This window comes from Bartonella vinsonii subsp. berkhoffii ATCC 51672 (assembly GCF_902825225.1).
Classification (GTDB): Bacteria; Pseudomonadota; Alphaproteobacteria; order Rhizobiales; family Rhizobiaceae; genus Bartonella; species Bartonella berkhoffii.
The window spans coordinates 1-57,671 of the sequence record NZ_CADEAK010000005.1 but is presented as its reverse complement, the minus strand read 5'-3'; the positions used below and the strand labels follow the sequence as shown (position 1 = coordinate 57,671).

49 protein-coding genes, 1 other RNA gene and 3 pseudogenes (1 of these 53 running past the window's edge) are annotated in these 57,671 nt (G+C 38.2%); 28 read left to right on the top strand and 25 right to left on the bottom strand.

Annotation, left to right across the window (positions count from 1 at the left end; genetic code table 11):
- From J7R10_RS03815 to J7R10_RS03750, 14 genes are all read right to left on the bottom strand, one after another.
- A protein-coding gene (locus tag J7R10_RS03815; RefSeq protein ID WP_010704698.1) for a hemolysin family protein crosses the window boundary here: on the bottom strand, window positions 1-63 show its 5' end (the start). 954 nt of this gene lie to the left of the window's left edge; the window shows 63 of its 1,017 coding nt (coding positions 1-63); it begins with the start codon at window positions 61-63; the stop codon falls past the left edge of the window.
- A 99-nt stretch (window positions 64-162) separates the two neighbouring features.
- The gene (gene ybeY, locus J7R10_RS03810; RefSeq protein WP_010704699.1) at window positions 163-639 is read right to left on the bottom strand and encodes an rRNA maturation RNase YbeY; all 477 of its coding nucleotides are present in this window, start codon (window positions 637-639) and stop codon (window positions 163-165) included.
- A 12-nt stretch (window positions 640-651) separates the two neighbouring features.
- On the bottom strand, window positions 652-1,761 hold the full coding sequence (locus tag J7R10_RS03805) for a PhoH family protein (protein WP_010704700.1): 1,110 nt from the start codon (window positions 1,759-1,761) through the stop codon (window positions 652-654).
- 170 nt (window positions 1,762-1,931) lie between these two features.
- Window positions 1,932-3,308 carry a tRNA (N6-isopentenyl adenosine(37)-C2)-methylthiotransferase MiaB gene (miaB, locus tag J7R10_RS03800; RefSeq protein ID WP_010704701.1) on the bottom strand — a complete coding sequence of 459 codons (1,377 nt, stop codon included), beginning with the start codon at window positions 3,306-3,308 and terminating at the stop codon, window positions 1,932-1,934.
- A 31-nt stretch (window positions 3,309-3,339) separates the two neighbouring features.
- Window positions 3,340-3,831 carry a ribosomal protein S18-alanine N-acetyltransferase gene (gene rimI, locus J7R10_RS03795; protein WP_026501311.1) on the bottom strand — a complete coding sequence of 164 codons (492 nt, stop codon included), beginning with the start codon at window positions 3,829-3,831 and terminating at the stop codon, window positions 3,340-3,342.
- A complete protein-coding gene (gene tsaB / locus J7R10_RS03790) occupies window positions 3,831-4,514 on the bottom strand; it encodes a tRNA (adenosine(37)-N6)-threonylcarbamoyltransferase complex dimerization subunit type 1 TsaB (protein ID WP_010704703.1) in 684 nt (227 codons plus the stop codon). Before tsaB ends, rimI begins: the two co-directional genes overlap by 1 nt.
- Window positions 4,515-4,615: 101 nt before the next feature.
- Window positions 4,616-5,647 (bottom strand): YeiH family protein, encoded by a 1,032-nt coding sequence (locus J7R10_RS03785; protein ID WP_010704704.1) that lies wholly within the window; start codon window positions 5,645-5,647, stop codon window positions 4,616-4,618.
- A 35-nt stretch (window positions 5,648-5,682) separates the two neighbouring features.
- Window positions 5,683-6,288, bottom strand: a complete 606-nt coding sequence (gene recR / locus J7R10_RS03780; protein WP_010704705.1) for a recombination mediator RecR — start codon at window positions 6,286-6,288, stop codon at window positions 5,683-5,685.
- A gap of 37 nt (window positions 6,289-6,325) precedes the next feature.
- Window positions 6,326-6,649 carry a YbaB/EbfC family nucleoid-associated protein gene (locus tag J7R10_RS03775; RefSeq protein ID WP_010704706.1) on the bottom strand — a complete coding sequence of 108 codons (324 nt, stop codon included), beginning with the start codon at window positions 6,647-6,649 and terminating at the stop codon, window positions 6,326-6,328.
- Between the two features lie 14 nt (window positions 6,650-6,663).
- The gene (locus J7R10_RS03770) at window positions 6,664-8,604 is read right to left on the bottom strand and encodes a DNA polymerase III subunit gamma/tau (RefSeq protein WP_010704707.1); all 1,941 of its coding nucleotides are present in this window, start codon (window positions 8,602-8,604) and stop codon (window positions 6,664-6,666) included.
- Between the two features lie 230 nt (window positions 8,605-8,834).
- Window positions 8,835-8,932: signal recognition particle sRNA small type (gene ffs, locus J7R10_RS03765), an RNA gene on the bottom strand.
- 1,184 nt (window positions 8,933-10,116) lie between these two features.
- Window positions 10,117-10,524, bottom strand: coding sequence for a hypothetical protein (locus J7R10_RS03760; protein WP_010704708.1), 408 nt, complete (start codon window positions 10,522-10,524; stop codon window positions 10,117-10,119).
- A 409-nt stretch (window positions 10,525-10,933) separates the two neighbouring features.
- On the bottom strand, window positions 10,934-11,797 hold the full coding sequence (locus J7R10_RS03755; RefSeq protein WP_010704709.1) for a prephenate dehydratase: 864 nt from the start codon (window positions 11,795-11,797) through the stop codon (window positions 10,934-10,936).
- Entirely contained in the window at window positions 11,794-12,525 is a 732-nt protein-coding gene (locus J7R10_RS03750) for a 3-deoxy-manno-octulosonate cytidylyltransferase (RefSeq protein ID WP_010704710.1), read from the bottom strand. Before J7R10_RS03750 ends, J7R10_RS03755 begins: the two co-directional genes overlap by 4 nt.
- Before the next feature lie 105 nt (window positions 12,526-12,630).
- Between J7R10_RS03750 and J7R10_RS03745 the strand changes: the two genes are divergently transcribed.
- From J7R10_RS03745 to J7R10_RS03735, 3 genes and pseudogenes are all read left to right on the top strand, one after another.
- Window positions 12,631-13,218: a c-type cytochrome gene (locus J7R10_RS03745; RefSeq protein ID WP_010704711.1), complete on the top strand. Its 588-nt coding sequence runs from the start codon at window positions 12,631-12,633 to the stop codon at window positions 13,216-13,218.
- Window positions 13,219-13,539: 321 nt separating this feature from the next.
- Window positions 13,540-14,604, top strand: a complete 1,065-nt coding sequence (locus J7R10_RS03740; protein WP_010704712.1) for a HesA/MoeB/ThiF family protein — start codon at window positions 13,540-13,542, stop codon at window positions 14,602-14,604.
- Window positions 14,601-15,854, top strand: a pseudogene (locus J7R10_RS03735) (MFS transporter). Before J7R10_RS03740 ends, J7R10_RS03735 begins: the two are co-directional and overlap by 4 nt.
- A 622-nt stretch (window positions 15,855-16,476) precedes the next feature.
- On the opposite strand, the gene J7R10_RS03730 reads toward J7R10_RS03735, so the two are convergent.
- Window positions 16,477-17,265 (bottom strand): molybdopterin-synthase adenylyltransferase MoeB, encoded by a 789-nt coding sequence (locus tag J7R10_RS03730; protein ID WP_010704713.1) that lies wholly within the window; start codon window positions 17,263-17,265, stop codon window positions 16,477-16,479.
- An 88-nt stretch (window positions 17,266-17,353) separates the two neighbouring features.
- Here J7R10_RS03730 and gshB point away from each other — a divergent pair, with 88 nt between their 5' ends.
- From gshB to J7R10_RS03640, 18 genes are all read left to right on the top strand, one after another.
- The gene (gene gshB / locus J7R10_RS03725) at window positions 17,354-18,292 is read left to right on the top strand and encodes a glutathione synthase (protein ID WP_010704714.1); all 939 of its coding nucleotides are present in this window, start codon (window positions 17,354-17,356) and stop codon (window positions 18,290-18,292) included.
- Window positions 18,293-18,438: 146 nt separating this feature from the next.
- Window positions 18,439-19,482 carry a PstS family phosphate ABC transporter substrate-binding protein gene (locus J7R10_RS03720; RefSeq protein WP_010704715.1) on the top strand — a complete coding sequence of 348 codons (1,044 nt, stop codon included), beginning with the start codon at window positions 18,439-18,441 and terminating at the stop codon, window positions 19,480-19,482.
- A 62-nt stretch (window positions 19,483-19,544) separates the two neighbouring features.
- Window positions 19,545-21,005, top strand: a complete 1,461-nt coding sequence (pstC, locus tag J7R10_RS03715) for a phosphate ABC transporter permease subunit PstC (RefSeq protein ID WP_010704716.1) — start codon at window positions 19,545-19,547, stop codon at window positions 21,003-21,005.
- Window positions 21,002-22,294 (top strand): phosphate ABC transporter permease PstA, encoded by a 1,293-nt coding sequence (gene pstA / locus J7R10_RS03710; protein WP_010704717.1) that lies wholly within the window; start codon window positions 21,002-21,004, stop codon window positions 22,292-22,294. Before pstC ends, pstA begins: the two co-directional genes overlap by 4 nt.
- A gap of 59 nt (window positions 22,295-22,353) precedes the next feature.
- A complete protein-coding gene (gene pstB, locus J7R10_RS03705; RefSeq protein ID WP_004864363.1) occupies window positions 22,354-23,112 on the top strand; it encodes a phosphate ABC transporter ATP-binding protein PstB in 759 nt (252 codons plus the stop codon).
- 23 nt (window positions 23,113-23,135) lie between these two features.
- The gene (phoU, locus tag J7R10_RS03700; protein ID WP_010704718.1) at window positions 23,136-23,858 is read left to right on the top strand and encodes a phosphate signaling complex protein PhoU; all 723 of its coding nucleotides are present in this window, start codon (window positions 23,136-23,138) and stop codon (window positions 23,856-23,858) included.
- Between the two features lie 589 nt (window positions 23,859-24,447).
- Entirely contained in the window at window positions 24,448-25,299 is an 852-nt protein-coding gene (locus J7R10_RS03695) for a cell wall hydrolase (RefSeq protein ID WP_026501310.1), read from the top strand.
- Window positions 25,300-25,329: 30 nt separating this feature from the next.
- Window positions 25,330-26,577 carry an aminopeptidase gene (locus J7R10_RS03690; protein WP_010704720.1) on the top strand — a complete coding sequence of 416 codons (1,248 nt, stop codon included), beginning with the start codon at window positions 25,330-25,332 and terminating at the stop codon, window positions 26,575-26,577.
- A gap of 38 nt (window positions 26,578-26,615) precedes the next feature.
- Window positions 26,616-27,485, top strand: a complete 870-nt coding sequence (mutM, locus tag J7R10_RS03685) for a bifunctional DNA-formamidopyrimidine glycosylase/DNA-(apurinic or apyrimidinic site) lyase (protein ID WP_010704721.1) — start codon at window positions 26,616-26,618, stop codon at window positions 27,483-27,485.
- Window positions 27,486-27,560: 75 nt separating this feature from the next.
- The gene (locus J7R10_RS03680; protein WP_010704722.1) at window positions 27,561-28,952 is read left to right on the top strand and encodes a dipeptidase; all 1,392 of its coding nucleotides are present in this window, start codon (window positions 27,561-27,563) and stop codon (window positions 28,950-28,952) included.
- Window positions 28,949-29,569 (top strand): ribonuclease D, encoded by a 621-nt coding sequence (locus J7R10_RS03675; RefSeq protein ID WP_010704723.1) that lies wholly within the window; start codon window positions 28,949-28,951, stop codon window positions 29,567-29,569. The genes J7R10_RS03680 and J7R10_RS03675 overlap by 4 nt, the downstream gene beginning before the upstream one ends.
- Window positions 29,570-30,164: 595 nt before the next feature.
- Window positions 30,165-30,482, top strand: coding sequence for a hypothetical protein (locus J7R10_RS03670; RefSeq protein ID WP_010704724.1), 318 nt, complete (start codon window positions 30,165-30,167; stop codon window positions 30,480-30,482).
- A gap of 771 nt (window positions 30,483-31,253) precedes the next feature.
- A complete protein-coding gene (locus J7R10_RS03665) occupies window positions 31,254-32,084 on the top strand; it encodes an outer membrane protein (RefSeq protein WP_010704725.1) in 831 nt (276 codons plus the stop codon).
- A 343-nt stretch (window positions 32,085-32,427) separates the two neighbouring features.
- Complete coding sequence (locus J7R10_RS03660) at window positions 32,428-33,279, top strand: outer membrane protein (RefSeq protein ID WP_010704726.1); 852 nt, start codon at window positions 32,428-32,430, stop codon at window positions 33,277-33,279.
- A gap of 334 nt (window positions 33,280-33,613) precedes the next feature.
- Complete coding sequence (locus J7R10_RS03655) at window positions 33,614-34,444, top strand: porin (RefSeq protein WP_010704727.1); 831 nt, start codon at window positions 33,614-33,616, stop codon at window positions 34,442-34,444.
- Window positions 34,445-34,600: 156 nt separating this feature from the next.
- Complete coding sequence (locus J7R10_RS03650; protein ID WP_010704728.1) at window positions 34,601-35,935, top strand: outer membrane protein; 1,335 nt, start codon at window positions 34,601-34,603, stop codon at window positions 35,933-35,935.
- A 251-nt stretch (window positions 35,936-36,186) separates the two neighbouring features.
- A complete protein-coding gene (gene ileS, locus J7R10_RS03645; RefSeq protein WP_010704729.1) occupies window positions 36,187-39,102 on the top strand; it encodes an isoleucine--tRNA ligase in 2,916 nt (971 codons plus the stop codon).
- Between the two features lie 199 nt (window positions 39,103-39,301).
- Window positions 39,302-39,829 carry a hypothetical protein gene (locus J7R10_RS03640; RefSeq protein ID WP_010704730.1) on the top strand — a complete coding sequence of 176 codons (528 nt, stop codon included), beginning with the start codon at window positions 39,302-39,304 and terminating at the stop codon, window positions 39,827-39,829.
- 107 nt (window positions 39,830-39,936) lie between these two features.
- Here J7R10_RS03640 and J7R10_RS03635 read toward each other — a convergent pair whose 3' ends face one another.
- Entirely contained in the window at window positions 39,937-40,389 is a 453-nt protein-coding gene (locus J7R10_RS03635) for a nucleoside deaminase (protein ID WP_010704731.1), read from the bottom strand.
- Between the two features lie 261 nt (window positions 40,390-40,650).
- On the opposite strand from J7R10_RS03635, the gene J7R10_RS03630 reads away from it, so the two are divergent.
- The 5 genes and pseudogenes from J7R10_RS03630 to J7R10_RS03615 all read left to right on the top strand — a co-directional run bounded on the left by J7R10_RS03630 (window position 40,651) and on the right by J7R10_RS03615 (window position 44,562).
- Entirely contained in the window at window positions 40,651-42,054 is a 1,404-nt protein-coding gene (locus J7R10_RS03630) for a pseudouridine synthase (protein WP_010704732.1), read from the top strand.
- Complete coding sequence (gene rsmD / locus J7R10_RS03625) at window positions 42,035-42,592, top strand: 16S rRNA (guanine(966)-N(2))-methyltransferase RsmD (RefSeq protein WP_010704733.1); 558 nt, start codon at window positions 42,035-42,037, stop codon at window positions 42,590-42,592. Before J7R10_RS03630 ends, rsmD begins: the two co-directional genes overlap by 20 nt.
- A 159-nt stretch (window positions 42,593-42,751) precedes the next feature.
- Window positions 42,752-43,099, top strand: a complete 348-nt coding sequence (locus J7R10_RS10240; RefSeq protein WP_275039527.1) for a thiamine pyrophosphate-dependent enzyme — start codon at window positions 42,752-42,754, stop codon at window positions 43,097-43,099.
- Window positions 43,100-43,127: 28 nt separating this feature from the next.
- Complete coding sequence (locus tag J7R10_RS10235; RefSeq protein WP_275039528.1) at window positions 43,128-43,601, top strand: thiamine pyrophosphate-dependent enzyme; 474 nt, start codon at window positions 43,128-43,130, stop codon at window positions 43,599-43,601.
- Between the two features lie 2 nt (window positions 43,602-43,603).
- Window positions 43,604-44,562: pseudogene (locus J7R10_RS03615) on the top strand (transketolase family protein).
- Window positions 44,563-44,723: 161 nt separating this feature from the next.
- Here the strand turns inward: J7R10_RS03615 and lldD are convergent.
- Window positions 44,724-45,875 carry an FMN-dependent L-lactate dehydrogenase LldD gene (gene lldD, locus J7R10_RS03610; protein ID WP_026501309.1) on the bottom strand — a complete coding sequence of 384 codons (1,152 nt, stop codon included), beginning with the start codon at window positions 45,873-45,875 and terminating at the stop codon, window positions 44,724-44,726.
- Window positions 45,876-46,486: 611 nt separating this feature from the next.
- The gene (locus tag J7R10_RS03605) at window positions 46,487-47,575 is read right to left on the bottom strand and encodes a 2'-deoxycytidine 5'-triphosphate deaminase (RefSeq protein WP_010704735.1); all 1,089 of its coding nucleotides are present in this window, start codon (window positions 47,573-47,575) and stop codon (window positions 46,487-46,489) included.
- 291 nt (window positions 47,576-47,866) lie between these two features.
- Here J7R10_RS03605 and mutL point away from each other — a divergent pair, with 291 nt between their 5' ends.
- Window positions 47,867-49,705 carry a DNA mismatch repair endonuclease MutL gene (gene mutL, locus J7R10_RS03600; protein WP_026501308.1) on the top strand — a complete coding sequence of 613 codons (1,839 nt, stop codon included), beginning with the start codon at window positions 47,867-47,869 and terminating at the stop codon, window positions 49,703-49,705.
- 113 nt (window positions 49,706-49,818) lie between these two features.
- On the top strand, window positions 49,819-50,055 hold the full coding sequence (locus tag J7R10_RS03595) for a DUF2093 domain-containing protein (protein WP_010704737.1): 237 nt from the start codon (window positions 49,819-49,821) through the stop codon (window positions 50,053-50,055).
- Between the two features lie 28 nt (window positions 50,056-50,083).
- Here the strand turns inward: J7R10_RS03595 and lpxK are convergent, their stop codons facing one another.
- From lpxK to J7R10_RS09890, 7 genes and pseudogenes are all read right to left on the bottom strand, one after another.
- The gene (gene lpxK, locus J7R10_RS03590; RefSeq protein ID WP_010704738.1) at window positions 50,084-51,103 is read right to left on the bottom strand and encodes a tetraacyldisaccharide 4'-kinase; all 1,020 of its coding nucleotides are present in this window, start codon (window positions 51,101-51,103) and stop codon (window positions 50,084-50,086) included.
- Window positions 51,093-52,415 (bottom strand): lipid IV(A) 3-deoxy-D-manno-octulosonic acid transferase, encoded by a 1,323-nt coding sequence (waaA, locus tag J7R10_RS03585; protein ID WP_010704739.1) that lies wholly within the window; start codon window positions 52,413-52,415, stop codon window positions 51,093-51,095. Before waaA ends, lpxK begins: the two co-directional genes overlap by 11 nt.
- 780 nt (window positions 52,416-53,195) lie before the next feature.
- On the bottom strand, window positions 53,196-53,441 hold the full coding sequence (locus J7R10_RS03580) for a DUF4170 domain-containing protein (protein WP_010704740.1): 246 nt from the start codon (window positions 53,439-53,441) through the stop codon (window positions 53,196-53,198).
- Window positions 53,442-53,486: 45 nt separating this feature from the next.
- A complete protein-coding gene (locus J7R10_RS03575; protein WP_010704741.1) occupies window positions 53,487-54,290 on the bottom strand; it encodes a 3'(2'),5'-bisphosphate nucleotidase CysQ in 804 nt (267 codons plus the stop codon).
- Window positions 54,277-55,608, bottom strand: coding sequence for a TldD/PmbA family protein (locus J7R10_RS03570; protein ID WP_010704742.1), 1,332 nt, complete (start codon window positions 55,606-55,608; stop codon window positions 54,277-54,279). Before J7R10_RS03570 ends, J7R10_RS03575 begins: the two co-directional genes overlap by 14 nt.
- Window positions 55,609-56,025: 417 nt before the next feature.
- Window positions 56,026-56,474, bottom strand: a pseudogene (locus J7R10_RS10275) (SRPBCC family protein).
- A 243-nt stretch (window positions 56,475-56,717) separates the two neighbouring features.
- Window positions 56,718-56,951, bottom strand: coding sequence for an EVE domain-containing protein (locus J7R10_RS09890; protein WP_245257365.1), 234 nt, complete (start codon window positions 56,949-56,951; stop codon window positions 56,718-56,720).
- Window positions 56,952-57,671: the final 720 nt, after the last annotated feature.

Here is a 57,671-nt window from a genome sequence, read left to right as displayed (position 1 = left end):
GGCATGTTCTTCACTATGAGAAGATATTTGATTGTTATTTGGTGTATTTATTTTGTTTGCCATAATTTTGAAATCTTCAAACTTTCTTTTTATAATAGACACATAAAAGGTTTTAAATTGTATGATGGCGATAGCGATTTAAGAAGGCTCATTTTTATCATTTTAAGACAATTCAGTATAGGGGTCTTTTATGGAAAGCTTTTGAAGAATTTCTCTTTCAAGCTTTTCCATGAGATGCGCTTCGTCATCTGTTTCATGGTTATAGCCCAGCAGATGGAGTGTGCCATGAACAATCATATGCGCCAAATGATCCTGAAATGATTTTCCTTCTTTTTTTGCTTCAAGCGCAACAGTTTCTCTTGCAATAATAATATCACCAAGCATAGGCCCAGGAGGATCTCCAGCTTTAAGTGGAAAAGCAGGAAAAGATAATACATTCGTGGGTTTGTTTTTATTACGCCATTGCGCGTTGATCTGTGTCATATGTTTGTCATCCGTAAAAAGAAGGCTGACTTCGCTTATAACATTTTCCAATGAGACATGATGTATTGTTGTTGTTAATATTTTTTCAGTGATATGATAAAGTGTTTTCTCATCATTCCATCCGGAGCTCTCAACAGTTATATCAATAGTAATCATAACAAATCAAACTCACTTTTTTGATGAAGCGCTTGAGGATGGTGTTTCTTGAATTTGTATACCAGAATCATGATCATAAGCACGGACGATAGCGGTAACAAGGGGATGGCGCACAACATCTTTTTCATTAAAGCGAATAATGACAATATTTTCTACGTGTGAGAGAATACGTATTGCTTCGATTAAACCTGATTTTTGTCCGGAAGGCAAATCAATTTGGCTTACATCACCGGTGATGATCATACGTGTTCCTTCCCCAAGACGTGTGAGGAACATTTTCATTTGCATGGGGGTGGTATTTTGGGCTTCATCAAGAATGACAGCTGCATGGGTAAGCGTTCGCCCGCGCATGAATGCAAGAGGAGCAATTTCTATAACACCAGAAGCTAAAATGCGCTCTACTTTTTCAGCAGGCATCATATCGTAAAGGGCATCATAAAGTGGACGTAAATATGGGTCAACTTTTTCTTTTAGGTCTCCAGGAAGAAAGCCCAGATGCTCTCCAGCTTCAACGGCAGGACGTGAGAGGATAATTCGTTCAATAATACCACGCTCCAAAAGCATTGCAGCATGAGCAACAGCGAGGTATGTTTTGCCTGTTCCTGCTGGTCCTACCCCGAATACAAGTTCACTACGTTCCATGGCATGTATATAAGCATCTTGTGTCGGAGTTCGGGCATGGATTGTTTTTTTATGGGTGCTTAATCGTGCGGCGATAGTTTTTTTTGCAGGTTGGGGTGTTGTGGAGGCTTCTTGCTGTTTCTGTAGCAAATTTGCCATGGCAATCACTCCTTCTGTATCTGATAAAGTGAGCTCTTGATGTGTTTTGGCGCGTTCATAAAGCTGCTGTAAGACATATTCCGCGCGTTTTATAGCGCCAACAGTTCCACGGATGAGAACTTCATTACCACGTGGATGAATGCTAAGTCCAAGTTTTTGTTCGATATAAGCAAGATTTTCGTCGAATTTACCAAAAACTACTTTCGCATTTCTATTATTTTCGAAAATTAAAACAACATGATTCACATCTTGTGTGTTTGCTTTTCTAAAAATACGCGCATTTTCAGGGTCAGCATTTATTTTTTCTTTAACACGCTTTCCTTTTTCGGTTGAAGCTTTCAACCTATTCTCCCGTATTCACATAAATTTTGCACATTTTTTTCAGAAAACTTTATAAAAAACAATTTCTCTATTCATAAAGTATAAAGTGCAAGTTTTAGATGTAATGATTTTCTTCAAAAATAAAAGGGTTTTCTGAAACCTATGTTGTATATAAAGTATGAGAAGCATATTTACACATTTGCCATTTCACCGACAAAACTGTTTGAGCTTACATTTTTAATATGAATTGCTATCATAGTACCCGTAGAGGCCTCTGTATCCACGACAACAGGTAAAAGCCAAGGGGAACGACCTACCATTTGTCCTGAATGACGCCCAGATTTTTCGATGAGAACATCGGTTGTTTGACCAATTTTAGAACGTAAAAATGCATTTTGCTGTTCAAGAAGAAGCACTTGTAAACGCTGAAGCCGAGCATCTTTTACAGTTTCATCAACATGATTTTTCATTGTTGCCCCAACTGTTCCAGGTCGCGGTGAATATTTGAAAGAATAGGCTGAACTGTATTGCACTTGTTTAATAAGTTTAATGGTTTCTTCAAAATCTTCATCTGTTTCTCCTGGAAATCCTACAATAAAGTCACCTGAAAAAGCAATATCAGGTCGCGCGGTACGAATTTTTTCGATAAGCTGAAGATAATGAATGCTTTTGTGTTGGCGGTTCATTGCTTTTAAGATGCGATCTGAACCTGATTGAACAGGAAGATGCAGATAAGGCATTAATATATCAAGGTCTCGATGAGCAGCAATAAGACTGTCATCCATATCTCGCGGGTGGCTAGTTGTGTAACGAAGACGCTTTAAACCATCCAATTTGGCAAGGTGATAGAGAAGGTCTCCAAGGCGCCAAGTTTTACCATTAGCACTTTGTCCATGCCAACCATTTACATTTTGACCAAGGAGCGTAATTTCTTTGACACCAGCTTCAATGAGTTGGCGCGCTTCCTCAGTAATTTGCTCGACAGATCGTGATATTTCGGCACCGCGTGTGTAAGGAACAACACAAAAAGTACAAAATTTGTCGCAGCCTTCCTGCACTGTTAAAAATGCACTCACGCCTCGTTTTCTTACAGCGCGTTTATTATGAGGTGGTAAGTGAGCAAATTTATCTTCAACAGCATAATCTGTTTCGATAACTTTTTTCCCCTGTTTGGCTTTTTCTAACAAGTCTGGCAAGCGATGATACATTTGCGGACCAATGACGAGGTCTACTGTTGGAGCACGGCGCAAAATTTCACTTCCCTCGGCTTGTGCTACACAACCAGTTACGCCAACCATCAAAGGCTTGTCAGGTGTTCTTTCTTGACGCATCACACGCAAACGTCCAAGATCAGAATAGAGTTTTTCTGCTGCTTTTTCACGAATATGACAAGTATTAACAAGAATAAGATCGGCATCATTTGGTGTTTGTGTTGTAACATAACCTTGTGAACTGAGACTATCAGTCATTCGCTGGCTGTCATACACATTCATTTGACACCCATAGGTTTTGATAAAAACCTTTTTAGGCGTAACAGGAGGCGTATTTTTAGGATTTACTTTACTCATAATGCATGTCTAAATGTTTTTTACGCAGATCTCAATCTGTTTGCTGAAAAGTTTTTTGCATAATGATTGCATCTGTGCGGCTATTTTTTGATTGGTAGTAAGCAGGTCGTTTAGAAATTTTTTGAAATTCAAAATGTTGATAAAGGTTTAAAGCAGAAAGATTTGTTTCTTCTACTTCCAAGAACAGTTTTATAGCACGTTCGTGGTGAAGATGGTGGAGTGTACTATCGATAAGCAAGGTGCCAATTCCTTTTCGACGAAAATGAGGGTGAACAGCAATTGTGATAATTTCTGCTTCATCTAGAATAAGACGGCATAGACAAAAGCCTAATATTTGATTTGGTTGCCCAATGAAGGAGGCTTTGTATCCGAAGATAGAGTGATCTGTTAAGAAATTATCAAAAGCTTGTTTTTCCCAAGCAGGGACAAAACAATGCTGATGAATTTGGTGGAGGGAAGCACTATCATCAGTTTGGAGTGGAGCAATCCAAAAATGTTTTTTTATCAATGAAGATTTAAACATCATTTTTTTCGTGGTAAAATAAAACCCGTTTGTTGTTTTGCGTCAGCATTGCGTAAATAGAGTGGACCGGGCGGATTTTGGGGTTGTTTGTTTGCGGCAAGGTGGGCATAGTTTACAATATCAGCTGCTTCGCAGAGGATTTTATCGTGCACGACTGTTTTGTTTACTTTATTCTTTTTTATGTATAGAGCAACGATATCAGCTGCTGAACCAGTTAATGTTGTTTGCTGTGGTAAATCTTCGATGATATTTTCAATTGTTTTTAAGCCAGGTGCTCCTAAAGGTGTAAGATCTTCATGAAAGTTTTGGTGATAGAACATGTCTCTTCCAGCTTCAATAACAACAGAGATAGCCGAGGTAATATTTTTGTTGCTTGCCTGTGCTGCTAATGCTTCCATTGCACTGACTCCAACAGCCGGTATTTTGAGTGCGAGTGCCAAAGCTCTTGCTGTTGAAACACCTACACGCACACCGGTGAAGGATCCAGGTCCAATATTAACAGCGATGCGATCAACCTGATTAAGAGACATATTAGCTTGGTCAGTTACTTGTGCAATGTATCCAATGAGTTTTTCAGCATGTCCTTTATTCATGCGTTCGCTGATGCGGGCAATGACAGATTTATGACGAAGGAGTGCAACGGCGCAATAGATTGAAGCAGTGTCTATAGCAAGGATAAGCATAAAAATATTCTCATTAGATAATGTAATAAAAGACCGCTGTATTTGGGGGACCTGTTTGTTCTGTTGGTGTATTTCTCAATATTTTTTAAAAAGATGCAGATTCAAAACATTATATGGTTCAAATCAATTAATTTTATCATGATAAGACTACAGGCAGCAAGAATGAGTATGGAGCAGATTGATGCCAAAATAACACGCCATCCTGCTTTTTTTAATGAACGGATATCAACGCCTAATCCCAATGCGGCCATGGAAATGACAGTGAATAATTGAGCATTAGTTTTGATAGGATTAAGAGCCGTTGTAGGAATAAGTCCGCTTGAGCGGACAAGCATCATGAAAATAAAACCAATGATAAACCATGGAATAAGTGTATGTAAACGAAAGCGTGTTTGTGCTGAACGATGATAGATGATTGATAAAGTACAAATCATAGGGCCTAACATCAAAACGCGCACCAATTTGACAATTGTTGCGATTTGAACACTCAGAAAAGATATTGGTGCTGCTGCTGCCAAAACTTGAGGGACAGCATAAACAACCATGCCTGAAAGCACACCGTATTGGCTAAATGACAAATTCAGAAGAGGGTGTAAAAAAGGTAAAAGTAGAATAATAATAATGCCTAAAAGAGCGGTAAAAGCAATGGAGGCAGCTACATCTTCGTGCTTAGCATTGATAACAGGAGCAGTTGCAACAATAGCTGAATTACCACAAATAGCGTTACCACAAGCAACGAGCATTGCTAAATGTGAAGAAAGTTCAAAAAGTCTTCCAATAGCAAAACTGATAAGAATCGTTATAAATATAATGAATACAATACCAGCAAGCAAATTCCAACCGATGGCAAGAACAGCATGAATGCTAATGCTTGCACCCAGAAGAACAATAGCAATTTCGAGAAGTGTTTTTGCGCAAAAATTTATACCTTTCTGAAAATATTTTGGAAAAGTAAAACAACTACGAGCAATGGACCCTAGTAAGATTGCCAAAACAAGGCTTTCGAGCCATGCCTCTGCAAAAAGTTGCTTTTCTACAATTTCTAAACCATAAGCTAAAATGGATACGAGCAAACACGCGAGAATGCCGGGGCCGAAATCGTTCAGCAAAGAGGGCCTTCTTTTTTTGCGCATGTTGTATTTCCTTATAAAGAGAGGGAAAGGTAGCTTTAAAGATTGGTTCTTGCTTGTAAGGCGGCGGCCAAGGTTCCATCATCAAGATAATCCAATTCACCTCCTACCGGCACTCCATGAGCAAGCCGAGTAATTTTAACGGAGAAATTGGAAAGCTGGTCGGTGATATAGTGTGCTGTTGTTTGTCCTTCAACAGTGGCATTAACAGCTAGAATAATCTCTGTAATTTGGTCCTTTACAACGCGCTGTACTAAAGGAGCGATGTTAAGTTCATCTGGGCCTATTCCATCTAATGGAGAAAGCCGTCCGCCTAATACATGATAGCGCGCTGCTAAAGTTTTTGCACGTTCAAGAGCCCAGAGATCAGCAATATCCTCAACAACAATAATTGTTGTATCATCACGACGGGGATCTATACAAATTGAACAGGGATCAGTTGTATCTACATTCCCACAAACAGAACAAAGACCAACTTTTTCTACAGCTACTTGTATTGCTGCTCCTAAAGGCTCCAGTAAGGATTCCTTTTTTTTAATAAGGTGAAGTGCAGCACGACGTGCTGAACGTGGACCAAGACCTGGTATTCGTGCTAAAAGCTGAATAAGACGCTCAATTTCAGATCCTGCAATATATTTAGACATATTTTTATCCCCCGAGATTAAATGCAATCCGGTTCATTTAGAGTGGCAGTTTTAAACCTGACGGGAGCGGCAGTCCTGCTGCTATACTTTTGGTTTTTTCTTCTATAGCCATTTCGATTTTTATTTTAGCTTCATGGTGAGCTGCTACAATGAGATCCTCAAGAATTTCGGCTTCTTCAGGATTGAGTAATGAAGGATCAATTTGAATTGCTATTATAGCATTTTTGCCATTTAAGGTGATGCTGACGAGACCACCACCTGCAGAGCCAATGGCTTGCATATTTGCCATTTCCTCTTGAATTTGCTGCATTTTCTCTTGCATTTCCTTGGCTTTTTTCATCATGTTCATCATGTTACGCATAGGAATGGGTATCCTTATTCATCATTGATATCACTTTCGTTTTTAAAAGTATCAGTATTTTTAAAGGTATTGGGGAGCAAATCAAGATCGTGCTGTTGTTTATTCAAGCGAATATCGACAATTTTTGCTTCTGGAAAATGGTTGAGTATTTTTGCAATATCGGGATCTGCTTGTGCATTAGAAAAAAGAGTCTTTTGGACCGCCACACTTTCTTCTTGTAGGGTTGGTCCTCCTCCTTCATTAACGAAGGTTAGAGTCCAGCGTTTTCCAGTCCATTGGAAAAGGTTTTTTTCTATATCACGAGCAAGTGAATGTGGAGCATCTTTAGAAAGACTTAAGGTAATATTTTCTGGTTTAAAAGAGACAGGATGAACAAATTCTTTAACAAGGATTTTGAAAGAAAACGCATTATACTGTTCAGCTAATTTAACAATATCATGCAAGGAATTGATAACGACAGTTTGCGGTTCAAAAATTTCTTTTGCTGTTTGTGTGGAGGAATGCGGCAAATTGGCAATATTTTCAGAAAGGTCAACAGATTGAGAAGTTTCAAAAGTTTTCGTTGTTTCAGAGGCACTCGTTCTTTCAGGAGTTTGAATTTCAACTGAATCTTTTGCTTGTAAGCAGTGGTCTAATTGGTTTTCCAGTGGTGTTTTTAAATCTGATTGATTTGCTAATGTGTTTGAAACGTTTGGGGCAGAAGGAGTATATACAGCTGTTTCTTTTGTTGTATTATTTGCATTTATGGCTTCTTGATGAGAAGCATTTGGAACGATTGTGAGAGGTATTTTTTCTTGGGTAAGCTTTTTCAAAGCTTCATCAAGAGTGGGAAGATCAGCAGTGTGTGCAAGACGAATAAGTAACATTTCAGCAGCTTGAAGCGGATGTGCCGTTTGACTAACTTCCTGTAAGCCTTTGAGTAACATTTGCCAGTTTCGGGATAAAACAGGGACGGAAAGTTTTTGCGAAAAATCGAGGCTTCTTAGACGTTCATTTTCAGTAAGCGAGAGATCTTCGGCTATCTTTGGAGTAAAACGGAGACGCGTAATCAGATGATTGAAATCAGCCAATTCTGTTAATATAGTGAGAGGATCTGCGCCTGCGTCATATTGGCTGCGTAATTCATGCAAGGCATCTACAACATTGCCTTTCATAATGAATTCAAAGAGATCAATAATACGCGTTTGATCAGCTAATCCTAACATTGTGCGTACAGCAATGGCACTGACGTTGCCGTTACTATGAGCAATTGCCTGATCAAAAATGGACAGTGCATCACGTACAGAGCCTTCTGCAGCACGAGCGATCATAGAGAGTGCTTGATCTTCCACTTCTACATTTTCATGTTTTGCAATTTGGCGCAAATGTGCGCTTAAAACTGCTGATTCAACACGCCGTAGATCAAAACGCTGGCAACGTGAAAGGATCGTAATAGGAACTTTGCGAATTTCGGTGGTAGCAAAAATAAATTTTACATGCGCTGGTGGTTCTTCCAGTGTTTTCAATAAGCCATTAAATGCTTGTGTTGAAAGCATATGCACTTCATCAATAATATAAACCTTATAGCGTGCAGAAACGGGGCGGTAACGTATTTGTTCAATAATTTCACGAATATCATCGATACCTGTATGTGAAGCCGCATCCATTTCTATAACATCGATATGGCGTCCTTCAATGATTTGCGTACAATGTTCACCGAGTATATCCAATAGGGTTGTTGGTTGGTTAATATCTTTAGTTTTGTAGTTGAGGGCACGTGCTAAAATACGCGCTGTTGTGGTTTTCCCCACTCCTCGAATTCCTGTGAGCATCCACGCTTGTGCAATGCGACCTGTTACAAAGGCATTTGTGAGGGTACGCACCATTGCTTCTTGACCAATGAGATCAGAGAAATTTTGAGGTCGATATTTACGAGCAAGAACACGATAGGTCGTTTCTACCGGCGTATTTTCCATCAACGATTCCAACTTTGAAGCTCTTTATGCGTAGATTCCAATAATACAAAGGCACAGATTAACACTGTACTTTAATATAAAAGGATTTTTTCTCAATCAATTTATTTTTTGAAAGAACGGGACAATTTGCTTAAAAAGAGCCAAGTTTCTTCTCTTCCTATCACAACGTCCCTTTGAAAATTCAAAATGCTTCACCAAAAAATGACCAAGATATGATTTACTTGAATAATAAAGGAGGCTGGTAAGATGACCCGTACCAGAACTCGTTGGGGCTGCTTCTTTCCAGACCTGACCCGGTTGGCGAGCAGTTCGTCCATCACCAACCTCCCACGGTCATATTGTCGATTTGAAATGAAAAATCAAGCTAAGAAACAAAAATATAATAAGAATGACAAAGATTTTTTTCTTTGAGCTTCATTTTTGCATCTATGGATAAAGCTGGTATCATCATTATATTTACCAGCTTTCAATGTTGCGATAATCCTTGCATTAAGGCGATTCATGAGAGGTGTTTTTACTTGTTTCTAAACAGTTTTTCCCCACACGCAAGCCCCGCTTTGTAATGTGTAAGCAAGTGACTTTATTTGAGTCATTATAAAAGGGGTTATGTTTCAAGGGAAAAACGTTATTTATGATGATGCATCAATATATTATCACAAAATGATAAGTGATCATTCATTTTCATTGAAAGAGCCCAGCGTATTTATTGAGTATAAACAAAAGTATTTATTTTCATTTGACATTCAGGAGGTGCTCATTGGTTAAGATCTATTTTGGGATTTTAGGGGAAGAGTATACATTTTTTTGAAGTTGTTCAATAATTATAAAAATTTGCAGCTGCAAAAAGAAGTAGATAAAGCGTACAGGTTATTTAATGAATTGAAATTGGAAACTTGGAAAAAATATTGTTGCTAGAATAGTTACAACATAATCCAGATGATATTGCTTTAAAGGACTGATGAATTTTGAACAGTTAGAGAAAAAGTAAAGTTAATCTTTTTTTGTGTAAGCTTAGAAAAATGTGGTCTACAACACAATTCAATCATATGATTTTAACATGATTAAAATAAGACGAGGACTTCTCGTATGTATTGTGACATTCATTTTTTTATTAACAGGACATATTGGCTATTCTATATATTCTTATATTTGACAAGATCTGGAACACCCTTACAGGACCAAAGCAGTTTTGTTGTTATTTTTTATGTATGTGATTTACAGTGTAGTTTATTGTAATTTTGAGATGTTTCAATTGCAAAGATGAATATGATGCTTTTGTTGAAAGATTGCTCTGATAACAAAAATATAAAACAATCTTATTGGCTGCAAAAGCTTCTTGATATTTAGCTATTGAGTTGTATGAAATGGAGTCCGAGCAGTGTGTTGTTGAACAAGCACAAAATTGAGTTTTTTGAAAATCAGGCATTGATAACTTATCACACCCGATTTTTAAAAAGCTTATTTCAATAATTGTAGAAATTTATACAAATTTAAATGTTCTTGGAAAGATTATCAATCATAATCTCCTGTATCACAATTTTTTCCAATAATTCTTTTCTTCGTAACATTTTTAAAAACATAATTCCCTGATGGAGGGAAGCTTACAGTGAGAGATTTTACAACTTTAAGCCTAAAGATTTGATGTTTTTTATTATGCGTTATTTTTTTCTCATTATCAGCAACAATTTTTAATTTTTCTAAGTCAGAAGGGGAAGAGTAAGATAAAGTAAAAGACGCTGTCTTGGGCTTAAATATTTTACAAGAGTATTCAACACCGTGATGCATCTTATCAGGCGCACCAATCTTAACACTTTCACCTGGCGCAAAATCCCATTCTTTCTCACCAAATCCAGCAAATGCAACACTGGAGTAAACAAAAATATTGGCAGCTAATAATCCTTGACTGAAAATTTTTTTCATTTTTTCCCTTTAATTATCCCAAAACGCAGGTAAGTGTAAATCAGTTTTCGTAAATATAGAAGGTCAAATTTAATATATAGCAGAGTTAACGACATTTTCTCATTTTATAAAAATCAGTTTGAGTATTATTAAAATCCACGACAAGTGAAAGCATTATTGTTTGTTATATTTTGGAAGAAACTTAAATTGTTTTCTGTTCGTGCATGAATTTATGCTCTGTTATTTTATTCATAAAGGTATTGCGAATAATTTAAATATTCCTTTAAGAGGTGCTGTTTCGATTTTCTTTTCAGAATTCATTATTAAGTTCTTTCAGAAGAAAGAGGACATGTTTTTTAGGAGAGTTATATTACGGGCTTTACAAAATATTCTTTTTTGTCCACGAAAAATTATACAATTTAATGATCTGTCATATATTTGGTGTTCGATCGTTCTTAGCAGGATAAATGCCAATAATACGAAGTTTAGCAGAAAAGAAAGAAAGTTCTTCCAAGGCGAGTTGCATCATGGGATCTTCAGGATGTCCTTCAATATCAACAAAAAATTGTGTTGCATTGAAATTGCCACCAATTTGGTAGCTTTCTAATTTTGTCATATTGATACCGTTTGTAGCAAATCCTCCCAGAGCTTTGTAAAGGGCAGCTGGTACATTGCGCACTCGAAAAAGAAGACTCGTGATGATTTTTTCGCCATTTTGGGGTTTTGGTACATGTTGTTGAGAACGCGAAAGGATGATAAAACGGGTAATGTTATGGGGACTGTCTTCGACATTTCTCTCAAGAATATCAAGTCCATAGAGTTCTGCTGCAATCAAAGGAGCTAAGGCCGCTTGTGAACGCTTTGCATTTTTTTTAATAAATTTTGCAGCTCCAGCGGTATCAGCAGAAGTGACAGGTATCCAGCCATTTTTACGTATGATTTTACGGCATTGTGCAAGGGCATGCGTATGGCTGTGGACAGTTTTAATTTCGTCGTGTGTGACGCCGGGTAAAACCATAAGTTGAAAATGGATAGGCAAAAAATATTCACCAATAATATAGAGGGAAGAGTGCGGTAAAAGGTAATAAATATCTGCAACACGTCCAGCAAGAGTATTTTCAATAGGAATCATTGCAAGATCAGTCTGTCCGCTTTCGACCAAGTGAAGAGCATCTTCAAAAGTAGCAGAAGGTACAGCATCCATATTGGGAAACATGTTGGAGCAGGCAATATGGGAATTGGCACCATATTCTCCTTGGAAAGAGATTTTATTGTTTTTTCTCAGTGCTTTCATGATAAAATGTTGCGTATCTTCTCAAGATCATGTTGCGTATCAACGCTTAAAGGAATTGTATCAATTATTTCTACATCAATACGCATATTATGTTCTAATGCGCGTAATTGTTCAAGTTTTTCACGTTCCTCGAGTGGAGAGGGTTTTAGTGCTACAAATTGCGCAAGTGCTTCGCGTCGATAGGCATAGATTCCAATATGATGGAAAAGGGGGCCATCCCCATAAGGCGCTGTTGCGCGGGTAAAATAAAGAGCACGAAGGCGGTTTTGAGAAAGTGGTGTACCAATAATTTTGACAACATTGGGATTTTTCTTTTCATGTTCTTCAATGATTTTGGCACCCAAGGTTGCAATATCAGTGAAGCTATTTTCTAAGGGGCGTAAAGTATTCATGATTTCATAAGGCGTTATTGTTGGCAGATCACCTTGTAAATTCACAATAACATTGTAGCGTTGTTCAGGATCAATACGCGTTAAAGCTTCATAAATGCGATCAGATCCAGATTTATGGTCGCCATATGTTATGATGCATTCATGTCCGTAAGTTGTGACAACTTTGGCAATGTCATTATGATCTGTTGCAACGAGGGTACGTCCTATTGCGGCTTTTTTTGCTTGTTCAACAACATGAACAATCATGGGCTTTCCGGCAATATCAGCAAGAGCTTTTTTGGGCAGGCGGGTTGAGTCTATACGAGCAGGAATAAGAATAATAGGTTTAAGTGCCATTGCAAAGTTCCAAATACCATGTATGCTGTATTTATAATTGTTGTATGTTATAAAGAAACGACTTACACTAAAAATGGTAATGAAAAGATGAACGTTTAAGTTTTTATGAATCGCTCAACAGTTATTTATGTTATTTTTGCTTGTCTCTTTGTGCTGATGGTTTTAGTGGGAATTTCCACACTCAGTGATATAATTTATGACCATTCTACACCGATTCAACATCCTCATACAGCTACAAAGAATGATGTGTTCAAAGAGAAGCTAAAGACATCTGGTAGTTCTTTATCACTCAATGATCGTCTTCAACAGGGTAGTCTTGAAAATGGGCGTAAAATTTTTCGCCAATGTGCTATATGCCATACTTCTGGACGCAATGGATCTAGCCGTGTTGGTCCAGTGCTTTGGGATATAGTAAACCGACCTTTGGCAGCAGCACCAGATTTTGCTTATTCACGGGCGTTACGTGCCAATTCTGATAAAAGATGGGATTTTGTAACTTTAGATCGTTATATACAATCGCCACGTACAGTATTCCCAGGAACAATTATGTCTTTTCGTGGGATCAAAAATGATCAAGATCGTTCTGATCTTTTGCTTTATTTACGCAGTTTATCGGATCATCCTGTTCCCTTGCCCATGGGTAAGAAAGAAGGCAAATTCGATCAAAGAAAAGATAAACCATTTCAGGAATAAATCATGACAAAACCAAGCTTCTCTTATTTTTCCTAAGATAAAAGAGAGGTTTAATATGCAGTGAGGTATTTTCTGTTTTTTAAAGAGTTCTATGCATATTTTTGTAAAAACATCCACTTATAAGTCATATTAAAATGCATTAATAATAATGATGTTTTGACTCAAATTGTTCCTATCACATGAGTGATGTATAATGTAAACATATAAGTCTAAGATGTCATGGATCATAGAGGTTTTAATTGATAAGTAGAATTCTTTTCCCTGAAAATGACTTTTCAGGCAAAAGTTGATTATAATGAAATAAGTGGGGGGGGGGGAGCAATGGGACAGCAATATATTTTGGGAAAATACTCCCGTATTCTTGTCCGTAAAGAGGATGCAATTTTCGGTGCCGGTTCAAAGCAGTTTGTTATCAACGAGAAAAAAGATTGGGAAAATTTTGTACTTCTCGCTGCACAATGGATCGAGAAAAAGACGGTGGAGGGGGGTTATAATTCGCTATCGTCAATCATGTTAAGAGAAGACTTTAACCAAGCGTTTGACTTTCTTTTTTCTAAACATTTCCTTGTTTTAGCGGAGACATCGGACAATATATTCAATAATCGCTATTCCAGAAATCATCTTCATTATCAAAGTTACGGTATGAATCCAGCATCCGTTCAATATACTCTTTCACAAAAAGTGGTGGTCATTTTAGGATGTGGCGGAATTGGTAATCATGTATCAGCGATACTTGCATCCTCTGGCGTGGGAAAGTTAATTCTTGTTGACAATGATGTGATCGAGATAACCAATTTTACCAGACAAATTCTTTTTACTGAACAAGATGTTGGACTTCCTAAGACAACTGTTCTCCGGCGTGCGTTGGCACAGAGAAACAGTCAAAGTGAGGTGAGTGAATTACAAATGTCGATCACGGCAAAAGAAGATATAAACAAATTGCCTAAAGCCGATTTGTGGATCATTTCTGCTGATGAACCTGATCATCTGGTACCATGGATAAACGAATGGTGTGTAAAAAATAAACAAGCTTATATTAATTCCGGCTATGTTAATGACATTGCTGTATTTGGACCCTTTTACATACCTGGAAAAACAGGTTGCTATGCATGTAGCTCATCCATAGGAAACCTCCCTGAAAAAAGCGATGGTTTAATCTATGAGGCTTGCGCTGTTATTAATAATAATTTTAAAGTTGCAACATTTCCTCCTGTGAATGCTCTTTCAGCTGCCATGTGTGCGAATGATGCTCTTAAATTTCTGGGGGGATATGGTGATCTACTTTCTACTGATCGTCGTGTGGGGATATGGAGTAGCAAACTCTTTACAGAAGAACGTTCCTTAAAAAAGAATCCTCACTGCGAAGTTTGTGGAACAAAGCAATGAACAGACCTCGAACGCTTGCTGTAACCTATGGATTTTACCATGCGATACGAATGCTAATCGGTGTTTATCACGCCATTTTTCTGATGTCTATGGGGGTCACTCTTTCCCAATTGGCTTTGCTGCAAATCGCCTTTTCGGTAACTGTTTTGCTTCTTGATTTTCCTTGTGCTGTTTTAGCTGACAGATATCGACGTAAATATTCAGTCACGGCTGGAGTTTTTACGACGGGAGTGTTTTATCTTCTCTGTCTTCAAGCTCCCAATATGACAGTGCTCATTGTTGCACAAATCCTTTATGCCGCAGGAATTTGCCTCATTGCCAGTGCCATTGACGGCTGGATTTACCATTCTCTAGGCAACAGACAAGACCATTTTTCGCATTATGCATATCTCTCTCACCAGATAAACTCTTTTGGTAGCATTATCAGTGGTATCATAGGAATTGCAACGATCTATTATTCTGGGCAATATTTTATGGGATATATTATCTCAAGTCTGATGATGGGATTAATTTTCTGTATATTTCTTATTGTTCCTGAAGAAAAAGCATTTGTGGTGGACGGAACAAAAATAAAGACAATTTTGCAAAATGCTAAAGAAACGCTCTAGATATTTCAAAACACTGTGGGAGGAGCGTGGTTTATTTTTCTGATGTGTCTGTTCAGCGCTGGCATTCAGGTTATTTATCACTTTTGGCAGCCGATAATACTCTCAGGTGGGAAAATTGACCACTTCAACAGTTCGCAGATGTTAGTACTCATGTTCTGCCATATCGGAGCCTTCTCAGCTCAATATTTTTCCAATTCACTGATGTCAAAATATCACGTGTGTGATCAAAAATATAAAAACTCTATAAAGTGTTTCTCGTTCTTCTCTGCCCTTATGTGTATGGCTCTTTATTTTTTCGTTCAGAGCAGTCAAATTGTTGTGTCGATCATCGCATTTTCGTTAATTCATGGATTTATTTGCACTGTGCCGATAGGAGCAAAGAGTTTGTTTTTCTCAGAGCTTAACCAAAAACAAACCCAACATGTTTCCGGCATTGTTGGTGCTGCATCTTTTTGCGGAAGAATATTTTCAATAGCAACATTATGCGTTATTTCATTTCTCCCTGCAAAAATTGCACCGTCTTATTACCTTGTACTACCGACTTTAACTTTTTTCATGTGTGGTTTAGTCACCATCAAGTGGATGTCGCTCTTTGGTAAATCTATTAAAAAAAAACAATATAAAAATACACTTGAAAAGTGATTGTTTTTGAAGTTCCATAGCTCAGAAAAACGATTAGGATGTGTTTTACGCATGAAATAAGATAATCTCTTAACTGAAATTTTTCTCTGTCGTAAATGACTGAATGAAGCGTACTGAAATCATCCAGAATTCTATACTGTTAAATCTGGGTTTATTTCACTGAACACAGTTTCTAAGATTTCTTTTTTGCTTTTACTCAAGAGTGTAGAGAAAAGAACCTTCTCAAAAGTTGTGAGGATAAGGAAAAAGAGGAGATCATTGATAAATTAAGTTTTTCATGAGATTGATGGCTCCTTTTTCCTGCTACGTTATCTACATGAGTTTTCTGGTGGACAAAGACAGTAGATTTATCTCACACGGGAATCATCTTCAAACCACACTTTATCATACTTGATGAACGAACGTCTTCTCTTGATGCCCAATGTCTTCTTTTGATGTGAGTGTACAGGCACAAATCATTGTTCTTTTACATCATCTACAACAGAAATATCATTTGGATTATCTATTTATGAGTCATAATTTGAGAGTTTTCAAAGCGTTTGCATATGAAGTGATTGTTATGTGCAATGGAGAAATAGTTGAATATGGTTCTGCTGATCGTATTTTTCTGTCCCAAAAGTTCTTACACGCCAACCTTGATGGCTGTTGTATTCTCGTAGGAATCTGATCGCTTATAGGTGATGATATTAAATTGTGCTAATAATCCATTATAGAGAAGAATTTTTCCCACTAATGGTTCACCAATATTTGTGATTAGTTTAATGGCTTCCATTGTTTGTAACGTTCCGATAACTCCGGGCAAAACACCAATAATTCCAGTTTCAGCACACGTTGGGATAGTTTCTGGATCAGGGGGAGTGGGGAAGAGGTCCCGATAATGAGGATTATTGTCTTTATAAGGCATAAGTACCGTTAGTGAACCGTTAAAACGTCCTACAGCACCACTTATTAAAGGTTTTTTGCATTGGGCAGCGTGATCCGCAAGCAGGTAGCGTGTGGCAAAATTATCACTTCCATCAACAATGATATCATAGGCGTTGAGGAGTTTATCCACATTACTTTTATCTAAGCGCATGTTATGTTTTTCAACTATAACGTGTGGATTTATTGCTTTTATAGAAGCTTTGGCACTATCGGTTTTGAATTGATGAATTGTGCTGGTTTTATGAATAACTTGTCGTTGTAAATTGGAAAGTGAAACGATATCATCATCAACAATTCCAAGAGTACCAACGCCTGCGGCAGCCAAATAGGTGAGGATAGGCGCCCCAAGACCACCGGCGCCAACAACAAGAACGCGCGCAGCTTTCAGTTTTTGTTGCCCCGCACCACCAATTTCAGGAACAATGATATGACGTGCATAGCGTTCGATTTCTTCGTTACTTAATTTTGTATTTGCTTGTTGTATCATGAGCTTTCTCTTGTCATAGTTCTTTTGTTGTTTACTAAGTTTAGAGCGCATAGACTAGTCTACTTTATAGTATAGAGAGGTTTTATTCATGAAAATTGCCATTCAGATGGATCATATTTCAACACTTCGGATTCAAGGAGATACAACATTCGCGCTCGCATTAGCAGCGCAAGAACGTGGACACTCACTTTTTCATTATACACCAGATTGCTTATTGATGCACGATGGTTGTGTGATTACACGATTAGAGCCGTTGATTGTACGCGATGAAGAGGGGCATCATTATCAATTAGGAGAGTCTGTACGCACAGAGTTAACAAATATGGATGTGGTTCTCTTACGCCAAGACCCCCCCTTTGATCTTAATTATATCACCACAACGTATTTATTAGAACGCATTCACCCTAAGACATTGGTTGTGAATGATCCAGCATGGGTGCGCAATAGCCCAGAAAAAATTTTTGTTACTGAATTTCATGATTTGATGCCAGAAACATTAATTACAAAAGACATTGAAGAAATAATGGACTTTAGAGCTACGTTTGGCAATATCATTATTAAACCACTCTATGGCAATGGAGGAGCTGGTGTTTTTCATTTGAAAAAGGATGATCGTAATTTGGCATCGCTCTTGGAAATGTTTGCACAAATTTATCGTGAACCTTTTATTGTGCAGCGCTATTTAGAGGCAGTACAAAAAGGGGATAAACGAATTATTCTCCTTGATGGTACCCCTGTTGGAGCGATTAATAGGATTGCCGCAGAAACAGAGATTCGCTCTAATATGCATGTTGGAGGTCGCGCAGAAAATATTGACTTAACAAAACGTGATTATGAAATTTGCGAGCGTATTGCTCCAGCTTTACGGGAGCGTGGTCTTCTTTTTGTAGGAATTGATGTGATTGGAGATTATATCACCGAAATCAATGTGACATCTCCGACTGGAATTCGCGAAATTAAACGTTTTGGTGGCACGGATATTGCTCATCTTTTCTGGGATATTGTTGAATTAAAATGTTCACATTAAATTTGTTTGCACAGAGCAATATCGTTTTTTCAGAAAAATTATAAATGTTGCTTTTTTTATGTTTGTTATATTGCAAATGTGAACTACACTTTAAATTTATAAGGTAAATAAAAGACCTGAATTCACATTACTTAAGGAGTTTATGGATGAATAAACTATTATCAGTTGGAATGGGACTGGTTTTTGCAATTGTTTTGACAGGTGTTAGCAATGCACGTACTCAAATTCAGATTGCTGGTTCATCTACAGTTTTACCTTATCAAAAAATCGTTTCTGAGATATTTGGAGAAATTTATCCTCATTTTAAGGTTCCAATTATTGAATCTGGTGGTTCAGGTGCTGGGATTAAGGAATTTTGCCGTGGTATTGGTGAAAACACAATTGATATTGTTAATGCTTCACGGACAATAAAGCCAAGTGAATTGCAATCTTGTTTTGATGCTGGTGTAAAAGATGTAGAGGAAATACGCATTGGCTATGATGGAATTGTCTTAGCGACAGATATAAATGGCCCTGATTGGAAATTGCAGCCAAGAGATGTGTATAGGGCACTTGCGGCGCGGATTATTATAGACGGGAAATTACAATCCAATAACATTTCAAAATGGAATGCGGTCAATAGCGCTCTTCCTGATTGGACAATAGCAGCTTATATTCCTGGAGAAAAGCACGGAACCCGTGAAGTTTTTGAAGAAAAATTGCTAGCTGAAGGCTGTAAGGAGAGTGGAGCAATTGAAGAAATGAAAACTTTAGGGATGGATGATAAGGCGATACACGCTGCTTGTGTTGCTGTGCGTAAAGATGGAAAGGTTATTGATATTGATGGCGATTATTCTGAAACATTGGCGCGTCTTACTTCTAATAAAACAGGGGTTGGTGTTTTTGGTTTGTCTTTTTATGAAAATAATGCTGATAAGCTAAAGGTTTCAGATATTAATGGTTTTGCGCCAACTGTTGAAACAATTACACGTGGTGAATATCCGGTTTCGCGTCCACTTTTTTTCTATATTAAGAAAGCACATTTAAGTCTCATTCCTGGTTTGCGGGAATATATCGACTTTTTTCTTTCTGATCAGATGATTGGTCCAGATGGTCCCTTGGCTGAATATGGTTTGGTTGTGGCTTCTGAAAAAGAAAGACAAGCACAGCGTTCTGCTTTTTCTTCTGGGAGAATGATGACTTTGAAATAATTTTTTGAATTTGCAGTGTAAGGATTTTCTATGCTACTTTTTTGTAAACATTGAAAGAGAATATGCGCATTTCCTTCCTTATTTTTCTTCTGTTTTCTCTTGGTTTTGTTGGCTTTTGTATTTCTTATATGCGGGCTCGCATTCTTGAATATACGCAACATAAGATGCATTCTCGTGCATATTATTACGGCTGGTGGACATTTTTGATCACTGTTCTTCCAGCTGTTATTTTTTTGATTTTCTGGGATGGTGGGAGCGCAATTTATTTAGAGTATAGCGCTTCTCAAGAGGTTAGAGCATATGGTGCGTCTGCGACAGAGCGTGTAAATTATGACCTTATTTTGGGGGTTCTTCGAAGTTTAGTGAAAATGTTTCATCACTTTGAAGGGAATCTTGTTACTGCTTCGTGTGAAGAAGTGCGGGCAAAATTGTTTGCAAAGGGATTTGTTTTGCCTCCTGAAGCATCAGATGATGTGTTAAGAATAGCACAGTCATGGGTTTCTTCTTCTGAAAAGCTAAAGCTAGTCGGTCATGGTTTCTTTTTTATCATGGTATTCTTTGGTTTCATCTGTGGAATTAGACAAGTTTCTCCGCGTCAGCGTGCGCGCAATAAAGTTGAATGTTTGATTATTATGGGATTGATTTGTGCATCTATAGTTGCTGTTTTAACAACAGCAGCTATTGCGCTTTCCATGTTCTTTCAAACGATAAGTTTTTTCCAGTCTGTACCCTTTTCAAATTTCTTTTTAGGAACGGTTTGGGATCCGCGTTTTTCAGCGAGCGGTTCAGGCAATGAAGTAGGGCAATTCGGTCTCATACCACTTCTTGCAGGCACGCTTTATATTGCATTTGTAGCAATGCTTTTTGCTGTTCCTATTGGATTATTTTCAGCTCTTTATATGGCTGAATATGCTTCTACTCGCGTACGGGCAATTGTGAAACCGTTGTTAGAAGTGCTTGCTGGCATTCCAACCATTGTTTACGGCTTTTTTGCTTTGAAAGTTGTCGGACCTTTTTTACGTGACCTCTCTGTTTCTCTCTCTGGTGGTGTTGGTTTTATTATGGGTCAAAGTGTTTTAACGGCTGGAGTTGTGATGGGCATTATGTTGATTCCTTTTGTTTCCTCTTTGTCAGATGATGTTATTATGGCTGTTCCACGCATTTTACGCGAAGGATCTTACGGTTTAGGAGCAACACAATCTGAAACGATTAAAAAAGTCGTTATACCGGCAGCGCTTCCAGGGATTATGGGAGCGATTTTGTTGACAGCATCACGTGCGATTGGAGAAACGATGATTGTGGTTTTAGCAGCAGGAGTTGCTGCGAACTTAACGTTTAATCCCTTTGAAGCAATGACTACGATGACAGTTAAGATTGTTAATCAATTGACAGGTGATTTCGAGTTTAATTCTCCCCAAACTCTTGTTGCTTTTGCTTTAGGGATGACACTTTTTGTGATGACGCTTTTGATGAATATCCTTGCTCTCTACATCGTGCGTAAATATCGGGAACAATATGAATGAATGAAAATTTTCTTATTCCTCGTCACAATATTGTTCTCAAGCGCCGTTATTGGGCTGAACGTCGTTTCCGCGCCTATGGTTTGATTGCCATTTTTATTGGTCTCTTTTTTTTGTTTGCACTTTTATGGTCTGTTATCAGTCAAGGTTATACAGCTTTTTTTCAAAGTGAAATGACATTATCAATTTATTTAGATGAGAAGGTCATTGATCCAAATGGTGAGCGTGAAACAAATCCACAGCGACTTATCACTGCCAACTATCCCCTTCTTGTACGCAATGCTTTGGCAAAAAAGCTTGAGATAGATCAAAATGATCGAGCATCACTTCGAGATATTAACCGTATGTTTTCAAAGAGTGTACGTGTTCAGTTGCGTGAAATGGTGACAAGGAATCCAAAGCTAATTGGGACAACACAAAGAATCAAAGTTTTGGCAGCAGCGGATATTGATTCTGCTTATAAAGGGCAGATTGATTTCCATGTAGCAGAAAAAAAACGCAAAGTTTCTAATCGCCAAGTAGAATGGGTGAGACGCTTGGCAGATGATGGTACGCTTTATAAAACATTGAATTTTGGTTTTTTTACATTTGGTGCTTCAAGTCGTGCTGAGACTGCCGGATTAGGGGTTGCTATAATCGGTTCCCTTTACATGATAGCCATCGTTTTAGTGGTTTCACTTCCCATAGGAATAGCAACGGCTCTTTATCTTGAAGAATACGCACGCAAAAATAAGTTTACAGATTTTATTGAGGTTAATATCAATAATCTTGCCGCTGTTCCTTCGATTGTTTTTGGTCTTTTAGGACTTGCTGTTTTTGTTAATTTTTTTGGATTACCGCGTTCAGCTTCTTTTGTTGGTGGTCTTGTGTTGGCTCTTATGACACTCCCCACAGTTATTATTGCAACACGCTCTGCTTTGCGGGCTGTTCCTCTCTCTCTTCGCGCGGCTGCTTTAGGGTTAGGGGCATCAAAAACCCAAATGGTTTTTCATCATGTTGTTCCTTTAGCGGCACCTGGTATTTTGACTGGTACAATTATTGGTGTCGCTCAGGCTCTAGGTGAAACAGCACCTCTGCTGTTGATTGGAATGGTTGCTTTTGTTGTAAATATTCCTGCGACACCCATGGATCCAGCAACAGCTTTGCCAGTTCAGATTTTTATGTGGGCGGGTGAAGCAGAACGAGCTTTTGTTGAAAAGACTTCGGGTGCTATTATTGTATTAATGATTTTTCTTGCAATCATGAATATTTCTGCCGTTTTTTTACGTCGACGATTTGAACGGCGCAAATAACTTCGATAAAGCAGTAACTTCGATAAGCTTTGTGTTTTAAATTAAGGTGATTTTTTGTAATGAAAATTAAAATGCGTGGTCAAGATGTGAAGGTTTCTTACGGAGGTAAAGCAGCACTTCATGGTATTACTCTTGACATTCCTGAACATCAGGTTACAGCTTTAATCGGTCCTTCAGGTTGCGGAAAGTCGACTTTTTTGCGTTGTTTTAATCGTATGAATGATACGATTGAAGGTGCTAAAATAACGGGTCTTATTACCTTAGATGGGGAAAATATTTATGATTCGCAAATTGATGTTGTAGAATTGCGTGCTCGTGTAGGGATGGTTTTTCAAAAGCCTAGTCCTTTTCCAAAATCTATATTTGAGAATGTTGCTTATGGGCCACGTATTCACGGTTTAGTCAAATCGCGCGCCGAATTGCATGATGTGGTTGAAAAAAGTTTGAGGCAGGCAGGCTTATTTGAAGAAGTAAAAGATCGACTTCATGAGGCAGGAACAAGTTTATCAGGGGGGCAGCAACAGCGCTTATGTATTGCACGTGCTATTGCCGTTAGTCCTGAAGTTATTTTGATGGATGAACCTTGTTCTGCTCTTGATCCTATTGCGACGGCACGTATTGAAGAGCTTATCGATGCATTACGACAAAATTATACAATTGTTATTGTCACACATTCCATGCAACAAGCAGCACGCGTTTCACAATATACGGCCATGTTTCATTTGGGGCATTTGGTAGAAGTTGGTGCAACTGAAATGATCTTCACTTCACCAAAAGAACAACGTACGCAGGATTATATTACGGGGCGCTTTGGATAGGTAAATTGAGGAGTATGTCAAACATGTCTAAAAATCATACTGTCCGTTCTTATGATGCAGAATTAAAATATTTGAAAGCAAGAATTACAGGAATGGGGAAGCATGCGGAAAGGATGATTGAACGTTCTGTTGCATCAATTGTATGTAATGATCTTCAACTTGCGGCGACAGTTATTGCTGATGATTTGTTTTTAGATGAAGCAGAACGTGACATTGATGAAAAAGCAATTACCATTATTTGCAAACGTCAACCGATGGCTGTTGATTTGCGTGAAATCATTGGTGCTATTCGTATCTCTTCAGATCTTGAGCGGATTGGGGATATGGCTAAAAACATTGCTAAACGGACGGTAGCACTTTCAGAAACACGTCAATCAGCTGGTTTTTACCATGGGTTTGAAACAATTACAGCCTTAGCACTTAATCAGTTAAAGGAAGTATTGAGTGCTTACACGAGTCGTTTATTGGAGTGTGTTGATGCAGTGCGTGAGCGTGATGGTAAAATTGATGCTCTGTACACTTCTCTTTTTAGAGAGCTTTTAACTTATATGATGGAAGACATGCGTAATATTACGGTTTGTACGCATTTACTTTTTTGTTTAAAAAATATTGAACGAATTGGAGATCATGTCACCAATATTGCGGAAATGCTCCATTATATCATAACAGGCTGCCATATGTCTTCTGATCGTCCTCGCGATGATCTTACTTATAAAGTTGGGTTAGATGAGAAGAAAAGAAATTGAAATTTTCTCTTATATGGATGAAATGTATTTTTTATTAAAAATAAAACCATTGGGTATTTTTTTTGCAGTATGGTTGTAGGGGAAATATGATAGACTACAGGCAAGTGGAAAGAAACATACAGACTTTTCAAGGTAAGATTGCGAGTTTTTAACGCCTAATTTGATATATTGGGATCGAGAATGGTGTCCTCGTTTGTACTGTGCCAAGAAGGGAGGCTTCTTACTGATCATTTTGTTTAAATTTCTATTGAAGGGGATGTTTGAGTTGTTTTTTTCAAAATAAATGAAAATGATTTTAGTATTTTCCTCTCTTTTTCATATGTAGAATTATTTGACAATTTTCGAAGCCATATTGCTTTATTGCGATTGAAGCATGATCAATGATATTGTGTGGCTACATTTGACTATTAATAATGACAATATTGATCTGAAATTGAGAATTTTTTATTTGGTATAAATACTTTTTATTTACTCCTTGTATTAAAATTTTACTAAGTTGTAACAATTAACCGTATACTTTCTTCCAAGATGCATTTAAGACTCATTCAAATTTTGAAGATTTCGAGACATGGGGATTGTGTTGTATAAGATGAAAAAAAATTATTGGACTGTTTTTGTTACCTGTTTTCTAGTCCCGTTTGTTATTGTGGGATGTGCTTCAGATCATTTTGGTGTTGGGAAAGTGAATGATAGTAAGAAAACAAAAACAGTGACGTATCCATTGACAGAGCGCCAATGCCTTATGCGTGTAATGTATTTTGAATCCAATCGTACAAGCCGTGAAGGAATGATTGCTGTTGGAACTGTTGTTATGAATCGTGTTAATTCATCTGCCTATCCCAAAACGATTTGTGGTGTTGTTGGTCAGTACAAACAGTTCGCTCCTGGTGTTTTAACGCGTCCTATGACAGAACCTGCCTCTGTTGCCCGTGTTAAGGAGGCCGCTGATGCTGTTTTACGCGGCGAACGAGATAAGAAACTGAAAAACGCTAAGTTTTTTCATACTGCAGGTTTATCTTTTCCTTATAAAAATATGTACTATGTTCGTATTGCAGGGGGAAATGCTTTTTATGAAAAGCGCTCGCGTGATGGATCGCTTCAGGTTCCTACCAATGATCGTCCTTATGATGTTGCCTATGCTTTTGCCCAAGAGCGTTCTGGCAGCGCACCAAGCTTCTTAGAGGCAAATATAGTAAGTCGAGAAATAAAAGTAGAGAAAAAACAAAATCCATCTCCTGCGATAGAAGTAGCCCAAGTGAATAAGGTGCGCACTATGTCTTTTGTTGCAGTACAACTTGATAAAGTTCCTATTCCCACATTTGCACCGCATCGTAGAGATAAGGAAGAGGAAAACAAATCAGTTGTAGCCTATACTATGCCATCATCAGATCAATTAAATGCAATTGTTGCAGTGTTAGATAAACGGTACAGAAGCCGGTAATTTTTCATAACCAAAGTAAGGATATTGGTAATGTACTTTGATATTCATGAAACAATTTCGCCTGAAATGCTTAATCGTCTCGCAGAAATTACGGTAAAAGTTGGGCTGAATTTACAAGAGGGGCAGGATCTTATTTTGACTGCTCCAGCTACCGCATTACCTTTTGTTCGGCGTATTGCATACCACGCCTATAAGGTTGGTGCTGGTGTGATTACACCGCTTTTTAGCGATGATATGTTATCGCTGACACGTTTTGAAAATGCACATACTGCGAGTTTTGATTGTGCACCTTCTTGGCTTTATGAGGGAATGGCGAAAGCTTTTGAAAATGGGGCCACGCGTTTAGCTATTGTTGGTGATAATCCTTTGCTTCTTTTTAATCAAGATTTTGATAAGGTTGCGCGTTTGAATAAGGCTACGTCAATGGCTTATCAACCTGCTCTCAAAGAAATATCAAATTTTGCTATGAACTGGTCGATTGTTGCCTATCCGACAACAGGATGGGCTGAGGCGGTATTTCCTTCTTTGCCCCTTCATGAAGCGATTAAGAAGTTAGCTGATGCAATTTTTTCTGCTTCACGTGTTACAGAAGAAGATGCAGTGCATGCGTGGACGATGCATAATGCAACTTTGAAGCAACGGTCATCTTGGCTTAATGAGCAGCGTTTTTCTGCTTTGCATTTTACAGGGCCAGGGACTAATTTAATGGTTGGTTTGGCAAATGATCATGAATGGCATGGTGGTGCATCAGTTGCTAAAAATGGTGTCGTTTGCAATCCTAATATTCCGACAGAAGAAGTATTCACCACTCCTCATGCGCATAAGGTTGAAGGTTTTGTTCGTTCGACAAAGCCCCTTTCCTATCAAGGAACACTCATTGATAATATTGAGGTGCGGTTTGAAGCGGGGCGTATTGTTGATGCACGTGCTTCGACGGGCCAAGAAGTTTTGCAACGGGTTCTGCAGAGTGATGAGGGGGCGAGTCGATTGGGTGAAGTTGCCCTTGTTCCACATTCTTCACCGATTTCTAAGAGCGGGCTTCTTTTTTATAATACGTTATTTGATGAAAATGCTGCATGTCATATTGCCTTAGGGCAATGTTATTCCAAGTGCTTTTTAGATGGAGCATCATTGACGGCAGAGGAGATTGCTGCGCGTGGTGGTAATAAAAGTGTGATTCATATTGACTGGATGATTGGTTCAGGTGAAATCGACATAGATGGCATTGCGCAGGATGGCACAAAAGTTCCTGTATTCCGTAAGGGTGAGTGGGCTTAGTATTTTGTTGGAAAACGCTTAATTCTTTAAGAAGAGTGATGCCTGAACTTCCTGAAGTAGAAACCGTTCGTCGTGGATTGGAGCCGGTTGTAACGGGTGCACAGATACTATCTGTCACGCTTAATCGAAGAGATTTACGATTTCCTTTCCCTGAGGCGTTTTCTGAACGGCTTATAGGCAGGACGATCATAGAAGTTGGTCGGCGCGCGAAATATTTATTGTTTCATCTTTCGCAAAATGAAACGATTTTAAGCCATTTAGGAATGTCAGGATCATGGCGTATAGAGGATAAAAGGCAAACATCTTCTCTTACAGAGAAATTTGTGAAGCATGATCATTTTGTCATGAATATTCAAGTAAAGGATGGCAAAGTTTATCATCTTACTTATAATGATGTTCGTCGTTTCGGGTTTATGCTTTTAGTGGATACTAGCAGGCTTTATGAGCATCCACTTTTAAAGAAGCTAGGGCTCGAGCCTATGAGTCATGCGTTTTCTGGGAGCTATTTACAAAAGGCGTTTGTGAATAAAAAAATATCCCTTAAAGGCGTGTTGCTTGATCAGTCTATCGTAGCAGGGCTTGGGAATATTTATGTTTGCGAAGCGTTATGGCGGAGTCGTTTATCTCCACAGCGTGGTGCGTTTACATTAGCCTTGAAAACTGTACATGCACGTGAATTTGCAGATTCTTTAGCACAAAATATACGTAATGTGATTTCTGAGGCAATTGTGTCTGGCGGATCTTCTTTACGTGATTATGTCCACGTAGATGGTTCTCTTGGTTATTTTCAACACGCTTTTTCGGTTTATGGACGCGAAGGAAAAGAATGTTTGCACTGCGGAACGCCTATTATACGTATTTTGCAGTTGGGGCGTTCAAGTTTTTACTGTTCACAGTGTCAAAAATAAATAACATCTCTTGCAAAATCCTACAGGAGGCTTAAAGTCATCTTGACAATTAACAAGGCTTGAAAGGTTTTTTTTATGCTTAATAAAGTACTAACACATCTTGATGATAATATAGAAAAGAGCCTTGAACGCCTTTTTTCTCTTTTGCGCTTTCAATCGATTTCTACAGATTCAGCTTATAAGGATGAATGTCGTAAAGCAGCTGATTGGGTTGTAGAGGATTTAAGAAGTATTGGCTTTGAGGCCTCACGCCGTGATACACCGGGTCACCCAATGGTTGTGGGGCATCATCCAGGTCCCTCAGATGATTGTCCGCATGTGTTGTTTTACGGACATTATGATGTTCAACCTGTTGATCCACTGAGTTTATGGGAGGATGATCCATTTACACCTTCTATCAAGGAAAAAAATGGAGAAAAAGTTATTTGTGCTCGTGGAGCTTCAGATGACAAAGGTCAATTTATGACTTTTGTTGAAGCATGTCGTGCATTTAAAAAAGAGACGGGGCAGCTTCCTGTTAAGGTCACTATTTTATGTGAAGGTGAAGAAGAAAGTGCTTCTCCTTCCCTGATACCTTTTTTAAAAGCAAATAGGGATGAGCTGAAAGCAGATTATGCATTGGTTTGCGATACTGGAATGTGGGATGCAAATACACCAACTGTTTCTGTTGCTCTTCGGGGGATTCTGGCAGAAGAGATTACAATTACTGCTGCTGATCGTGATCTGCATTCTGGTGTTTTTGGAGGAGCAGCAGCCAATCCTATTCGTATTTTAGCTAAGATTCTAGCAGGGCTTCATGACGAAAATAATAGGGTAACACTTCCTGGTTTTTATGATGGAATAGAAGAAGCACCTCCACATATTTTGCAGTCATGGAATGAACTTAATTGCACTGCTGAAAAATTTCTTAGTCCTATTGGGCTTTCCATCCCTTCTGGTGAAAAAGGGCGGAGCATTTTAGAACTTATATGGACGCGTCCTACAGCAGAAATTAATGGGATTAGTGGTGGCTATGAGGGAGAAGGATTTAAAACCGTTATTGCTTCTCAAGCGCGTGCAAAACTATCTTTTCGTTTAGTGTACAAGCAAGATCCAGAGAAAATACGTCAAGCTTTACATGATTATGTGCGCAGTTTTATTCCTGCTGATTGTACAGTTGCATTTAAGAATCATGGTGCTTCTCAAGCAATTAAGCTTCCCTATGATTCTCCTTTTATTGAAGCAGCCAAGGATGCTTTATCACAAGAGTGGGGAAATAAGGCTTTATTAACGGGCATGGGTGGTTCAATTCCGATTGTTGGAGATTTTCAGACAATTCTTGGTATGGAAAGTCTTTTAGTTGGTTTTGCACTCAATGATGACCATATTCATTCGCCTAATGAAAAATATAATCTAAAATCCTTTCATAAAGGACAGCGGTCTTGGGCACGTATTCTTGCAGCTTTAGCAAATAGGGAGAGTAAATGACAGAGATTCGCGTTCATCAAGGTGATTTACCAAACTTAGAGAATTATCAAGTTGATGCCATTGCGATTGATACCGAGACTTTAGGATTGCTCCCTCATCGTGATCGATTGTGTGTTGTTCAGCTTTCTTCTGGAGATGGTACAGCTGACGTTATACAGATTGCTAAAGGACAAAAAAGTGCACCCAATTTGGTCAAATTGCTTGCGGATAAGGCAATCACCAAAATATTTCATTTTGGACGTTTTGATCTTGCTATTTTAGCATATACATTTGGCGTTATGCCAGATGTGATTTTTTGTACAAAAATTGCTTCAAAACTCACGCGTACCTACACGGATCGTCATGGATTGAAGGAAATTTGTAATGAATTGCTAAATGTCAATATTTCTAAACAGCAGCAATCTTCGGATTGGGCTGCTGAAACTTTGTCACGTGCACAAATTGAATATGCGGCATCGGATGTTTTATATTTGCATCGTTTAAAAGATATATTTGAAGAACGCTTAAGACGTGAAGAGCGCGAAAATGTTGCAAAGGCATGTTTTCAATTTTTGCCTATGAGGGCGAAACTTGATCTTTTAGGATGGTCAGAGGTTGATATCTTCGCACATAGCTGAGTTGAGAAATTGGCTTTTGATCAGAATAAGAAGAGTCATTGATGTAACAAAACAAAAGCCCATATTATTATGGGTTTTTATTTTGTTGTCTATTTTTGTAATAGTGTTTTATAATATCATTCTGAGTATAGAGAATGCTCTTTCATTTGAAAATTGAATAAAAATACATTTATGAATTTGTATTTTTTTGTGTTTATAACTGTCTTTATTTTATTAAAGTTTACCAAAAAACAGAAAGTTTTATAAAGCGATAAGAGTAGAAGATATATAACATTCTCATAGAAAGTTTTTTCTATGAATATTATCAAATTTGCATTGTCTATACGAAATAAATATCTTCGCTCAAAAAATGCATTTGTAAATACCCGTTTCGTTTGTTGTATAATTGAAGGGAAATTCTATTCTCACTGATTCCAAAGCCAGTGATTTCGGTATTGGTATAGCTAAAAAATCATTTTTTTAAATTAAACTGCAACAAATTTTTACTTTTTAAGATTCTTAACTTTTTATCTATGAAGCGTATCATTTTCTATGGAAATTTGAAGTAGGTGCACTAGGTAAAACTCATTATGGATATTTATAAGGAGTTAGATCTATGAACCTAAAATATTTTATTACAGCTTTTGCTACTTTTGCTTCAATTTCTGTAGTTCAAGGAGCAAGTTTGATTGTTGCTCAAAAGCTGAAGCAGAGTATATCTTTCGCTATTCCTTCGAAAGCTTCTTTTTCTCCTCAACAGGTTAGCAATAGTTTATCTGAAGTTATACAAACGAATTTTTCTTGTATTGAGAATAATCAAGAGAGTGGGGCTGTTGAGTTGATACCTGTAGCGTCTTCTTCTAAACGAAGAGGTCCTCGTGGGGGTAAAAAAGGTCGGCCAAGTTTGTTTACGAGAGGCCCGATGAGTCTATAAATAAGCGAAGCAGTACGTAATTTTACTCTTGGTAATTGGTGAAGTCTAAAGGAAGGGAGAAGGTTAGGTGCTAGCATTATGAATTTGCATTTTTGGTTGTGGGGTCTGTTTGTGAGGAAAGAGAATGTATCATTGATATAAAATGCACGGGGTATCCCTATTTCAGTAAAAGGAAAGGTGTAAGAGCAAATAAAGAGTTACAATATCTGTGTTTGGAGGGGAATTGTTGTTCTTTTTTATTTTGCAAATTTCGTGCAGTGATGAGGACGAGGATTGAGACTGATAAAGAGCGTAAGATAATGGAGCTATTAAAAAACAAATGTGTAAAGAGTTTTGAAAAAAAAGAGCTGGAATTATAAGGCTGCGGTAGTTTTTATGATGTTGTATGCGGAGAGAAAATTTTTTCTTTTCAAGCGAGAGAGAAGTCTAAAGAGATAAGCTATTAAATGGGATAGTTGAAGCTGAAGATGGCGTTTATGGACAGGGGAGGGTGAATATCACATCAACCGCTAGAGCATGATTTTCATAGAGGATGCTTTTAGATTTTGATAAAAATCCATAAAGAACAACAGCAGTAAATTTGAGTGAAAGGATGAATTGCTTACATTGGCATAGCTAAAGAATTCTCATTGATCATAGATCAAATAGTTGAAGAGAAGAGAGGGGGAGGCTTTTTGTTTTTTTATGAGTGTATCATTTTTACTACAGATATCTGTAGAAGGGGCTCTATATGCAATCCTGTGTTCAAATATTCAACTATGGAGAGAAATTATGAATATGAGATGGTTAATAACAGTTTCTGCTTTTACTTTTGTTTCAGCTTCAGCAGCGCAGGCAGCAGATGTTATTGTTCGTCCCAATCCTACGCCTGTTGCACCAATTGTTGTGGCTCCAACTTTTTCTTGGACAGGTTTTTACATTGGTGGTCAGATTGGTGGTTTTTCAAGTAAAACAAAAATGGATATTCTCAGTAATGGGAAAAACATTCCAGTAGATGAAGACTTTTTACCTAAATTATCAGGTTTTATGGGTGGACTGTATGCAGGCTCCAATATTGATCTCGGCAATGGCCTTATTTTAGGTGTTGATACGGATATCATGTGGTCTGACAAAAGTGATACCAAAACCGGGAAAGTGTATCTCATTGCTTCAAATCACAAAGATTATGTTACTAGGATAGTGAGGGACGCTGGTATTAAGATTAATGAAGAGATCCAAGCCGGTGATAAACGCTCCAGCAGTTTCACTTTTAAGGAGAAGTGGTCTGGTGCTACACGGGTCCGGATTGGTTTTGCTGCTGAGCGCATTATGCCTTATATCGCTGGTGGTATTGCCTATACGCAGCTTCAAGATATCACATCGATATCAATAACAGGAAAGGATTCAGGCAAAGTCATAGCTTCTGGTAACTTGTCTGATGAAACAAAGACATTTGTTGGTTACACCCTTGGTGCGGGTGTTGATTTGGCAATGAGCAATAATGTTATTGTTCGCGCTGAATATCGTTACTCGGATTTTGGTAAAAAGAAATACTCAAACGATAAATATGAAACTTCTTACAAAACCAATGATTTCCGCGTTGGTGTAGCTTACAAATTTTAATGTATTTGTAAAATAAATCATACAGAGGTTCCGTCTTTGGCGGAGCTTCTGTTGTTTTTATGGCTATATTGTTACAGGATTCAATATTATTAATTATTACACATGTCCAACAACGTTGCTTATTGATTGTGGTAAAGAGAAATTTTCAAAGGATAAAGATGAAAGCTCTTATAACATCAATAATTTCTGTATATGTAATTGAAAAACTTTAGTGTCCACCTAGTTTATTAAGCAGCTCTCTCTTTGAATGGAGCCTCCATTCTGTATGGCTGTATCATTTTTACCTACAGATATTTTTGCGTGATGGCGCAGCATTGCACTATATGAATTAGGAGCGAAATTTATGAATATAAAATATTTAATGATGACCTCTGTTATCGCTTTGATTTCAACTTCTGCGGCACAAGCTGCTGATATTGTCGTTCCACATGAGGTAGTATCCCCTCGGGTGACACCGATTGTGTCTCCCTCCACATTTTCTTGGACAGGTTTTTATCTTGGTGGTCAAGTTGGGAATTTTTCAAGTAAGGTTGAAATAACAGATTCTGGTAAGAAAAATGAGTTTTTTGGTAAAGATCAGACCCCTAAGCCTTCAGGTTTTATGGGAGGAATTTATGCCGGTTCCAATATAGAACTTGGGAATAATCTCATACTAGGTGTTGAAACCGATGCAGTTTGGGCTGATAGAGGAGATACAAAAACGCTCTCTACAAAAGAACTTGAGGGTGATGATCTTGAGGATTTTAACAACACGTTTACAGATGCCGGCATTAAGTTGGGTGACGACGAAAAATTTGTAGCAGGCGATACAGGATCATATAGTTTTACTTATAAAGAAAAATGGTCTGGTGCCACGCGAGCACGGATTGGTTTTGCAGCCGCAAATTGCATTATGCCTTATATCGCTGGTGGTATTGCTTATGCACAAATGCAAGGTATTTCTATAATTTCTGGAACAAAAAAATCGGTAGAGAATAAACCAAATAAAACAGTTATCGGTACTGTGGGTGATAAAACAAAAACGATGGTTGGCTTTACAGTTGGGGGAGGTGTCGATTTTGCAATGACTGACAATATTTTGTTGCGCGCGGAATATCGTTATTCAGATTTTGGTAAAAAGAAATTCAAAGATGACGAAGCTGAATTTAATTATAAGACCAACGATTTTCGTGTTGGTGTAGCTTATAAATTTTAGTTTATTTGTAAGGAAAATTGTTCAAAAGTTCTATTTTGATGAAGCTTGAGTTATTTTCTGTGGCAATATTGCCACAGAAAAAATATTATTGCATATGTAGAAATTCGTTAATTATTGATCTTGGTAAAAAGGAACGCATAGACATAAGTTTAAATTTACCTGTAAGATCAATGAGTTGCGATTTTTATAACTCAAAAAGCTTTTCTATAAACGAAATTGTTAAGAGGTCCCGTTTCTGAATGGGGCCTTTATTTCTATGACAGTGTCATTTTTGCTACAGATTTTCTTTACCTAGTCCTATAAGATAGTTCCATAAATAAATTAGGAGCAAAATATGAATATAAAATCATTAATAACGACGTCTGTTATCGCTTTGGCTTCAGCTTCTGCAGTACAAGCTGCTGATGTTATCATCCCTCATGAAGCAGCACCAGTTATTTCTGCCCCTGCATTTTCTTGGACAGGTTTCTATATTGGTGGTCAAGTTGGGAGCTTTTCAAGTAAGGTTGAGATAACTGAACCGAGCAAAAATAAACTTAACAAAGATTTAACACCTAAGCCTTCTGGTTTCATGGGTGGCGTTTATGCGGGTTCCAATATAGAACTTGGGAATAATCTCATACTAGGTGTTGAAACCGATGCAGTCTGGGCTGATCGTGAAGAAACAAAAGAGCGTTTTTCACATGTTCTTGAAGCAGATGAACTTGATGCTTTTAAGGGTGATCTTACACAACTGAAGGCCAGTCCTGCTACAGGAAAACAAATTGCTGCTATCAAGACAGGTGACAAGCGTACAGATAGTAGTACTCTAAAAGAAAAATGGTCTGGTGCTACACGGGTGCGTATCGGTTTTGCAGCGGCTGATCACATTATGCCTTATGTTGCTGGTGGTGTTGCCTATGCGCAGATGCAAGGTACCTATACGATTAAGGCAACAGAAGCTAAGGGTAATGCAGAAATCGCTACTGCTAAACTCTTTGATGCAACAAAGACGTTTGTTGGTTATACCCTTGGTGGTGGTGTTGATATCGCAATGACTGATAATGTCTTACTGCGTGCAGAATATCGTTATTCAGATTACGGTAAAAAGCAATTCGATAGGGATAAAGATGAGTTTAGCTACAAAACCAATGATTTCCGTGTTGGTGTAGCTTACAAATTCTAATTGAGCCAAACTGAATTTATTAAGACAAAATGAGATTTCTCAGAGGCCCCGTATTTGACGGGGCCTCTATTTTTTTGTGAGTGTGATATTTTTGCTACAGATATTTTAAAACAAATGCACTATATATGCACCGTTTTGGATATTTGGAGATATTTTATGAATACGAAACGTTTAATTACAGCATCTATTTTTGCTTTAATTTCAGCTTCTACGGCACAGGCAGCTGATGTTATAGTTCCTCAACAGCCAGCGAAAGCTTCTTCACCAGCTTTTGTCGCTCCTAATTTTACATGGGCGGGTTTTTACTTGGGTGGCCAAGTTGCTGGTTTTTCCAGTAGAACTGATATGAGCATTGTTGGTAAGGATAAGAGTGTACCGCTAAGTAAAGATTTTTCACCTAAACTTTCAGGTTTTGAAGGAGGTCTTTACATAGGTTCTAATATTGATCTCGGCGATAACTTCATTTTTGGTATCGATACGGATTTAATTTTGTCTGGACAAAAACACACAAAGACTATCACTCTAGGTGCATCTGATGATGCTGAGGTAGACAATTTAGTAGCAAGATCTCGTAGATCAGCACGGTCAGCATCAGGCATATCAGGAAGCATGTCGGCAGGCGGACGAGCAGCATCACAAATAGCAGCGAAGCCAGTCGCTTCAACAGCACCAGTATCAGGGGTATCAGCGGAGTCATCAGCAAAACCAGTAACATCAGGAGCAGCAAAAGGAAGGCCATTATTGGCAAGGTCAGGATCAGAGGAGACAACGCAATCGGTAGCATCGGCGCCAGCAGGTTCAGCAGATACAGTAGCGCATTCTGATAATAGGGTAAGCGGAGTTTCTCAAAGTCATTCTCGCAGTATACAAAGTAACGGTGGATATGGTGTTCATTCGCGTGGTGCATCTAATGGGGCGGGACATAGTTCTCATCCGCACAGTGCACATCACGGTGCTGGCGCTCATTCATACGCTTCTAATCCTCATGGAAATCCCCATGGTGCAAATAATGCGGCTAGGCATGGTGTACAAGCTTCGGATAAAAAGGCTAGCAGTGTATATGGTATAGAGCAGATGAGAAAAGTGGTCTCCGAACTTGGTTTGGAGAGAGACAGTGAAGCTGAAACTTTAAGCCATACTCTAAAACAGAATTGGGCTGGTGCGACACGGGTGCGTATCGGTTTTGCTGCTGATCGCTTTATGCCTTATGTTGCTGGTGGTGTTGCTTATGCGCAGCTCCAAGACACTTTGTCGATATCACTAAAGAAAGAGGATGGAAGAGTCGTTTCTTCTAAGAATTTAACCGATGAAACAAAGACTATGATTGGTTATACTGTTGGTGGTGGTATTGACTTTGCAATGCTAGACAATGTGATTGTACGGGCGGAATATCGTTACTCCGATTTTGGTAAAAAGAAATTTGCAAAAGAAAAAATTGAGCTGAAATATAAAACCAACGATTTCCGTGTTGGTGTAGCTTACAAATTCTAATTTGTTGTAAAGAATAAATTACTAAAGGCTCCACCATTGGTGGAGCCTTTATTTTTTGAGAAGATCATTTTTGGGTTTTCTTTCTTGGTGATTTCATGATAAATCCCGTAAAACATGATGATATATCTTCCTGATTACTGCTTAATACGAATGATTCATTCGACTTTCCCTATAGATTAAGAAATTAGAGTGCAGAATTCAGGGAAGTTATGCAAAAATGAAATCGTAAAAGTGGATGGGAATATTTCACAATGACTGTGAAAAGTGAAACAATAGATTATTCGAAAACTCTTTATCTACCACAAACAAATTTTCCTATGCGTGCCGGATTGCCGCAAAAAGAGCTTGAATTGATGGAACGGTGGGAAGATATGGGGCTTTATGCACAATTGCGTCAGCAAGCAAAAGATCGCCCATTGTATATTCTTCATGATGGTCCACCTTATGCAAATGGACATATTCATATTGGCCATGCTTTAAACAAAGTTCTAAAGGATGTGATTGTTCGTTCATTCCAAATGCGGGGTTTTAATGCAAATTATGTTCCTGGTTGGGACTGCCATGGTCTTCCAATTGAATGGAAGATAGAAGAAAAATATCGTGCACAAGGGAAAAATAAGGATGATGTACCCCTTAACGAATTTCGTCAAGAATGCCGTGAATTTGCGCAACACTGGATAACTGTTCAAAGTGAAGAATTTAAACGCCTTGGCGTTGTTGGAGATTTTAAATCGCCCTATACCACCATGGATTTTCATGCAGAAGGGCGCATTGCCGGTGAATTGATGAAATTTGCTCTATCAGATCAGATTTATCGCGGTTCAAAGCCTGTGATGTGGTCTGTTGTGGAGCGTACGGCTTTGGCAGAGGCAGAGATTGAATATCATGATCATGAGTCGGAGGTTATTTGGGTTAAGTTTCCTGTTTTAAAAACAGATTCTAGCGATTTGTATAACGCTTATGTCGTGATTTGGACTACAACTCCGTGGACAATCCCTGGTAATCGTGCTGTTAGTTATTCGTCGCTGATTTCTTATGGTGTTTATGAAGTTGAAAGCGCAGAAAATGATTTTGGTCCTCAAGCTGGAGAAAAACTTCTTTTTGCTGATGCGTTGGCTATGGGTTGTGCGGAAAAAGCAAAACTTGTTTTGAAACGTTTACGTGTTGTTTCTGCTGATGAACTTAAAACGCTTATTCTTTCTCATCCACTCAAAGGTTTGGCTGGAGGATATAGTTATCAGATTCCACTGCTTGATGGTTCGCACGTAACGGAGAGTGCTGGTACAGGTTTTGTTCATACAGCACCAAGCCATGGGCGTGAGGATTTTGAAATTTGGAATGTTTATAAGCCTTTATTGGAACAGGCGGGGATTGATTCGTCTATACCATTTCCTGTTGATGATGCTGGTTTTTATACGAAGGATGTTCCTGGTTTGGGGCCGGATCGTCAAGAGGGGCCAGCACGCGTTATTGATGATAATGGAAAAATGGGTGATGCCAATAGAGAGGTTATTAACGCTTTAATTAAAGCGGATCGATTGTTTGCACGTGGTCGTTTAAAGCATTCTTACCCTCACAGTTGGCGTTCAAAAAAGCCGGTTATTTTCCGTAATACACCGCAATGGTTTATTTCAATGGATAAAGATCTTGGAGATGGTTCAACTCTACGCAGTCGTGCTTTGGAAGCTGTTTCGATGACACGTTTTATTCCTTCTTCTGGACAAAACCGTTTAGCTTCTATGATAGCAGATCGTCCTGATTGGGTTCTTTCTCGCCAGCGGTCTTGGGGGGTCCCTATTTGTATTTTTGCCAGTGAGGATGGTGTTGTTCTGAAAGATGAGTGCGTGAATGCGCGTATTTTACAGGCTTTTAAAGAAGAAGGGGCAGATGCATGGTTTGCTGAGGGAGCGCGTGAGCGTTTTTTAGGTGATCGTGCACAGGAGTCTTGGGTTCAGGTTTTTGATATTCTTGATGTGTGGTTTGATTCTGGAGCAAGCCATAATTTTGTATTAGAAGATCGAGCTGATTTAAAATGGCCTGCCGATGTTTATTTTGAAGGGTCTGATCAACATCGTGGGTGGTTTCAGTCCTCTCTTTTAGAAAGTTGTGGTACGCGCGCTTGTTCTCCTTATAAGACAGTGATTACACACGGTTTTACTTTGGATGAAAATGGCAAGAAAATGTCTAAATCTTTGGGAAACACGGTTGTTCCACAAGAAATCATTAAAACATCTGGTGCCGATATTTTTCGTCTTTGGGTTATGACAACGGATTATTGGGAAGATCAACGTTTAGGCAGAAAAATTCTTCAAACAAATGTAGACTCATATCGTAAACTACGAAATGCAATTCGTTGGATGCTTGGGACGTTAGCACATGATGAAGGGGAGGAAATATCTTATTGCGAGTTACCAGATCTTGAAAAACTTATTTTGCATCGGCTTTTTGAACTCGATCAATTGATTAATCGAGCCTATGATGAATTTGATTTCAAAAAGATTATGCGTGCATTGTTGGATTTTTCGATCATTGAATTATCGGCATTTTATTTTGATATCCGCAAAGATTCTCTTTATTGTGATGCTCCTTCATCAAAAAAGCGTAAAGCTTCTTTGCAGGTTGTTCGTGAGGTTTTTAAACGAATGGTTACATGGCTTGCTCCCATGTTGCCTTTTACAATGGAAGAGGCTTGGTTGGAACGTTATCCAGAAAGCCAATCTGTGCATCTGGAACAATTTTGCTCTGTGCAAAAAGAATGGCAGAACGAATCTTTGGCTGAACGTTGGAAAAAAGTTAAACAGGTTCGTAAGGTTGTGACGGGTGCTTTAGAGCTTGAACGCGCTGATAAGCGTATTGGGTCATCTTTAGAAGCCGCACCTATTGTTTTTATTTCTAATCCAGCTTTATTGGAGGCATTGGAGAACTTGGATATGGCGGAAATTTGCATCACCAGTGCTTTAACAATTAAGCCGCATGCATCACCTGAGGATGCTTTTACTCTGAGTGATGTTGAAGGTGTTGGTGTGTATCCGGAGAAGGCATTGGGAAAAAAATGTGCTAGATCATGGCGTTATACACAAGATGTTGGGAGCGATCCAGCTTATCCTGATGTATCTGCTCGTGATGCGGCAGCTTTGCGGGAACTACAGATGCTTGGCAAGATTTGAAATTAAGATCAATGGGTAGAAATGCGGGGCTGTAAAGAGCATTTTATGGTTTGAATTCTGTCATTGATGCAGAGAGCCTTTTATGATAACGATGAGGTCCGTTGTTTTTCCGTGGGGGGTAAGTTTGTGTGTAGGCCAGATCCCCAATAAATTGCGGGAATATCAAGCAGCTATATACTTAGGAAAATAGGGATAAGCAGTGAAGAAGCGTGAAGTAAAAAGATTGCCAATAAGCATTTTAGGCATGTGCTTTATTTTAACAGGATGTGGTTTGTCGGCTCCTACCTATGGTACAGATAAGCCGGTTTCGTTACAGTTTTTTGAAGATGTTGTTAACATTGCTTCGCTCACACCAACAAATGACAATAGTCAGCTTGTGGTGAAAGCGCATCCAAAACTTGTGATACCAGAGCCCAGCGCGCGCAGAGTTTTGCCATTGCCGCAGCAGGATAACACTTTTAGTAGAACAGCAACATCAAAGCAGCATCTTGATCGAAGTAGGGAGCCTGTTTTTTCTCAAAAAGCATCATCAGTTAATAAGCAAGCTCGTGCTGGTTCGGAAAGTATTTCACGGTTGAATGCGAAGCAACGGCAGGAATATTTACGTCGTCAGAGAACGCGAGTTGGAAGTGCGAATTATCGCCGGTATCTTACTGAGCCTCCTTTGAGTTATCGTCAATCAGCAAGGACTGTACCTGTTGGTTCGGAAGTAAAAACGAAGCGTTAAAAGAGTGTGAGAAAAAAGGTATTCTAAAAATGGGTTTTGGTAACAGGAAAACCAATTGCCAGAGAGTTCTCATATTTTGAGAGATGAATTGCTGTTAAGAAGATGAATTATTTTTCATGCCGCTTTTGTGCAAAAAAGTCTTTAAGAAGTTGAGCAGCTTCTTTTTCTTTGAAACCAGAATAGATTTCAGGTCTGTGATGACAGGTTGGTTGCTGATAAAAGCGTGGACCGTGTTCAATAGCGCCTCCTTTAGCGTCATTTGTTGCATAATAAAGACGCCGTACACGGGCAAATGAAATAGCTGCAGCACACATAGCACAAGGTTCGAGTGTTACATAAAGGTCGCAATCAGGAAGTCTTTCGCTTTGGAATATTTCACAAGCCATACGGATTACACGCATTTCTGCATGTCCGGTAGGATCATGTGAGGCTTTTATCCAGTTACCAGCGCGTGCAATAATTGTATTTCCGCGTGTGATAACAGCACCTACAGGGATTTCGTCTTTTTTTCTTGCTTCTTGCGCTTCTAAAAGGGCTATTTCCATGGGAGTTAAAGACATACTGTTCTTTCTACTGAAATAGAGGAAATCAAAAAAGCTTCATCATAAAAAAGACTGTTGTAAAATGAATGCGCTATGATCTTTTGAGAGGGAGCATTATTTTTTAATGTTTAAAATCAACTTGCAAGTAAACAAGTGTATTATTGTTGCTAAAGGATAGCAAATGATAAATGATTATGTTACTTCCCCTTTTAAGATAAGAGCTATAGTGCAGACAGGCGGTTTTCTGAACGTACGCAAAGAGATTGGTGTAAAGAACAAATGAAGGAAAACGGTGAGAGTGAACGGATTGCTAAAAGATTAGCACGTGCTGGTGTTGCCTCGCGTCGTGATGCAGAAATGATGATTTCTGCGGGTCGTGTTGTTGTTAATGGTAAAGTTGTGACGACTCCTGCTTTTAATGTTACCCGCTCTGATGTGATTAAAGTTGATGGCAAACCTTTATCTCCTATAGAGCGAACGCGGTTATGGCTTTACCACAAGCCAGCGGGACTGGTCACCACGAACCGTGATCCTGAAGGAAGGCCAACAGTTTTTAGCAATTTGCCGCAAGGGATGCCTCGTGTTCTTTCTGTGGGTAGGCTTGACATTAACACGGAAGGGCTTTTGCTATTAACCAATGATGGTGGTTTAGCACGTGTATTAGAGCTTCCTGTAACGGGATGGGTCCGCAAATATCGGGTTCGTGCTCATGGAAAAGTCAAACAAAGTGCTCTTGATAATCTTAAAAATGGCATTGCGATTGATGGTATTTTTTATGGTTCAATTGAAGCATCGATTGAACGTGAACAAGGGTCAAATTTGTGGCTTTCTGTAGCTTTGCGTGAAGGAAAAAACCGTGAAATAAAAAATGTTCTTGGTGCATTGGGATTATCGGTTAATCGTCTCATTCGTGTATCTTATGGTCCATTTCAGCTCTCTGATTTGGAAGAGGGAGCAGTCCGCGAGATAAAAGGTAGAATGTTGCGTGATCAATTGGGCGAGCGTTTAATTATGCAAGCCAATGCAGATTTTGATTCTCCTATTCTGAAGCCCTTTTCAAATTCTACGGTTGTTGCAGAAAAGCAGAGTGAGAAAGATCTTGTTGTCACCAAGGGGAGTTGGATTTTTTCGAGTGGAAGAGATGTGCAACGTAGGCAGCGAGGCGGTTCTGTGAAGCACGATCAAACACGATTGGGAACAAAATCTGATGAGAAATTTATTCGTAAGGATAAGAGTGAGGAAGGAAAAACAGAGCGTATTTTGCCTCGTTCGCGCCGTTCTAATGTGTGGATGGCTCCTGGTGCACGCCCAAACAGTGGGCGTAAGAAGCCTTTTTACAGTGAAAATGCCTCTCATGATCATGAAAGAAATTTAGCTGATCAAAGATCTTTCCATAAAGGTAAGGAAAAACCAGCAGAGGTTCAGCAGGGCAAAGAGAGAAGCATTCGTTTTGATCAAAAGCGTGGTAAAAAACCTTATGGTGAGGAACGTGTTGTTGGCAAGAAGGAGCGTTCTTTTAAGAAAGAAGAAAAGGTTGTGAAAGGCAATTATGATGAACGTTCTTTTAAGAGTAAGCGTAAGGCTAAAACATTTGATGGTTCTATGAAAAAATCTAAAGGGTATAGCGGTGGTGCAAAAACAGCCAAGAGATTTGGAGGACCACGTGCGGATCGTCGGCGGTAAATTTGCCGGACGTGTTTTGTTTACACCTGTGGGGCAGTCAATTCGCCCAACCAGTGATCGAACACGCGAAAGCCTTTTCAATATTCTTGCTAGCCGAGAAGAACAATTTTGGATCAATAAACGCATTCTGGATCTTTTTGCTGGTACGGGCGCTTTAGGTATAGAAGCTCTATCGCGTGGTGCAAAAGCTGCGGTTTTTGTTGAAAATTCCGTTGAGGGGCGGGGCCTTCTTCAAAAAAATATTGAAACTTTTGAATTGCAATCAATTGGGCGTGTCTTGCGTCGTGATGCAACAAAACTGGGCAATATTGGGACAATGCTTCCGTTTGATGTTATCTGTGCGGACCCTCCCTATGGGCATTGTTTAGGTGAGCGTGCTTTTGTAGAGGCTCTGAGAGGCGGATGGGCAAAAGCTGAGACACTCTTTGTACTTGAAGAAAGGAAAGATGCAATGATTCATTTACCTGATGTTTTTTATCTCGATGATGAGCGTTTTTATGGTGAGACAGCAATACGTTTCTATAAACTGCGATCATAGTTTCGAGCTTAAAAAACGCTTGTTTTTATCCGATAGAATAATCAAATTTAACGACTCTTTTTATGATGGAAACAGTCTTACACGTACAAAATAAGAGATACATACTGCATAAAATGATGATTTAAGGTTATTTTTAAAATCTTTCGCGGGGGATAATATATGGCTTATGCAACCAATAAAGCGGATATTGGTGATGCGATTTATGCTCTCCGTTTACGTCTTAAAATATTCGACCTCATTAGAAAAGCGAAGTCCGGACATGCAGTTGGTAGCCTTTCCTGTATTGATTTTATTTATATCTTATACAAATATATTCTTCAAATAAATCCAACCCGTATCCATGATAACAATCGCGACCGATATATTCCAAGTAAGGGACATGCGATTGAAGCATTGTATATTGTATTATCAGAAATGGGTTATTTTGACCCTAAGCTTCTCGAGACTTATTTAAAATTTGGTTCAAATTTTATTGGACATGTAACCAAAAAAAGTCCCTGGTATTGAACAAAGCACAGGTTCTCTGGGTCATGGCTTGTCTCTTGGTGCAGGAATGGCTCTTTCTGGACAGCTTAATTCTCAATCCTACCGTGTTTTTGTGCTTCTTGGTGATGGCGAAATGACAGAGGACTCTGTCTGGGAGGCTATACTATTTGCGGCACACTATAAACTCAGCAATCTCATCGCAGTTGTCGATAGAAATCGGCTACAAATTACTGATACGACTGATGTTTTAATGAAAACAGAGCCCTTAGCAGATAAATTTATAAATTTTGGATGGCATGTGGTCGAAATTGATGGTCATGATATCACACAACTAAAAAAATCCTTAAGCTCTTCTCCATTTCATAAGGACAAGCCAACAGCAATACTGATGAACACAATAAAGGGATGTGGTATTTCCTACATGGAAAACGACATATGCTGGCATCATAAAGTTCCAACAGATGAAGAATGCAATATTGTTGTTAATGAAATTCAAACAAAAATTCAATTAATGGGAGAATAAGTGTGGATATTCCTCATCGAGAAACGCAAACAGCTGTAAAATTTTCAAACCTCGAAATTGTGAATAAGACCCTTATAAAAATAGCGCAATGTGATAAAGATATTGTTGTTTTAACAGCTAATTCACGCATATCTGGAAAAATTGATCAATTTGCAAAACTCTATCCGGAACGGATTGTAGAAGTTGGTATTGCTGAGCAAAATTTGGTAGGGATTGCTGCTGGTCTTGCTTCGTGTGGAAAAAAGCCATTTGTTGTTTCACAAGCTTATTTTTTGACAACGCGTGCACTTGAACAAATAAAGGTAGATGTCGCTTATTGTGAAAATCCTGTGAGACTAATTGGTATGAGTGCTGGTGTTAGCTATGGACCCCTCGGGGCAACACATCATGCTATTTCCGATTTTGCTTCGCTTCGGGTTATTTCTAACATACGCATTATTGCTCCTGCTGATAATAAAGAAACAGAAGCTGCAATTTGCTCTACTTTGAGTGATCCTATGTCTGTTTACATATGTTTAGGAAAGTGTGCAGTTAAAAATATTCATAAGAACGCTGCAAAAATTGATATTCGTAAAGTTTCTATTGTAAAAAAGGGAAAAGATATTCTTTTGCTTGCAACTGGAGAAACCGTTCAGATTTGTCTCGATGCTGCTGAAGAACTCCAAAAATATGAAATTATACCAACAGTCATAATTGTGCCAACAATTCGACCTTTAGATGAGGCATCTGTGCTAAATTATATAAATCCCACAAATTTATTGTTGTTTGTGAAGAATATAGTATCAATGGGGGGCTTGGAGAAGCAATTGCGAGATTACTTATGGAACAGAGCATTGCATGCAAGTTTATATCATTAGGAATACCAGATCAGCCAATTTGTAATGGAAGCCAATTAGAGGTTTTAGCAAATTACGGAATGAGTCGAGAGGGGATAACAAAAACTGTGTTAGCAATGAGATAATCAAAATATTAAATGACATTCGGATATATTTTCTAGCTCAAAACACCATAAATTATTAAGAATGCGTAGAGATAAGACATATAAGCTCATGAAATTCTTGCATTTCCTGTTTTTCATGAAACGAGCTTTTCTTTTTGTAAAGATGATATATCTGTATTTTCTTATTGCTCAAAAGCATCTTTCCGCACTAAATTTTCGTGTGTAATGTCTTTGACGGTTTGTACACCAGTTAATGTCATAGCAACCCGCATTTCATTAGCAAAAAGATCAAGGAGCTGTGCAACACCTTTCTCACCTTTAGCTGCAAGAGCATAAACAAAAGCACGACCAATCATAACAGCATCTGCACCTTGTGCTATCATGCGTACAACATCAAGGCCAGAACGAACACCAGAATCCGCTAAAATGGTCAAATTGCCCTTTACAGCTTTCGCAATTGCTGGCAATGCGCGTGCAGTTGATAAGACACCATCGAGTTGACGTCCACCATGATTGGAAACAACAATGCCATCAGCACCAAATTGTACGGCTTCTCGTGCATCTTCTGGATCAAGGATCCCTTTCAGAATCATTTTTCCTTTCCAAAAGTCTCGAATCCATTCAAGATCACGCCAACCAATTGAGGGATCAAAATTAGCACCAAGCCAACCAACATAATCATCCAATACAATCTTTTTTTGCAAATAAGTAGAAACATTTCCAAGATCATGTGGACGCCCCATAATACCAACATTCCATGCCCAATGCGGATGGGTAAAAGCTTGTAAAATACGACGTAATCCAGCATAAGGTCCAGACATTCCTGAATGTGCATCACGATAACGTGCACCAGGAACTGGCATATCAACTGTAAAAACTAAGGTACGCACACCTGATGCCCAAGCCCGCTCTAATGCATCACGCATAAACCCGCGATCTTTGAGAACATAAAGTTGAAACCAAAATGCATTTCCAGCGGCTTTCTGCACTTCTGCAATGGGGCACACGGAAACTGAAGAGAGGGTAAAAGGAATACCTTTTGCAATGGCCGCATGTGCTGCTTGTACTTCACCACGGCGTGCATACATGCCTGTTAACCCAACGGGTGCAAGTATAATCGGCAAATTCAGTGTTTGATCAAAAAGCTTTGTTGAAAGATCAACTTCACCAATCTGTTTCAGAATTCTTTGACGTAATGCAAGTGCCTGAAGATCTGTACAATTTCGTCGCATTGTTTCCTCAGCATAAGCTCCGCCATCAATATAGTGAAAAAGAAAAGGAGGAAGCCGACGTTTTGCTGCTTTGCGGTAATCAAATGTTGAGGAAATAATCATGAGTAGCACCACTGTTCCTAAATGAAAAATAAAAACACCTTCAAATCAATAAAGATGAGCCCGCGCACATCCTCTTAAATGTCCTTACAGAACACAAAATTAAGTAAATATAAGTAACAGAGATTGCAATTTAAAAAAATCAATTGATAACAAAAATGCCTTTATTTACTCTTTCTAAGTTTATGAAAATTTCATCGTGTTTATTTTCAATAAGTAACCTATACCTTCATATATTATGAATATATTTTTCAAAAATGGAGATGTTCCCTCTTATTATCGATATTCCTTTAAAAGATATTCTCCACAAAAATGTTTCATACTATGGTCCATAAGGTATAGAGTTAATCATTGTGTTTCCTCCATAAAATAAAAGAAGCTGTTGCGAGAACTGAAAAGCAACCCGTTGAATATATTCAGTAATTTTCTCGTTATTTATAAACAGAAGAGGTAACTTCAATAAACGCATTAAACTGTCATTTGAAGGAGAAAAGAGCTATATTAAAGAAAGTGATAAGTAAAGCTAAATTGAAATTTTCATTTTTTGAAAAAACTATTATTGTACTGTAAAAAGCTTTTTTAAATTTGTAATGATATTAAAATAGGAAGTACCTTCATTTAAAATGCTTAGAGAGTTTTAATTCCTGTGCTTGGTAATGTGATCCAGTATTTTGTCCATAAAGTTTTAACGGTCGATGAAGCATATGTTCATATACTAAACGGCCAATAATTTGACCATGCTCCAAAATAAACGGAACTTCACGGCTGCGCACTTCCAAAACCGCTTTTGCTCCTTTCCCTCCCACTTCCATATGTCCAAATCCTGGATCAAAAAAACCGGCATAATGCACCCGAAATTCACCAACTAAGGGATCAAAGGGGGTCATTTCAGCTGCATAAAGTGGAGGGACATGGACTGCTTCTCGCGAAACCAAAATATAAAACTCATCAGGATCAAGAATAAGTTCTCTTTGACCGCGGTCAAAAAGAGGTTCCCAAAAATCTAGAACGTGAGCAACAGCACGTTTATCAATATCAATCACACTTGTATGACGTTTACCACGATAGCCCACAAGCCCATTTTCATCCCCCTTTAAATTAATGGATAGCCCAATACCACCCACACTAATATTAGGAAGATCATCCGATACCAGCGTTTCATTCTTATGCAAAGTATGGAGTTCACTTTCATTTAAGTAACTGTGTCCTTTGCGAAATCGAAGCTGAGATAAACGTGAACCGGTACGCACTAAAATTGGAAATGTGCGTGGGCTAATTTCAAGATAAAGTGGGCCATGATAACCGGCACAAATCTTATCAAACTCTTGTGCATTATCTGTAATGACACGTGTAAAAATATCTAATCGTCCAGTGGAACTTTTAGGATTGGCAACAGCTGATAAAATTTCAGGTAAAGCCAAACTTTCCAAAAGAGGAACAATATAAACACAACCTGTTTCTAAGACTGCTCCGTCCTGCAAATCGAACTCGTGCAATTTTAATCGTTCGAGTTTATCTAAAACTTTTACATCGGACCCTGGCATAAAGGAAGCACGTATACGATAGGCTTTGTTTCCTAAACGAAGATCAAGACTTGCAGGTTGTATTTGGGCTGCATCAAAGGGACCAAGAGCTTTAAGAAAGTCATGATCAATTAAAGCTTGTATATCATTATCTGCCAAAATACCACTTACACGCGCCATATGTTTTGCCTTCCATTTTTACGCACTTTCTTTTTGGCGTAGATAATGAAGGAGTGCAAGATATTTTAGAGTGATAAAAAACTTCTTCTTTGATTTTTCTTATCAATTATTCATATGAGAATGTTATGAACAATAAAATAGCGTTTGGTACATGATTCTTTGAAAATCAATGAAGAGTGTTATTTTGGGAAAACAGTTTTCACACACTCTCATTGTTGAATGTTGTACAAATAATGCTATCATAACGCAAAACTTGCTCAAGAATCCGCAGGAATCCTATTAGAATTTATGATGATTATACGCCATCTTAGCGAAAATATTATTAATCAAATTGCTGCTGGGGAAGTGATTGAACGGCCAGCCAATGTTGTCAAAGAACTTGTTGAAAATGCCATTGACGCGGGAGCAACGCGAATCGAAATTGTTACAGGAAACGGAGGAAAAAATTTTATAAAGGTGAGTGATAATGGCTGTGGTATTCCAGCAGATCAATTAACTTTAGCAGTTTCACGCCATTGTACCTCAAAGATTACTGATAATGTGCACAATATCTGTTTTCTTGGGTTTAGAGGAGAAGCCTTACCTTCTATTGGTTCTGTTTCTAAACTTAAATTAACCTCACGAACGCAAGATGCTGAGAATGCTACTGAAATTATTGTTACAGCAGGGAAAATTTTGGGACCCAAACCAGCTGCTGCAAATTCTGGAACGATTGTTGAAGTTCGTGACCTTTTCTTTGTTACACCAGCACGGCTAAAATTTATGAAAACGGACCGCGCTGAAACGAATGCTATTACCGATATGATTAAACGAATTGCTATCGCATTTCCGCATATCCGTTTTTCTTTTTCAGGTCCAGATAGAACTTCTATGGAGCTTCCTGCTACGGGAAATAACATTCAAGGACAATTACAACGTATTACACAAGTGATGGGAAAAGAATTTGCTCCCAACAGTATTGCACTGAATGCTGAACGCGAATCAGTTCGTTTAACTGGGTTTACTTGTTTGCCATCCTTTAACCGTAGCAATAGCCTTCATCAATTTGCTTATGTTAATGGGCGCCCAGTACGCGATAAATTTCTTTGGGGAGCAGTTCGAGGAGCTTATGCTGATGTGATGACACGGGATCGTTATCCTGTATCGATTCTTTTTATTGATCTACCACCTGCTGATGTAGACGTTAACGTCCACCCAACAAAAGCGGATGTTCGATTCCGTGATCCAGGATTTATTCGCGGTTTAGTCGTCGGAGCAATTCGTGAAGCATTGCATAAAACGGGTGTTCGTCCTACTTCAACGCGGTCTGAAGCAATGTTGGCTGCATTTCAGACACAACAGCCATTGAAGACATTTAAAAGCGCTTATCGGCCTTTTTCTTACAACCCACAGCATCATTCTTTTGCATCTGCATCAATGGTGCATAAGCCATTGGATATTAATAATTCTTTTGGTTTAAAAGAAGATGTTACTCCCCTGATGGAGGGGGTAGATACACCAAGTGGTGATGCTTATATTTCCAGTATTATACCAACATCAGAAGAACTATCTTATCCGCTAGGAGCAGCCCGAGCACAAATCCATAAAAACTACATTATCGCCCAAACTCAAGACAGTTTGGTCATTGTCGATCAACATGCTGCTCACGAAAGATTGGTTTATGAAGCACTCAAGAATGCACTTTATTCCAAACCGCTTGCTTCACAATTGTTGCTTATCCCTGAAATTGTAGAGCTCTCTGAAGAAGATGCAACATGTCTTTTAACGCACAAAGATGCTTTGCAAAAGTTTGGCTTGGGTATAGAACCATTTGGACCTGGAGCAATTGTTGTGCGTGAAACACCCTCTATGTTAGGGGAGATCAATGTACAAGCTCTCATTAAGGACCTTGCAGATGAAGCCGCTGAATATGATACGACAGACAATTTAAAAGCAATGCTTGATTATGTTGCAGCAACGATGGCTTGTCATGGCTCAATACGGTCAGGACGTGTTTTACGCCCTGAAGAAATGAATGCACTGCTACGACAAATAGAAGCAACCCCTCATACAGGCACATGTAACCACGGACGTCCTACTTATATTGAACTGAAATTGGCTGATATAGAGAGGCTTTTTGGTAGAAAATAAGTTATCACGCACTGTTTTGGCAAGAAAAATTAAATTCACTCTCGACTTTATAGGGCATCTTATGGCAATTTTCTTGTGTCATCTCTCATACTAACAAGAAGGGATTATAAAGTATGTTTTCCAATGACGAACGTGAAGCAAAAATTCATTATTCTAATAATGGATATAAAATCATAGAATATGGAACCTATACCCTTTGTGCGGTTAGTGGACAAAAAATCCCGATAGATGATTTAAAATATTGGAATCATCACCGCCAAGAAGCATATGCGAGTTGTGAAATTTCCTATCATCGTGAACTTGAATGCAATCCATATCTCAGCGAATTGTTAAAAGCACAGAAAAAATAACAAATTTGAAGGCTATAAATTTCGCTTTTTAAAAAAGATGTTTGCGTTCTCTAAAACGGGTTATGACCTCCTCAAGCAGTTTATGGCAAAAATCTTCTTGAGCAAAATTAACGTGAACATCAAATACAATAAGATTTTTTAAATCTTTTTGCACACGGTTTGTTTTTATACGTGCGTAATCCTTAGCAGTTGTAGCGAGCCATAAGTCTTGCGTTTTAGCTTTTTGTGCAAGATTGTTTAAATCTGTGTCAGTAAAAAAATAGTGGTCAGGATAAGAGTAAGTTTGCACCACATGACCAGAGAGTTCTTTAATGGATTTAAAAAATTTATCGGGATTGCCAATACCTGCAAATGCCAAAAATGATTTTTCTGCAACCTTATCGGACGCCAATGATTTAAAATGAGCGTAATGTAAAGGTTTTCCGGTATGCGTGAGAGAAAAAGCCATTTTATCATTTGCGTCCGAATGACCAATCAATAAAATACTATCTGTTAAAGAAAGCTGTGTTTTTAATGGTACACGCAAAGGTCCTGCTGGAAAAACAGCTCCATTACCAAAGCCACGCATTGCATCGACAACGAGCAGTGCATAATCCATATAAAGACGGCGGCTTTGAAAGCCATCATCCATTAAAATAAGATTACATCCTTCTTGCTTGAGCCGTTGTGTTGCCGCATAGCGATCGGTTGATATGGCAACAAAAGCATGCCGTACGAGTAAAAGCGCTTCATCTCCAACATCGCGTGCATTATCATATTTCTCATTTACAAGATGCACACCCTTGAATGCTCCACCATAACCACGTGATACAACACCAGGCACGAAACCAAGCTCTTTAGCAGCTTTTGCAAAAGCAATAACAACAGGTGTTTTACCGGTACCGCCACATGTAAAATTGCCAATACATAAAACTGGAAGATCAATAATAGGGGGCTCCTTTGCCATACGGCGGTTTGAAAAATAACCATATATCCAAGAAACTGGAGCTAGTAAAAAACGTAAAAAACTTCTCTCTTTCCACCAAAAATGAGGTGTACTAATATGCATACTGACTCCGATGTTGGCTTAAACCTGTTTGTATCACGAGAGGTTGCAAAAATGGCTCAAGAAGCTTTAATGTGCGCTCGAGTGCACCTGCCATACCGGTTGCTACGTCATAGGCTTTATCAACCATTTCTTGTCGTAATGCTTCATTTGTTAAAAGCCTATACACTTGTATAGCAAGTTGTTTTGTGTCTTGAATCATAAATGCTGCATCACGCGTGAAAAATTTGTCAAACATTTCTTGAAAATTTGAAACATGAGGCCCCGTTAAAATGGCTGATCTCAGCAAAGCTAACTCCAATGGATTGTGCCCACCATTTCCACATAAAGACTTCCCAATGAAAGAAACTTTCGATAAGCGAAGGAAAAGTCCCATTTCTCCAATTGTATCGCCCCATAAAATGTCGGTATTTACATCTGGAACAGCATTGTTACTTCTACGGATAAAGCGCAAACTTTTTTTGTCGCATTTTTTCATAAGGTCTTCTAAACGTTCAGGATGGCGAGGCACAATGATTGTTAATAAATCCGGCAAATAACTTTTGAGAATTTTATGAACTTCAAAAGCAATTTCCTCTTCTCCTTCATGGGTTGAAACAGCTGCCCAAATTGGGCGGGTGCCAATAGCACTACGATAATACCTAAGCAAATCTTGATCTTCAATTGGCAAAACATCAGCCTTGAGATTGCCAGAAAGCGCAACAGATTTTACCCCAAGGGCGTTATAATAAGATACATCTTTTTCATTTTGCCCAATAGCCAAGTCAATATGCTTAAAGATATGTCTGGCAAGAACACGCCGTTTTTGCCAAGCTTTAAAAGATCGTTCAGACATATGAGCATTAACAAGAATCTGTGGAATGTGCATCTTTGCAAGTTCTTTAATACGGAGAGGCCAAATCTCTGATTCACAAATCAATGCTAAATCAGGTTTCCAATGACTGATAAAACGATGCACAGCCAAATCTAAATCCAACGGAGCATATTGATGAATGAGTCGGTTACCAAATTGCTTTTTTACAAGAGAAGAAGATGTTACAGTGCAGGTTGTTAATAATATATTGATTTTTAATGATAAAATATAATTAATAAGCGGAACAAGAGCAAGTGTTTCTCCAACACTTGCCGCGTGCAACCAAATTAATGGGCTTTGAGGACGGACTTTATGGCTTTTCCCCAAACGCTCTTTTTGGCGACCCCACTCTTCTTTTCCACGGACAGCACGAAGAAACAAATAAAAGGGTATAATGGGACGCAAGCAAAAACCAATCATCCGATAGATTAAAAGAGCCGCACATGCTTTTAGTTCCATCATTAAAACCACCTCATTTATTTGTTTTAAGACGTCTGTAAGCTTTTTCTATTAAACGATTCATCACCTTTATTCATTGCATCAATTTTTTAGAGCGAGGAGCCAAATCTTCTCCGCATTGTAAGCCACAAAAAACGCTTTATTCATGAGAATGCTTTGGCAAAAGGTATCACAATTTTTCCTATATTTTTCAAGAATTTTTTCCCATGAGAATATATGTAGATAAAGTATGAGAGAGTACAGGTAAATAATTTGATTAATAAAATAATCCCTTTTCTAGTTTTATGCACTTTATATCCACAGTTATAGAGTTTTTTAGCAGGATTAAGCGCATTTTGATTATGAACGTTCTTATAACCAACTTATGAACATAAGGAATTTTATTTTTTAAACTATGAACAAATTTAAACTCTCGTTTTTTAATTTCCTATTTATTTCGGAATTAATAAGAAAAAAAATACGAAAACAATGTTTTTACTTTAGAGAATGCAAAAAAGAGTTTATTTATTGTTTATGAAAACGATGAAGTTATAAGAAATAGATTATGATAGCTTTATACTTTAGCAACATTCTTTAAGTTTTTTAAGAGAAGATTCGTTCAATAAACAAAATGCACACAATCTATTCAAACAGATAAAAACGGTACAAACAATGTTTGTATCAGTAAATACTTATTTCTCACAAAAAGCACTTAATTTTCATTTATCTTAAATATTATATCTGAAAAATTCATTTTTTTTAGCATTTGCATAATGAGGAAAATAATAATCTAAAATCCAAGTTTTATGATGCATCATCCATTTCACTATCAAGAAAGTGATGCAAGTCTACGATGTAATAACGTTGTAATGCATTATCTACACTGCTTTGTGCTTTCGCTTGCCATGCTTCCTGAGCTGATTGATAATCTGGAAAAATACCAACCACATCTAAATCATCAAGATTCTTAAATTGATTACTCTTAAGATTTTTCAATTCCCCACCAAATACAAGATGCAAATGTTGTTTTTTTTCGTTGATTTCGGTCATGAAGCCTCCATATCGTTAAGAAATTTTAGCGCATTTTTTATGTGATTAAACTAACTTTGCTTGACGAACAACATCTATCATATCTTGACAGCAATTATTTTTACCCGCAATTAAAAGTCCATATCGATAAGGTTCAATTCCGTAAGATATAAAAGGTGCATCAAGTGATAAAAAACATCCTCCACATTCCTGTAAAATAAGATCAGCCGCTGCGATATCCCATACATGACAATTCGGACGAACCAACACAATATCAATCTCATTTTGAGCAACAAGGACAATACGATATGCAAGAGAGGGAATATGGCGATACAAACTAATTTGATTGAGAAAATCATCTGGCAACTTTTGAGCGAGCGATTTATCAAGTGAAACTTTATATTTGCGTTTAATCTGAGATGCCAAAAGAGAAAGTTCTCTGCCATTTAATGTAGCCCCTCCACCAATAAGAGCCGCATAAACATCCCCCTGAGCTGGACATTGCACAACACCCACGATAGGGCGCCCATTCTCAATAATAGCCATTGAAACACACCAATAGGTATTGCCAGAAAGAAAACCACGCGTTCCATCAATAGGATCAACTACAAAGTAGCGTTCATAGCTTTGTTGTTTGCGATGATCTTTCGTTTCTTCTGAAATCCATCCATAATTCGGACGCGCTTCAAGAAGCTTTTCTTTCAAAAAGTGATCAACTGCAAAATCCGCCTCACTGACAGGTGAATTTCCATCTTTTATCCAAACGTCTAATGCGCATCTAAAATACTTCATTGCTAAATCCCCAGCCTCTCGACCAACATCAAGCAAAAGGTTTAAATCAGAAGAATGATGCGTGTTATTTTCCTGCAAGTGTCATTCCTTCAATTAATAATGTTGGCGCCGCTGTACTATAGCGCCGATCAATATCGTTGGCAGGTGTTAAATGTGCTAACATATAGAGCAGATCAGAACCTAGTGTTACTTCACTTACTGGATAAGCAATTTCGCCATTTTCAATCCAAAAACCGGAAGCACCACGACTGTACTGTCCCGTAACGAAATCAATGCCATGCCCGAATAATTCTGTAACATAGAATCCAATACGCAAATTTTTAATCATATCGTCAGGTGATATTAAACTCGGTTCAATAGCAAAATTGGTACTTGCTGGTTGAACCAATGAAGCTGAACGTACACCATGACCATTGGTTTCAAACCCCAATTCACGCGCTGAAGATGATGAAAGAAGCCAATTTTTTAAAATACCATTTTCAATAATATTCAATGTTTGCCCCTCTACTCCTTCTCCATCGAAAGGACGAGAAGCATTTCCACGCAATCGCAAAGGTTGATCTGTCACATGAACATCCGATTTCATCACTGCTTTTCCTAAGCAATTTTGTAAAAGACTTGTTTTACGAGCTACAGATGCGCCATTCACCATACATGCAATATGTCCAGCAATTCCGCGAGCTGTACGTGGATCAAAAATAACATCCACGACCTTTGTAGCAGCACGAACTGCTCCCAAACGTCGAATTGCCCTCATTCCTGCATTTTTTCCTACAATTTCTGCTGCTTCCAAATCGGAAAAATGCAGGGCGGTTGTATAATCATAATCCCGCTCCATTGCTGTTCCCTCACCAGCGACAGCACTACAAGAACGTGAAAAATAACTGGAATGATAAGCCCCACAAAACCCATCACTCGTTACAAGGACAAACCCACTACGGCCATAAGCTGTTGTAGCTCCACCAGAATTGCTCACTCCTTTAATATCGAGGGCTGCTGCCTCTGTTTTTAAAGCATCTTCTGTTAAAAAATGACTATGTGGAACAAAATCATCAAAAAGATCAAGATTTTTAGGATGAGTAACTAAATAGTCTTTATTTGCCAAACCTTCAAATAAACTGTCAGGAGAAGCTTTCGCCATTGCAACAACACGCTCTGCTAGTTCTTGCGGATAAGCCGTTAAATTAGCAGAAACACTTGCTACTTTTTTTCCAACAAAAACCCTTAATGTAAAATCATTGCTCTCTGAAGCTTCTGTCGATTCGACTTTTCCACAACGAACCGATACACTGGTAGAATGTGCACGGACAATAACAGCATCAGCAGCGTCTGCTCCAGAACGTTTTGCTGCTTCAACCAACGAAGCGGCTTTATCAATCTGGTTTTTGTCAGTCATTATAGGCTCCCTTAAATATTTATTATTTATATGGATAAGCAATCTGGCGAATTTATATAAAATGTAATTTTGTATGCTTATCAATATAAATACTCGCATACACGCGTTCTTTTAATAAATCGAACGATTTTTTTCAGCTTCTTTCAAAAAAATGTAAGTAAAATCTCTTTGGCTTCAAGTTTTCTAATTTGCTCACTGTCATCAGTGAGTCAAATCCATATTTCCATAAAACCAATGGGAAATTGTGCGATGACACGTCATTTTAAACGCCAAAACTGCAAAATGGGCTAGATCACATACCTCATGGGCAATTGGTTAGTTAAATACTCACGGTTCAAAGACTCAATTCTAAGTGGGCTATAACTTCTGCGTCATCTTTTTTTGACAAATTCAATTTCCTTAAGTGAGTAAGCATATTTATAAAAACGATTTATTCCCAGTAAGAGCACGGCGGTTCATTTCGATCATTACATTACGAAGATGTAATTTAATCTTCGATCCAATAAGTACTCCTAAAGGAGAAAGTAAGCCAGACATAGTTACTGTATGACGAATTTTATTTTTTAAAGAACCAGATTTTGTTGAGCTAATATATTCATGATCAAAAATTATTGCGTGTAAAAGGAAGTTTAGCGTAATCAGAAAAACAAACGTTTTTTTATAACTTTATCAAGTGTAAAGGTTATTTTCGGTCCTTTTTTAGGTTTCATTTGTCCTACAGCCCCTGTTTTGAAAGCACTAGGAAGCTCTACCCATTCAAGTTCGTGATCCCAACAGGGTCATGTTGCTACGTCTTCCCACATAGCTCAAATTTGTTCGGTACTTGCTTGTGTGTAAATTTCTTCGCTATGTGTCCATTTAAACATGAGAGTCACCCTTTTTCATAAAAAAATCTATTTAATCGATAGGTTATATAGGCTTCAAGCTAAAAGAAATTCTTAAATTTAAGATGTTCATTTCTATTGCAGACCATTTTCCAACAGCAGTGTGACAACAAATAATGCGTTGATACCAATCTCTTTAGACTATGCTTTAATTAAAAAGAAGCCATTCAGTCTCTAAGAGACATCTTCTTTAAGTAATTGAAATAACAGAAATAAATTTCATCATTAGCCATCATAAATTTCCATTGCTTTGCGAATTCGGGACGCGTCATGAGTTGTAATTTCGAAAAAACCTCGTCTTGCTAACATCCCCCAACGAGGATTGGATAGAAATTCTAGACCTTGAACTTCTTTTAAAACAACAGGTTTTGCTTGTTTATTAAAAACAGCATCTTTTCGAAAAGGTATGAAATCAGGAGTTTGCTCTACTTGCATAAATGTGGTTGTCTTTGAACACATACTGAAACTCTATAGTTTGAAGAATTTTTCCAGTGCCCATTTCACTCCGTGGACAGTAAATGAAGACTTCATCTCCCTTAGATGTTTTTTGAAGTGAACCAGCCTTACCGTGACAGACTTGAAGGAAACCAAATTTAGCTGCAAGACGAGCGTGATTTCGAGAAATTACAGCTATCCAATGTTTCATTTTATGTTCATTCTTCCACAACATAAGCAATATTTTCTACATGAAGTGAAATATCTCTTTTAAAGTCATAACACAGAGGGGTTTTCCACACCGTTTAAGGTATAGATGCAACCTGAGTGTAGTTTGACAGTAGGTTTTGTACTAAGTGGGAAGAGGTGGGATTATGTAGGAATAGTTGGTAACTTGTTGTTTTTATGGATATTTTTTACCATTAAATGCGCGTTTTGTCAAAATCTATTTTGACACCTAAAATTGTGAAAAAGAGCGAAAATCATAAAAAAGTGCGTTTTCATGGTAAAAATGAGAGAAGGCTTTGAAAGGTCTTTGAAGATTTTTAAAAAGTCTGTGAAAGCCTAGAAAACCGCCTTTGAAGACCCTTTGAAAAAAATGAAACAAAAAGTGCAAACAGCTTCAAAATCAGCCCAAAATGACCAAAAAAGCAAAAAAGATATGCGCCATATGGCGCGTTTCTATTTTTTGCAAATATAATTCTTTTAAAACAATTCTTTATTATAATTTCTTAATGTAAAGAG

Excerpts from the sequence above, each read along its gene's own strand:
- J7R10_RS03730 (WP_010704713.1), bottom strand. The coding sequence starts at position 17,265 with ATGATACAACAAGCAAATACAAAATTAAGTAACGAAGAAATCGAACGC.
- pstB (WP_004864363.1), top strand. The coding sequence starts at position 22,354 with ATGAAAATTAAAATGCGTGGTCAAGATGTGAAGGTTTCTTACGGAGGT.
- ybeY (WP_010704699.1), bottom strand. The coding sequence starts at position 639 with ATGATTACTATTGATATAACTGTTGAGAGCTCCGGATGGAATGATGAG.
- J7R10_RS03660 (WP_010704726.1), top strand. The coding sequence starts at position 32,428 with ATGAATATAAAATATTTAATGATGACCTCTGTTATCGCTTTGATTTCA.
- lldD (WP_026501309.1), bottom strand. The coding sequence starts at position 45,875 with ATGATTATTTCCTCAACATTTGATTACCGCAAAGCAGCAAAACGTCGG.
- gshB (WP_010704714.1), top strand. The coding sequence starts at position 17,354 with ATGAAAATTGCCATTCAGATGGATCATATTTCAACACTTCGGATTCAA.
- J7R10_RS03785 (WP_010704704.1), bottom strand. The coding sequence starts at position 5,647 with ATGCGCAAAAAAAGAAGGCCCTCTTTGCTGAACGATTTCGGCCCCGGC.
- lpxK (WP_010704738.1), bottom strand. The coding sequence starts at position 51,103 with ATGCATATTAGTACACCTCATTTTTGGTGGAAAGAGAGAAGTTTTTTA.
- J7R10_RS03595 (WP_010704737.1), top strand. The coding sequence starts at position 49,819 with ATGTTTTCCAATGACGAACGTGAAGCAAAAATTCATTATTCTAATAAT.
- recR (WP_010704705.1), bottom strand. The coding sequence starts at position 6,288 with ATGTCTAAATATATTGCAGGATCTGAAATTGAGCGTCTTATTCAGCTT.
- rimI (WP_026501311.1), bottom strand. The coding sequence starts at position 3,831 with ATGTTTAAATCTTCATTGATAAAAAAACATTTTTGGATTGCTCCACTC.
- J7R10_RS03760 (WP_010704708.1), bottom strand. The coding sequence starts at position 10,524 with ATGAAAAAAATTTTCAGTCAAGGATTATTAGCTGCCAATATTTTTGTT.
- J7R10_RS03650 (WP_010704728.1), top strand. The coding sequence starts at position 34,601 with ATGAATACGAAACGTTTAATTACAGCATCTATTTTTGCTTTAATTTCA.
- J7R10_RS03665 (WP_010704725.1), top strand. The coding sequence starts at position 31,254 with ATGAATATGAGATGGTTAATAACAGTTTCTGCTTTTACTTTTGTTTCA.
- J7R10_RS03695 (WP_026501310.1), top strand. The coding sequence starts at position 24,448 with ATGAAAAAAAATTATTGGACTGTTTTTGTTACCTGTTTTCTAGTCCCG.
- J7R10_RS09890 (WP_245257365.1), bottom strand. The coding sequence starts at position 56,951 with ATGTGTTCAAAGACAACCACATTTATGCAAGTAGAGCAAACTCCTGAT.
- J7R10_RS03630 (WP_010704732.1), top strand. The coding sequence starts at position 40,651 with ATGAAGGAAAACGGTGAGAGTGAACGGATTGCTAAAAGATTAGCACGT.
- J7R10_RS03770 (WP_010704707.1), bottom strand. The coding sequence starts at position 8,604 with ATGGAAAATACGCCGGTAGAAACGACCTATCGTGTTCTTGCTCGTAAA.
- pstA (WP_010704717.1), top strand. The coding sequence starts at position 21,002 with ATGAATGAAAATTTTCTTATTCCTCGTCACAATATTGTTCTCAAGCGC.
- J7R10_RS03580 (WP_010704740.1), bottom strand. The coding sequence starts at position 53,441 with ATGACCGAAATCAACGAAAAAAAACAACATTTGCATCTTGTATTTGGT.
- J7R10_RS03745 (WP_010704711.1), top strand. The coding sequence starts at position 12,631 with ATGAATCGCTCAACAGTTATTTATGTTATTTTTGCTTGTCTCTTTGTG.
- J7R10_RS03775 (WP_010704706.1), bottom strand. The coding sequence starts at position 6,649 with ATGCGTAACATGATGAACATGATGAAAAAAGCCAAGGAAATGCAAGAG.
- J7R10_RS03750 (WP_010704710.1), bottom strand. The coding sequence starts at position 12,525 with ATGGCACTTAAACCTATTATTCTTATTCCTGCTCGTATAGACTCAACC.
- J7R10_RS03720 (WP_010704715.1), top strand. The coding sequence starts at position 18,439 with ATGAATAAACTATTATCAGTTGGAATGGGACTGGTTTTTGCAATTGTT.
- J7R10_RS03670 (WP_010704724.1), top strand. The coding sequence starts at position 30,165 with ATGAACCTAAAATATTTTATTACAGCTTTTGCTACTTTTGCTTCAATT.
- J7R10_RS03690 (WP_010704720.1), top strand. The coding sequence starts at position 25,330 with ATGTACTTTGATATTCATGAAACAATTTCGCCTGAAATGCTTAATCGT.
- miaB (WP_010704701.1), bottom strand. The coding sequence starts at position 3,308 with ATGAGTAAAGTAAATCCTAAAAATACGCCTCCTGTTACGCCTAAAAAG.
- tsaB (WP_010704703.1), bottom strand. The coding sequence starts at position 4,514 with ATGCTTATCCTTGCTATAGACACTGCTTCAATCTATTGCGCCGTTGCA.
- waaA (WP_010704739.1), bottom strand. The coding sequence starts at position 52,415 with ATGATGGAACTAAAAGCATGTGCGGCTCTTTTAATCTATCGGATGATT.
- ileS (WP_010704729.1), top strand. The coding sequence starts at position 36,187 with ATGACTGTGAAAAGTGAAACAATAGATTATTCGAAAACTCTTTATCTA.
- J7R10_RS03635 (WP_010704731.1), bottom strand. The coding sequence starts at position 40,389 with ATGTCTTTAACTCCCATGGAAATAGCCCTTTTAGAAGCGCAAGAAGCA.
- J7R10_RS10240 (WP_275039527.1), top strand. The coding sequence starts at position 42,752 with ATGGCTTATGCAACCAATAAAGCGGATATTGGTGATGCGATTTATGCT.
- J7R10_RS03680 (WP_010704722.1), top strand. The coding sequence starts at position 27,561 with ATGCTTAATAAAGTACTAACACATCTTGATGATAATATAGAAAAGAGC.
- mutL (WP_026501308.1), top strand. The coding sequence starts at position 47,867 with ATGATTATACGCCATCTTAGCGAAAATATTATTAATCAAATTGCTGCT.
- J7R10_RS03675 (WP_010704723.1), top strand. The coding sequence starts at position 28,949 with ATGACAGAGATTCGCGTTCATCAAGGTGATTTACCAAACTTAGAGAAT.
- J7R10_RS03655 (WP_010704727.1), top strand. The coding sequence starts at position 33,614 with ATGAATATAAAATCATTAATAACGACGTCTGTTATCGCTTTGGCTTCA.
- J7R10_RS03570 (WP_010704742.1), bottom strand. The coding sequence starts at position 55,608 with ATGACTGACAAAAACCAGATTGATAAAGCCGCTTCGTTGGTTGAAGCA.
- mutM (WP_010704721.1), top strand. The coding sequence starts at position 26,616 with ATGCCTGAACTTCCTGAAGTAGAAACCGTTCGTCGTGGATTGGAGCCG.
- J7R10_RS03755 (WP_010704709.1), bottom strand. The coding sequence starts at position 11,797 with ATGAAAGCACTGAGAAAAAACAATAAAATCTCTTTCCAAGGAGAATAT.
- phoU (WP_010704718.1), top strand. The coding sequence starts at position 23,136 with ATGTCTAAAAATCATACTGTCCGTTCTTATGATGCAGAATTAAAATAT.
- J7R10_RS03605 (WP_010704735.1), bottom strand. The coding sequence starts at position 47,575 with ATGGCGCGTGTAAGTGGTATTTTGGCAGATAATGATATACAAGCTTTA.
- pstC (WP_010704716.1), top strand. The coding sequence starts at position 19,545 with ATGCGCATTTCCTTCCTTATTTTTCTTCTGTTTTCTCTTGGTTTTGTT.
- J7R10_RS03740 (WP_010704712.1), top strand. The coding sequence starts at position 13,540 with ATGGGACAGCAATATATTTTGGGAAAATACTCCCGTATTCTTGTCCGT.